The following is a 53,617-nucleotide window of genomic DNA, read 5'->3' on the forward strand; positions in this document are numbered from 1 at the left end:
GCTAATACAGCAGGCTACTGCGATCCTATCCCAAGGCGAATGATGGTGGGTGACTGACTACAACATATGGGTTTGTCGCATAGTTAACTGCATATTCAGCATATTTAATTGACAAACTTTTGAAGTCAAACAATAATGAATTTTCAACAATACCGAGATCATAATATGCCGATAAAACATATTTATTTATATTTCTTTTTATTATGGCCGACTGTTTCTTTGGCTGGTGGTCCGGTGCATGGCAGCAAGGCGGCAGGCATGGGCACGGCGTTTATCGCGGTTGCCGACGACCCTTCCGCCATCCTTCATAATCCCGCCGGAATTTCTTATATCGAAGGAAACAATCTTTATGGCGGTTTTACAACCATAGCGCCTTCGTCAAGTTATGAAAGCAATACGGGGGAGCAGGAGGATACCGATTTCCAGCTCTTTTTCCCGCCGCACCTGTATTATACAAGGGAATCGGAATTCAAGGATATAACTCTTGGAATCGGCCTGTATTCTCCTTTTGGCATCGGCGGCAGAAAATGGAGCGATACCGGGCTCACCAGATATCTGTCCACCGAAGGAAGCATCGCCACTGTTGCGGTTAATCCCACCGTTTCCTGGAAGTTTCACCCGACAGCTTCTCTGGCTATTGGTCTCGATTACATGTATGCCAGGAAGGAAGGAAGTCGGATGATTGATTTCGGTACCGGTGACGGTTTGAGCAATATTGAAGCGGATGGGGGAGGATGGGGATATAACTTCGGTCTTCTCTGGTCTGCACCTGATAATTTTCGCATTGGCCTGGCTTATCGCAGCAGCATTAACGTTAAGTTTGAAGGCGAACTCACCGTAACCGGCATTGCTCCGGCACTGCAGTCGGCATTCGGTGGCGCCGGCTATACAACCGATGTGTCGACGGAATCAGATTTCCCTGAAAGCTACGGCTTTGGCATAGCCTATATCCATAATAAAAAATTAACTCTTGCAATGGACGTGGAACTGGTTCGATGGTCAAGCTTTGATCAGAGCCATCTTGATATTGCCAATGAGGTCCCTGCGGCAGGTCTTGTCGATTCAACGACCATTCTGGACTGGGAGGATTCACTGCAGTTCAAGCTTGGCATTGAATATCGCTTGAATGACAAGTATTCCCTCCGTGGCGGTTACGCCTATATCCCGACAATGGTGCCGGAACACACCATGGATCCCGGCAACCCGGACGCAGATTCACATAATATCAGCATTGGTTTCGGTCGATTTTTCAATAACTGGACATTGGACGGTTTCTACAATCTCGGTCTGTATGAAGACAGAAAAGTCGATAACGAAATTCTTGACGGAACATACGGTAATCTGGTGCATGCATTCGGTTTCAGCGTCTTGAATCGTTTTTAGTTCCTTACTGCGCGGATCATGTAAAAGAACAAGAAATTTCAAAAAGCATAATGCTTTTGAGGTACTACAGGCCACTGTTAAGGCACTTATACCCCCATTCGGGGTATTGAAAAGACTCCCCGAATGGGGATAGAATACTTTGGCAGGGCTGGGTTCAACAAACTCCACATTAAGAATTTTTTACGGTGTATTTCCATTTTGGGCAGGCTTGACTGGTGGGCATTCTCACGCCTCATGCCAGTCAAACCTGATGTCTTTAAGCCTGTTTCGTGGCGCTAAAAATCCGTTATATAAGTGTAATCTGATTTTTTGGGGTCGTCATCGGTAAACCATACGCCATCAGTACCCGGATCTTCGAATCTTTCAAGGATGGTTATATTGCCGGCGGCGTCATAGGTGTAAGTATTATAGAACGAAAACTGATCATCATCGGTATGCCAGACACCGTCCGTTCCGGGGTCATTGCAGGAAGCAAGTTGTGTTAGTTGTCCGGCTGCATCGTAGGTTCTGTTTGTATAAGACGATATGTCGTCGTCTGCGGTTTGCCACACCCCATCCGTCCCTGGCCCATTGAATCCAGTTTGGGCGAGTATATTCCCATTGGAGTCAATTACATTTGTGCCGTGATTTATTTTCAGGTCATCGGACGTAAACCAGATGCCATCCCCGCCTGCCCCATCGTAACTTATGGTCATAAGAGTGTTTCCAAAGGAGTCGTGGGAATAATCCGAATAATTTGCTACAGAATCATCATCGTTGAACCAGATGCCGTCGATGCCCGCATCGTTGATATATGCACTGCGGGTTTTATTGCCGAGGGTGTCAAAGGTGAAAATGTTATAAGAGTTTACGATATCATCATCGTTAAGCCAGATGCCATCGGCACCGGGGCCATTATTCACAAGGTGCGTCATATTACCGGCAGCGTCATAAATGTTAGTACTATTATAGGTAATATCATCATTGGTAAACCAGATGCCGTCAGCGCCGGCAGTGTTATGTTGCAAACTGCGCGTCATGTTGCCGGCAGCGTCATAAGTGTAAATATAATAGTCTGAAATCTGATCATCATCAGTATGCCAGACGGCGTCCGGTCCGGGTCCATTGTAGCTGTTCCTCTGTGTATTGTTACCGTCCGCGTCGTAAGCAGATGCACTGTAACCGCTTATATCGTCGTCAACGGTGAGCCATTCCAGGTCTGCTCCGGGACCGTTGTAGTATGCATATTGTGTCAAAAGTCCCGAGGCGTTATAGGTGTATGCGGTATACTGCGAAATACTGCCGGCTGCATAATTTATTATCTTATCAACCGGATTGTGAAAGGTATGAAAAGTGATTTCGAGATCAGCCAGGGCGCTGCCGGACAGGTAGCGAACACCCGCAATGTTCAGGATGTAGCTGACATCGTATCGTAATGGTTTTGAGGGGGAAAATATAACCGTATCGGTGACATCATCATAAGAAACATCGCCCTGGATCGGAAGCGCCTTGCCGAGGATTTTCAGGGTTACCGTGGTTTCATCGATGGTCGCAGGATCAAGTTCTATGGTGGAGGTTACTTTGATATCCGAAAGTACGCTGACAGAAGACGCCCCATCTTCGGGAAGAGCGGTTATTTCCCCTGCTGCCGGGGTGGAGTCGCCGCCGTCTGAGCCCCCGCCACAGCCCGACAACACCATTGTCAGGAAAATCGATATCAGTCCATAAATCCAAAAAGTCTTAAACATCCATCTGAAAGTCATAGTTTTCTCCTTTTGTTGGTGTGATATATTTCAAATAAATCAGCTTATCCAACCCGTCTTGCCGGTGTGCGGCAGTCCATCGGCACTGATGGTTACCCCGGAAAAACGGTCGGATTCCTTATTGATTTCAGGTGATTTCAAGTCCAGGGACAAAACCTATTGAGATGTATAACTGCCGGAAGGTCACAAACAGGTCACAGGGTGATTTTTTTGATTGGCGTCAAATTTTACCCTGTATTTTCGAGTGGTTGTAACAGAATTATTTTGCGAGGAAAGCTTACGGTTGCCGGTTTTTGCTTTAAGGAAATCACAAAAAAGAGGAGCTGCCTCACTTCCGGGACAGCTCCTCTTTTTATAATGCTTTGCTTATCGATTATTCCGCTTCATTTCCAGTGGTGAAATGGCGCGTATCGCTTGGTGTTTGACCGCCATTACCGTCGTCTGCCGCCACGGACCAGTAATAGGTCGTATCAGGGGCAAGGTTGCTGGCAGTAAAGCTGCCCTGGTTTGGGTCGTGATTGCCGCCGGAACACGAGACAAGAAGAACCCCGGCGGTCAACAGCATGCCGACTGCAAGGCCTTTTCTTCTCTGCAGGAAATGGGCGGCGCCAAGCACGGTCAGAGTGAATGCAAACAGCATCATAGTGCCGTTTCCAGGACCAGCAGGTATCTTTGGAGCGACAACCGCTGCTGTCGGATTCACATATGGCTGGCAGTTATTAAAAGGATCGCTGTCAGTGCAAAGGTAGAGTTCATAGGTCAACGGATCAGCGTCGGGATCAGTGCCTTTAAGATATGTCAGGGTCACCAGGGTGGTGGCCACTCCTTGCTGGCCGTTTGCCGGAGAAAGCAGCTGCGGCGCCGAAGGTGGATTGTTTGTTGCCGCCGAAAGGCCGGTGCCGCTGACGTTTATTGTTACCGGATTTTCGTCCGGGTCATTGGAAGGAATATCAAGACTGTCGCTGAAAGCTTCCGCAGCTATGGGAGCAAAGCGGACTGTGAACGTACAACTTGCCGACGGCGCAATGGTTTGCGTTGAGCAGTTATCATTAATAATTGTAAATGGCGCTGCCAGGGGATTATTCTGGGCGATCTGGCCGATTACAAGATCAGCGCTGCCGAGGTTTTCGATGGTCACCGTCTGTTCGCCTGAGACTCCAACCGTAAGATCAGCAAAGGGTATTATGTGGTCATCAGCCGGGGTCACGGAATCACTGACCGCGATATCCGCAACCGGTGTGGCAGCGCCGGTGCCGCTTACGTTCACTGTTACCGGGTTTTCGTCCGGGTCGTTGGAGGGAACATCGAAGCTGTCATTGAAGCTGCCGATTCCCAGAGGGGCGAAGCGGACCGTGAGGGTGCAATTTGCCGTCGGCGTCAGGGTTTGAGCCGAACAATTGTCATTAATGATGCTGTAAGGCGCGGCAAGAGTGTCGCTGGCCCCGACTGTGCCGAGCACGAGATCGGCATTGCCGTTGTTGGTGACGGTGACAACCTGATCGACGGTTGTATTTTCGGTGACAGAGCCAAAGGGAATCTGTAGAACATCAAGGGTGATATCAGGAGCGGGTGTACCGATTCCGTTGCCGTGCAGCACCATGGTGACCGGGTTTTCGTCCACGTCATTGGAGGGGATGTCGAAACTTTCCACAAATGCATCGACCGCGTCCGGAGTAAAACGAACGGTGAATGTGCAGCTTGCATCCGGATTCAGGGTCTGTGATGAACAGGTATCGTTGAGAATGCTGAACGCACCTGCCACCGGGTTCGCCTGGGCAATGAGGCCTATGACAAGATCGGCGCTGCCGTCATTGGTGATGGTGACTGTCTGGTCTGATGAGGTGTTTAGGGTTACATCTCCGAAAACGACATCAAGGTCCGTTGCTGGTGCGGCTGAATCGGTGACGGTTATATCCGGCACAGGAGTTACAACGCCGCCGCCTTTTACCGGCCAGGCGTACCAACCATCCGGGAAAACCTTGAGTTTTGAAGTAGTTGCTAGTCCGCCATCGCCCATAGAAATATACCAGGCTGTGTCCGTACCATAATTAGTAGAAGTCCAATACACGCTATTTACAGATGGAAGATTTACAAAAGAATGTCCGGGCGTCAACGCCGGCAATGATTGCGAATAGTCGATCAGGCTGCGCATCTCCACCCGATTGGGGAGATGCCATTCACCAGCAGCTGAACCGTCGGTTAAGCCACAGAGGCCGTCTGCCAGACTGTTGGCATCTGCCAGAGCGTCATACCAGCCTTGTTTTCCGAAACATTCTGCATTTTTGAGCCAGATGAGAGTTGTGATATTGTCGGTGACTGTGCCATCGCCGTTGTCGCTAAACCGAGGGGACGGTAAGACCGCCCCTGCCTGGAAATCTCCATCATCACCGGTCAAGTAACTGGTCGACTGTCCGGTGCGCAACACTTGGGCTGGCCCGGTTGAAGTGCCACGTACTGCCAGGAAATTAAAGCCCCCGCTGACTTTATTATAGGTCAAGGTGTAATCGCTACTTAGTTCCACACGCCAAACCTTTGTAGTATCATAGGCATAAGTAGTGGAGGTAACATAATCTACATCCTGCACATTAATGAACCCCTGGGTATTCAACCAGGTAACTGTATTGTCCCCAGAGTTTATCAGGCTTCGCAGCTCATTTATATTGGGAAGCCGCCAGTCGCCTAAGGCTGAACCATCCGTCAGTCCGCATACGTTGTTTTGTAAAACAGAATTAGCATAGGTTAAAGCATCCGGAAAATTTAAATATCCGAAACAGTTTGCATTCTGAAGCCAGATGAGTCCGGTGAGATTGTCGGTTAAGGTGCCGTCACCATTGTCGGTAAACCTTGGATCGGGCCAGGCGAGTCCCGCCTGGGTGTCGCCATCCTGACCGGTGTTTGTACAGTTAATCGTACCGAAGTTATCCCGGCAGGTCGTCTGGCCTGTCTTCGGAAGATCTACGGCACTGGCAAAACCCGCCCACAGAAACATACACATAAGCTGAATAATAATTTTTTGAGCCATACATTCACCTCATTCTTAAGCTTGTTTTTCGTTTATAATCTGGCAGTATTTCGCCTTTCGTCTTATTCAACCTGGGCCGGGGGCCCACTTTTTTTGATTATTATCGAAGCTGCTGCTTTTGTTTCTCTCTTGGACGACTCATCTTCTGCCGCCTTGACGTGAGCCAATTTTTTCCTTGGTCAAAATATTCCAGAGTTCGTCCGGGTCCGTAAACGAAACCCGCTCGCCGCTTTCTGCATATTCAACAGTCCCGAGGATTTCCGTTTGAGCGTCAGGCAACTGCTTTCTGTTCCGCCTGTAGATGCGAACAAGATAACTTTCCAGGAGCTTGGTGCCTGATGAGCATGGAGAATCTTTCATACTGGTGAATTTACTCACCGGCGAGTCACAAACAGGTCACACTTTTAAAAAAAAATTGCAGGGGGATAATGACTGGCTGTAATGACAGGAAGTTTTCAGGGGATAAATCAGGAAGACGGGGAAACACAGTGAAAGGCGTTTGGGCTATAGATCAGCATGCCAGACCCAAAGCCCGGCATGCATGAGTGTTTTTGAAAATATCGCCAGTGTTGTTTTCAGGCTTTTACCTGGAAACGATGCGTTGGCGGAGTGATTGGGTCTTTGCCGAGGGTTCAATGCCAAAGGCATCGGATAACTGCTCGCAACACCTGGTATACACGGCAAGGGCACGGGAGGAGTCGCCAAGTGAAACGTAGCATTCCATTAACCCCTGGTAATATTCTTCGGTGAGCGGATCAAGCTCCAGGGCTTTTTCATAGAGCGGAGTCAATGCCAGACAATCACCGCTCTGCTTGAAAATGGCCATAAGGCGCTCTATCGTCCGCAGCACTTTAAGGTGCAACCTCTCCCGCGGCCCGATAGCCCACCCTGCCTGTGCATCGTTGACCAGAAAGGGCCCTTTGTAGAGAGAAAGTGATTGTTGTATCTGTTCAAATGCCGCATTTCTAGAATCCGTCGGGCCGGCAAGCAGCTTTTCCACCTCGCCGAGATTTCTTTCCAGCGCCCAGGTATCGACCCAGCAACGCCGGTCATCAATGGTCAGTTTGCCGTGGTTCATCACCAGGATGTCGCCGGGAATAATTTTTCGCAACCGCGACAGCGTCGTGGTGAATGAGCTGTGGGCTGCGTCGCCGTCGGCGTCGGGCCACAAACAATCGGCAAGTTTTTCCTCGGGCACCGCGCGTCCGCCAAAGGCGATCATGGCCATCAGCAGTTCAAGGGTTTTTTTACCCGTCTTAACGTTTAAGCGAAGCGATCTGTCTTCCACCACAATGCTGAAACGGCCCAGGGTGTAGATTCTGACCTCCCACGGCCAGTTCGTCAAATGCAGAGGCGGACTTTTCGGCACTACCTTTCGTTTGCGGATCATCTTCCGGACATGCGCTGTTTCCAGGTCGTTTTCCAGGGCCGTGATCAGGAGATTGTTCATGGTTTGGGGACGCCACCAGTCAAGATTGTAGATCTCTTTGGCTCTGCCGATGGCCAGTCCTTGGGCCAGAAATTTCAAACCCTTCTTTTTCAGCCCTTGTACAAAGGCCAGTTCCGCCAGGCCAAGATGCCGGGAATAATCGAGGTAAAGACTCTTGATATGTGCTGCTATTTCACCGGCCCGGTTGAAATATTGCTCAGCTTCATCATATCGTGCCAGTTCAATCAAAACCGCTCCCATGCCAATGGTGCTGAGCCCTTCAGGAAAGACCCCACCTCGTTCGATGGCAAAGTCCAGTGACTTTTTCATATGGATCAGAGCGCGTTCTTCTTCATTATCGGCAAGGGCATAAAGTGCCGCCACGAAGTTGAAGTGCCCTTGGTTGAGTTTACCGAATAGATCTTTCACCGCAGATAATTTGGCCAAGGCTCGGCACCGTTCTTCCGGGTCGGCTGATTCCAGGGTAAGATAGCAGTTCTGAGCCCGCAGAACAAAATCAAAGATGTGAATGCCGGATTTATCCGCCAATGCCAACCCTTTATTCGCCCTGGCGGAACTTTTCTCAAAATCTCCATTCAGCCAGTAAAACATGGCCTCGGTTTGCAGCCAGGGCAGGAGATAGAAAGGTTCGACCTTGTCGAGATCAGCACCGTGCACCATGTGATTGATAAAAATGGTTGCCTCGGAAAACGATCCCATCCATATGAGATAGATCAGATATTGGGTGGCCATGGCAAAGCGGTGGTTGATATTGGGCGCGGTTTTACAGATCATTGCTACCTGTTCCGACCACTTGGGCATATCAGCGTGTCCCGGCGAACGGTACAGCAGGAGGCCGAACATACCGAATGCCACCCGGGCCAGTATCTCCGGAGAGGAGATGGACGGTTTCCCGGCAAGAAAATCATCCATCCAGATCTTCCAGTCATCCAGCGGCGCAAAGTCATCCCATATGAAGAAATGGGAATCGATCATTCCGGCCCAACTCAGGCACATCCCATCCTCAAGCTTTTCTTTCTCAAATGTATGCAATGCTTCTTTAAATCGACGGCGGGCCGCCAGTGGATCCACCGAAAGCAGTGCCGTGCCGGCCCAGTAGTTAATCCACGGGGCTTTTTGATGAGCAGGTGGAAGGGCGTCAACAAGAGAAAGCAGTGCCCGGAAACGGCCCTGTTCAAGGTAGGGTCGGCTGTTGGCGAGGATGAATTCGCTCAGGCCGATCCAGTCTTCGGCGTCTTGCAGCAGAAGGGATGCCTCTTCAGCCATTCCATCCTCCAGGAGCAGGGCGGCCGCCTGTCGCTGCAGGTCCTGGATATGTTCGCGGGGATACGCAACTTTTCCTTTTTCCAGAAGAAATTCTCGAAACATCGGGTGGAACTGGTAGATCGCGGTGACCGGATCATGGCGGGTGGTAAAATATCCATTTTTATGAAATTTCTTTATCAGGTCGCCGGCCTGTCCGTCGCCGGTAAGGGCGTTCACTGAAACACTGGTCATCTCCGGCAGGAGTGCCGACTTGAGAAGGATGTCCCTCTGGGGATTCGGCATACGGTTGAAAACTTCCTCGGACAGAAATGAAAAGACCTCCTCAGGGGATGAATGAGGAACTTTGTTGTTCATGTCGCTTACAAAATCAAACCGAGAGTGCAGAACCATACCGGCGACCCAGCCGTGATATTTTGCTTGTATGGCATCGATGTCTTCCGGTGTAAGGGTTTGGGGATGTCGTGCAGATAAAAACGCTTCGGTTTCATCCCTGGTGAATTCCAGGTCATGATTTGTGATAAAAGACAAGGATTGCCCGGCTGTGAGGCGCACGAATGAAGGCGTCGAAGGCTCACGGCTGATAAAAATGATACGCCCCTCTTCCGGCAGGATCTCGGCTGCGACCCGCAACATGTCATGGACCTGTGCGTCGGGCGCCAGGATCTGGTAGTTGTCAAAGACCATGACAAAACCTTTGGGTAAAACCTGGTAAATCTCTTCAAAATAGTTGCGGCTGAATGTGGCCAGGTCAAAGTTGTATTCCGGTGTCAAGCAAGGGAGTTGCTTGCGATAACGGGGAGCACTCTGCCTGACGGCAAGGTTGAGGAAATTGATAAAGGTGGCCGGATCACTATCCCGTTCATCGATCTGATACCAGAGAGGCTTGATGCGACGCTCTTTCAGATAACTGCAAACAGCCCAGGTTTTGCCCTGGCCCGGCGGCGCATATACCCAGACAACAGGTTTGGTGCAGGCCTGGTCAAAAAGTGAAAAGACCCGCAAGCGCTTGAGATAATGCTCCAGCCGTGGGAATTTGATTTTTACGGGAACCGGCGGCTTGGCTGAGGGCGTTTTTTTTGTCATGGCAAAAAACTAACGTTTTCCAATGTTATTCCGTCGCTTTCCGGAGGTGAGGTGAAAGGAATTTGCTTTTCGACGCAATGCCAAAATTGAAAAATAGGCTATCAGACACCTGCGCCCATGTCAACTACTGTAAATGGTTAGCAAAACACATGCCAAGAACCTTTTCATGCGTAGATAATCATATTTTCAGTAACTTACTGATTTACGAAAGGCAATTACGTTGATCATCAATACCGTCAATCCAGTGCAGTAAGAATTTTCATATAAAATCAAAAAAACTTAAACGGATTATAGTTGGCAGGAGTAAATATGCAAAGTGAACCCGAAGGGACTATCTTAAGAACCTGTCAAACCTATTTTGTCTTGTGAGAATATACACCATCCCAGTCCTGCTCCGGAGGATTGGCGATAAAATCTTTGCACCTGGCAATGAATATCTCTGATGGCTTGTCTCCCATATTGTCTGCGAGGTCTTCAAAAATTGCCATGGCTTGCGAAAATTCCTGGGAAAAATATTTTTCAAGCCCTTGTTCAAATCGTTGTTTGATCTGTTTATTGTCTTCGGTGGTTTTCATGGCCTCAAAAATATGCACTGGAATGTTTTTGCCTTTTACCCGCACCCGGTCAAGCTGCCGGACAAGCACCCCGTCCGAAAGCTGCTCTCTGGTTGCATCGCTGATCACCACCCGGCATTTATAGGTTTTGCATAATCCCTCAAGGCGCGAGGCAAGATTCACCGCATCGCCGATGGCGGTATATTCAAAACGCACCTTGGAACCCATGTTGCCGACAATGCACTTGCCGGTATTGACGCCAATACCCACATCAACCTCGGGATATCCCTGAGCACGAAACCGGCCATTGACTTCATGCAGGGTCTCAATCATTGCAAGGGCCGAATGCACTGCCTTGTCCGCGTGATTTGCCACATCCAGGGGTGCATTGAAAAGAGCCATCATCGCATCGCCGATATATTTATCAAGCATGCCTTTGTTGTTTAAGACAACATTGGTCATGGGATCGTGAATCTGGGTCAGCATCTGCACCAGCTGGGTAGGAGTCACCTTTTCGGAAAGGGAGGTGAAGCCACGGATGTCGGAAAACAGCACGGTGATTTCCCGCTCCACGCCGCCCAGTTCCAGTTTATCAGGATCTTTGAGGATTTCGCCCACCACCTCGGGCGAAACATAGGAGGTAAAGGCTTTTTTCACCTCGCCGGCGCGTAATTCGGTACGCACAAAGGCAAAAATTTCAAGAACAATCATCAGCAGAATTACTCCGGCAAAGGCAAAAAATTCACGCAGCCAGATATTCACAGCAATAAGTGCGCCGTTTGCAACAACGGAAAGAAGCATGAGCACGGCGATATAAAGGGCGACGCGCTGCCAGAGAATCCGATGAAAACTGATGGCAAAAACCAGAAGCAATCCGAATAGTATCAGTGAAACATCAAGGGTCCTTGATCCAACAAGTATTTCATTGTTAAGGAGATTTGAAAGCGCCGTATAATGCAGCCACACCCCGGGAGTCACAGGATTAACCGGCGTGGGGCGCATGTCATACAACCCCATTTCAGTAACCCCCACGAGGACGACCTTATCCTTGAAAAAATCAGGGGGAACAGTGCCGTCATACACGTCCACTGCCGAAATAAAAATATCCTGGTCCAAAGTATAAAAGTTGAACTTGAAATAGTTCTCATCCGAAAGATCAACCTCACCCAGGCGAAAGCTCTTCACCCCGTCTTTATCGAGAACGATTGCGGCCTGTTTATTCTGGTAAAATCTCACAAGCTGCACGGCCAGGGGAGGAAACACAAATCCCTGATGGATATACCCCAGCGGGTACCTCCGATAAAGTCCGTCAGGATCCGGCTGGTTTGTAAAAAATGCGCTGGTCAGGCAGGAGGAGGATATTTCAGGGATGTTGATGTCTGCATATTTGTAGTTGCCGAGGCCGACAACTTCATCAAGAAATTCAATATTGAGATAGTCACTATCATTATGCCGTAATAAATCCAGAGCTTCGACTGATGTCTGCACAACAGCTTCATTCCGAAAAAGATAGCCGCAGACAATGTTTTCGTTTTGAGAAATAACATCGGCAAGATACTGGTCGTTTTCCTGTGTCGTCCGCTCGCCAAAGATTATATCGAGTCCGACAATACTCGCCTGATCAAGTCTGGCGAACAAATCCGCATGAACCCTGCGGTCCCATGGATAACGGCCCAGACTTTTTACGGATTTTTCGTCAATTGCGACAATGACGACGTTTTCATTGGCTGTAGGCACAAGACCCAGAGAATCACGGATACCGAATTTCGTGTCTTCAAGCTGGAGGGCAAGTTTGTTGACGAAATCAAGGTTAAGGAAATAAAGCCCGATTACGATGGCGGTAATTACCAACAGACCCGGTATTCGATAATTGTCAAAAAGCTTGATAAAGGCCTCCCCGCTGAAATTACAAAAAGATTGTTAAATTTTACTGTAAACGATCTGCAATTGCGAAAAAAACCTGCACCGATTCTTTTACCAAATGACCAGGCAGAACGGGTCAACTGCAGGATTTTACAAGTAAAACAACGGCCTGGGCGGCAATGCCTTCGCCGCGACCGGTGAACCCCATTTTCTCAGTGGTGGTGGCCTTGATATTGATTACATTTCTGGAAACCCCGCAGGTCCGTGCCAGGTTATCAAGCATGTCTTCAAAATACGGCACAAGTTTCGGTTCCTGGGCAATTACCGTGATATCGGCATTGATCATGGAAAAATTACCAGCCTGCGCTAAATCCATGACTTTTGATAAAAGCACCAGGCTGTCAGCCCCCTTATATTGCGGATCGGAATCAGGAAAATGCCTGCCGATATCGCCTTGGCCCATGGCGCCCAAAATAGCATCACAAAGGGCATGCACCAAAACATCGGCATCCGAGTGCCCGAGCAATCCTTTAGAATGAGGAATATTAACCCCTCCGAGGATAAGCGGTCTGCCCCCAACCAGTCTATGGGCATCAAAACCCTGCCCGATTCTCAATCCATGCATATCGATGTTCCCAGATTTCTCGTGGTGTAATAATGCCTCGGCAACCAATAAATCTTCCGGCCTGGTGATCTTGATATTCCTCTCCGATCCCTCCACCACGGTAACAGGCAGGCCTATATGCTCCAGGAGCGAAGCCTCATCGGTGCCGACAAAACCATCGTTATCCGCAGCGGCAAAGGCCTTGCGTAACAAGTCAGCCCGCACCACCTGCGGGGTCTGCGCCTGCCAGAGGGTTGACCGGTCAATGGTCTTGATAATTCCGCCCTGCTCATTGACCTTTTTCAGGGTATCCTTCACCGGTATGGCAAGCATCGCAGCGCCGGTAACACGTGCTTTTCCTATGGTTTGTTCAATCAATTCCGGGCTGATAAGGGGACGCACAGCATCATGGACCGCGACCAGAGGATTATTCTCTAATACTTTAAGGCCGGCTCGCACCGAATCCTGACGATGTGTACCACCGGCAACAACGGTGCATCTGTCTTGAAGTGCGTATTTATCGAGTAAATCAATGGTGGATTGAAGATATTGTTCCGGAACCGCAACAATAATTTGCCCGATGGACGGGCTTTGCGTAAAAACACGGATGGTATGGATGAGAATCGGAATGCCGCCAAGGGCAAAAAACTGTTTGGGGGTATCAAGCCCCATGCGGATACCCGATCCTCCTGCAGGTATTATGGCTGCGGTATCTGACATAGGAAGAGTAAATAAGCCCGATTCTTAAATAACAGTCAGCGATAATACGATCTTTAACAACTATCGTAATGAAAAAAAATTGGAGTGGGCTATAAGCCGAATTCTGTACCCGCCAAGGCGGGCCATGATCATTTCTCTGGGATGCCGGTCGCCCGGCACCTCTAGCAACCTACCCGGAAACTCGGACGGGCCGCCCTCAAACGTTTCCCTATTTGGTCTTGCTCCTGGTGGGGTTTACCATGCCTTTCATGTCGCCATGAAAGCGGTGAGCTCTTACCTCGCCTTTTCACCCTTACCCCGCAAGCGGGGCGGTATATTTTCTGTGGCACTTTCCCTAGGGTCACCCCCGGTTCGCGTTACGAACCACCCTGCCCTGCGGAGTTCGGACTTTCCTCCAACCCGCCTTGACGGATCAGCGATCATGCGCCCACTCCAAACACTTAACAGATACTTCAAGATAGTCTAATCTTGTATACTAAACTTGAGCAATTGCAGAATTACAGTTTTTCGTCAATACCGAGATTAGCCAGTTCGTCGGCCCTTTTGTTCTCATTTCTGGGAACATGCCTTACTTCCCAGGCAGTAAATTCATTAAGGAGAGTGCTTACCTCAATGAACAGGGGTTTTAGTTTCTGGTCTTTTACTTTATACCGACCCTGCAACTGCCTGACAATGAGCTCGGAATCGAGGAATATCGAGATATTTTCGGCACCGTGGTCTTTCAGCGCGGCAAGCCCCATGATAAGCGCCTGATATTCCGCCATATTATTGGTGCATTGCCCAAGGTATTTCCCCCTGGCATAGATCTCGCCGCCGCTTTCATCAAAAATCACCGCGCCGGCGCCTGCTTCTCCCGGATTTCCCCGGGAAGCGCCATCGGTGTAAACGGTGAGCCTGGAGCCTGCTTTTTTACAGGCAGTAAGGTTTTTATCCTCAATCGATTTCTGGACAAATCCACCTTCAGGTTTACTGAGGCGGGAAGCGCAGCTTGCCAAAATTGACCTGATATCACCGGGCAGTTCGCCTGGAAAACATTTGGATAAAAAATCATCCGTCAACCGCTTCTCAAGAACCAGCAGGACGTCACCCGGACTCGATTGGATTTCGTCTCCGGAACTTACAATCAGGCGTTCGCTCACCAACCTTATTCCTCCGGCTGATAATAAAGCATCCGGTTACAGGTAGGACACGAGAGAATTTTTTCTTCCTTGAGCACTTCATTATAAAATTGCGCAGGAACATTCATATAGCAACCGGTGCAGATACTGTTGGTGACCCCGACAATTGCGATGCCGTTTCGCTTCTCCCGGAGCATCTCATATTTTTTCAGACTTGCCGCTGGAACCTTTTTGGATTTGGTCTCACGTGTCTTAAGGAGATCTTCCTTCTTCTTGTTCAGAGTCGTTGCGTTTTTACCGACTTTCTCATTCTCTTCGGACAACAATGTTTCTTCCGTCGCACAGATAGTAGACTGTTCATGTTCTTTGTTTTTCAGGGTCTCTACCTGTTCCATGAGCAAAACAATCTCGTCTTCCCGTTGCTTGTTATTTTTCTTTGCATCCTCAATTTCCTTGAGTAAACTCTGATATTCCCTGTTGGTCTGGACATTCATCAACTTCGTCTGCCTGTCCTTGATTCGCGCAAGCTCGTCTTCGACCTCAGCTTCGAGTTCCCGGCGGCGTCTTTCACCCGCTCCCTTTTTCTCGTCATATTTGACAATTGATTCCTGGCGTTCAGCAATGGTAAGTTTGCGTTTTTCCAGTTCTTCCTCTCCAAGGGCCAGATCTTCATCAATCTTACTGATTTGAAGGTCTATAGCCTGGAGTTCACGAAGGCTTTTCATATCATTCTTTAATCCCATTTTTCAACCCGTCTCTCATGTATTGATGAAATCGTAAAAGACTGATTTCATCGAGTTATTACCTTGTAACCTGTTGATTTTGCTTGGTGGACCTTTTACTACTGCGACTTTTTACGAGTTAATCGTGTATTGATTATTTCTAATGACTGTTCTTCAAATATAATTGAAAAGGCCCTTTTTGATCTGACGCAACCTTTACACTTATCCGTATTGAGTTAGCTTCAAGCTGTTTTTTAAGGGTAGCAGCAATAACCGGAACTACTATATTTTCAGTTGCAAAATGTCCTGCATCGATAACGCAATGGCCGTTTGCCTCAGCCCATCTCGCCACACTATGCTTCACCTCGCCGGTGATAAAAACCTGCGCCCCACTGGAAAAAGCCGTCTCGGCGAGATCAGAGCCGCTGCCGCCGCAGACTGCGAACCTATTGATTTTCTCAGGAAATTTTCCGGCTATATTCGCTGCCGGAATCTTTAACACCTCAAGGAGCTGATCAAAAAACACAGCAGCGGGAATCGCTTCCTTAAGTTTGCCTATCCGCCCGAATCCGATGCTGTCTCCCGCGGTGGCCTCAAGGCCCCTGATCTCCTTTCCGGTGACCAGGGGCATTATGTCGATCATCCCCAAGTCTCTTGCCAGAACATCACTCACCCCGCCGGCAACAACATCAAGATTTGTATGACAGCCAATAACCGCCATACGATTATTCAATGCTTTACAAAGAAATCTGCCGATGGATTCATCGGTGCGAACAGCTTTCAATGGTTTGAAAATCAATGGATGATGAGTAATTATTGTATTGGCGCCTGACGCAATTGCCTCATCCAGAAGATCTTCGGTGGGGTCAAGGGCCACGAGTATGCCGCTTACTTCCTGCTCAGGATCACCAACCAGCAACCCGACATTATCCCACGATTCCGCAAGGGTAAAGGCCGCAATGCCGTCAAGGATTGTAAGAATTTCCCTGAGTAAAATACCGGCAGCCATAGGGTGTTTATCCCAAAAAAAATAATAAAAAAAAGGTCCAACCCTTTTGTGGTTGCACCTTTTTTGTTGAAACCCGAGAGAGTTCTCTCAAGTAAATAAATTTTTCACAGAGTTTGTTAATAGTTGGGACAATCAAATGATTTTTCTCTATCACGTTCAGCGAATCTGGTGGGCCTACCTGGACTCGAACCAGGGACCAACCGGTTATGAGCCGGTGGCTCTAGCCAACTGAGCTATAGGCCCAAATTTTATGCTCTTATAAAAAGTCGTAAAAATCAACGGCGATCCAGTATATACGGCTGGTTGCGGTCATGAAACTCGTCAACCAATTACCTTTCACAAGGTTGTCATTTTACTTAGTAAATCCCGGTGATTATATCCTCGATAAAATCTTTGTCAACTGCTTTTTCACTGACCATCTTTCATCCTGACATCTAGATAGGCTTCCTTGTCTCGTTGCAGAACCATTCCTTTGTCCCTATGTTTACAGCATTGTTATTTTCCGTAATGTAAATTTAAATTTCGACACTTTTCTTTTCGTTAATGCGGCATACTGCTAATTTATAGTTATTCGTCATACTTCAACCTTGACCTGAATCAATAAAACAGATTTAATCCAAATCGATGCTCAAGAACCCTTACCATTTGATACCAATCCCCGTAGCTCCCGGTCAATTTCCTATTTACCGGAGCCTAAGAAATCGAATATCAGCAAAAACTAATACTCCATTTAACTTATTTTTCAAGCCACTTTTTCGAAAAAACATACAACTCGCATGATCAACATTTCTCTCATAGTCTCACTGATTTCCGGACTGCTACTAGGCTGCGTCGCAACATGGATTTTCATTCGCTCCGGAATACTTTCCGAATTGCATGCCCACAAGGTTGAATCTGAAGCGGAGCTAATGATTTTAAGAGAACGACTTCAAACCAGAGAGGATCAACTCCGAGAGTTAAAAAACTATGAGCTGAAGATCGATGAAGAAATAGTAAAACTCCGGCTGGAAATCAGTCAGCTCGCCGAACTCAAGACCAAGGCCCAGGAAAAAATTGTCCATCTTGAAAAACTTGAGCCGAAATTAATTGAAAAAGACGAGACCATCTCCGGTTTACAAAATGAAATCCTCCACCTGCGGACCCGGATCGCCGAAATCGAAAGCCGGATGGAGGAAGAACGAAAAGGCGCTCAGGAAAAACTGTCGCTGTTAAACCAGGCAAGGGAAGAACTTTCAAATTCCTTCAAGGCCCTTTCAACGGATATTTTCAAAAACAACAGCCGTTCCTTTCTTGAACTTGCCAAAGAAACCATGGGCAGTTTTCAGGAAAAATCCACAAAAGAAATCGAAATGCGCAAACAGGCCATTGACGAAATGGTCAAGCCGCTCAGCGAATCACTCAAAAAAGTCGACACACAAATCCGTCAGATAGAACAGGCCCGCACCGAGGCATATGCGACACTCACAGAACAGGTGAAATCCATGGCCAAAACCCAGGCGCAGCTTCATAGCGAAACCGCCAATCTCGTCAAATCGCTCAGCGCGCCAACGGTCCGGGGCCGCTGGGGTGAAATACAACTCAGGCGTGTTGTGGAAATGGCCGGCATGGTTGAATACTGTGATTTCATTGAGCAGGAGTCGGTTACCACCGAGGAGCATGGCCGTCTGCGCCCGGACATGGTTATAAAATTACCAGGAGGAAAAAATATTGTGGTGGATTCCAAGGCGGCGCTCATGGCATATCTGGAGGCCCAGGAAGCGCAGGACGACCAGACCCGTCTTAAAAAACTGAAAGAGCACGCCCAACAGGTCAGGACTCATCTGACGCAACTTGCCAGCAAATCCTATTGGCAACAGTTCCATCCGTCGCCTGAATTCGTGGTTCTTTTCCTGCCCGGCGAAAATTTCTTCAGCGCCGCATTGGAACAGGAACCAGAGCTCATCGAATTCGGCGTCGCCCAGAAAGTCATCCTGGCAACGCCAACTACCTTGATCGCCCTCTTACGAGCAGTCTCATACGGCTGGCGGCAGGAAAGGATCACCGAACATGCTTATGCAATCGGTGAACTGGGCAAAACCCTCTATAACCGCATCCACACCCTTGCCAAACATTTCGCAGAAATCCGTACAGGGCTGGACCGGACAGTTTCTTCCTATAATAAGGCGGTGGGCTCCTTTGAAACCCGTGTTCTGGTGACCGCCCGGAAATTTCAAGAGATCGACCCCCATTTACCTGGCAAAATAGAACATCTTAAAATCGTCGAAAAAACAACCCGGCCGCCCCTGGACATTGACAGTCCGGCAGATAATGATGATATTCCGCTTACGGATTAATTTAGCCGGCGCCAATTGTATTCTGTTCAGATTCAAACCGATTAATCCCTGAAATTATTATTATACAAAGTTTTTGTTGCCTGAAATCGACTCCTTTCTTATAATCATCCCTCTTCAAATATATCTCAGGCATAATCATCTTCAACCAGTAACAAAACATCTTATAACTGTTTAATTTATTATATATGCACTAGACTGGCATATTCATTAATAAGCAAAAGGGGTTACAATGAAACTTGGAATTAACGGACTCGGTCGTATCGGTAAACTTTCACTCTGGCATCATGTCGGTCGCAAGCATTTCTCGGAGATTATCGTCAATACCGGAAGGGAAGTCGGGACCGGAATACAAGACATAGCCGCCTCAATTGAACGGGACAGTACGTATGGACGCTTAAGCGCTTATTTATATGGAAGCTGCAAGGATTCCCGGGCAATAGAAAACCTCAATGAAGCCGAAGGCTCAATGGTAATCAATGGTGTTCCGGTAAAAATCCTCAGGGAATCAAGAAACCCGGCTGATATAAAATGGAAGGACAACGATGTCCGCCTGGTTGTGGACACCACCGGAGTTTTCAACGATCCCACCGCCGACGCCAATGCACCGCGTGGTGCCTTGCGGGGTCATCTTCAGGCCGGTGCAGAAAAAGCCATTTTATCAGCGCCGTTCAAAATCAAGGATAAAGGCCTGAACATGCCAGAAGATGCAGTGACTACCGTCATGGGTATCAACGATGAGGATTATAATCCATCCAAGCACCTACTGGTCTCGGCAGCATCGTGCACAACCACTTGTCTTTCCTATATGATCAAGCCGTTGCTTGATCATATAGGCGCGGAAAATTTCTTAAGCGCCTCAATGGTCACCGTCCATGCTGCAACCGGCAGCCAGCAGGTTCTTGACCGACTACCCAACGCCGGCGCAACCGATCTCAGAAAGAGCAGGAGCATCCTGAACAATATCATCCTGACCACAACCGGCGCAGCCCGCGCCCTGCCGCTGGTCATCCCTGAAATGAAAACCATCGGCTTTATTGCTGAATCCGTGCGTATTCCCACAACCACCGGCTCACTTATCGTCCTTGTTCTTAACCTGCAGGACGACCTTGACAACCCGATAAAACGCAACAGGGTCAATGATATTTACAAAGAATACGCAGCTTCCTCAAAATATCTGGTTTACACTGAAGAACAGAATGTTTCCTCGGACATTATCGGCATGCCGTTTGCCGCGGCAGTGATTGAAGGCACTGAAACCCACACCCGTACCGCATCAATAAAGGTAAATCTCGAAAAGCTGAAAGCCATCGGCTGCAGCGACAGCTCAAGAACTCTGGAAGTTCCCATTACCCAGGCGGTGATTTACGGTTGGTATGATAATGAGCTGGGCAGTTACACCAACATGCTGGCTGATCGGACCGTTTCGGTTGCCGAACAGATGATTTGATGGTTGAAAAATGGGTCATCTCGCCAATGACTTCTGGTGATATTGAAGGGGTATACGAAATAGAACAACACACTCTATCCTCTTGGAGCAGAGGACAGCTGGAGATTGAACAGGCCCATCCCCTCGGCTGGCATTATATTGCTAAAGACCCTCTGGAAAGTCAGATACTGGGATTTATTTTTGGTCGCACCGTTATTGATGAAGCAGAGATTCTCAAACTTGCCGTGCATGAAAATTTCCGCCGACAGGGCATAGCCGGCGAATTGATTGGTTCTTCCATGGCGCAACTTAATGCATCCGGGATCAAGAAATGTTTTCTGGAATTACGCTCAAAAAATATACCCGCAAAAAATCTTTATGAAAAAAAAGGATTTATTACGACTGGTATACGAAAAAACTACTATAATCATCCCATTGATGATGCAATAATGATGGCAATACATTTATCTTAACGCTTTAATTTTTTTTACGCAGGGAGACAGCTTTGAAAAATATACGCGATCTGGATATAGCGGGAAAACGTCTGCTTATCCGGGTAGACTTTAACGTCCCGCTTGACACCCAGGGCAATATCACCGATGACACGAGAATCAGGGGGGTTTTACCCACCATCAATCACGCCCTTGACGAGCACGCAAAGGTAATTATCTGCTCCCATCTGGGACGCCCGAAAGGCGAAAGACAGGAAAAATTCAGCCTGGCACCGGTGGCAAAACGTTTGTCCCGGTTGCTTTCCAAGGATGTGATACTTGCTCCCGATTGTATCGGATCAGAAACCAAAAAACTTGTGGATCAGATGGAACAGGGCGATGTGATCATCCTGGAGAATCTGCGGTTTCACAAGGAAGAACAGGAAAATGACCCCAACTTTGCAAAGCAATTATCTGAAATGGCTGATATTTTTATAAATGATGCCTTTGCCGTTGCACACCGCGCTCATGCATCCGTAGTCGGAGTCACCGAATATTTCGATGACTGCGCAGCCGGTTTTCTCCTGCAAAAAGAAATGGATTATTTTCACAGATCCATGGGGGATCCCATGCGGCCGCTGGTTGCCATTATCGGCGGCGCAAAGGTTTCGAGCAAGCTCGGTGCCCTGCGCAACCTCATAGATAAAGTCGACAAAATGATTATCGGCGGCGCCATGGCCAATACTTTTCTTAAAAGCATCGGCTTTGATGTGGGTGCCTCAAAAATCGAGGAAGACCTGATCGACACCGCCAAAGAGCTTCATGAAAAAGCCATCAGGCAAGGGGTAAAGCTTTATCTGCCAGTGGATTGTATCGTTGCGGATAAATTCGACCCCAGGGCTGAAACCAAACGCACAACCGTGCAGGAAGTTCCGAATCACTGGATGATCCTTGATATCGGCCCGGCAACAACTCTGCTCTTTTCAGAGGCCCTTGAAAATGCCAAGACCATCATCTGGAACGGCCCCATGGGCGCTTTTGAGATGGATGCATTTTCGCGGGGCACCATGGCAATGGTTCAAAGCGTTGCAGCATCGCATGCATTGACCATAGTCGGCGGCGGCGACACCGATGTTGCCGTGCATAAAGCCGGTGAATCGAATAATATCTCCTATATGTCCACCGGCGGCGGCGCCTTTCTCATGCTCATGGAAGGCAAGGAGCTTCCGGGTGTTACGGCCCTTGACGCCAAAGGGTGATTCAATAATTTTTAAAGTAAGAAAAGGATATGCCAAATTTGATAGCAACAATAATAACTGTGAAAATTATATAAAAAATAAGGTCATACACTCCCGAAAGAATTCGTATGACCTTATCAAGGGAAACTGAGAACTCTCATTGATGTTACAGCATCAACAAAAGTTGTTTCAGTTACCCCTTCCCCATTGAGGCTTCTCTACCATTTTGAGATGGAAAATATTTTTATCATATCAAGATGAAAAAGCAAGGTTCATTCTGGTAATCGATTAAAATATTTCTTTCCTCCACTTGAGATGCCTCTTCCCCTCAACCTGAACCAGAAGGAGGAGGCTATGGAAGATTTTATTTGGCGGGCAATACAAGATCATGGACTTATGGGGGCGATAATCGGTGGAATTCTTTTCTTGGTCTATAAAGGAATAATTTACATCGAAATAATCATCGGTCCAAAACCAAAGAGATAAATCTTCAAAGGAGCTTATTATGCCCCGCAGACCTCTCATTGCCGGAAACTGGAAGATGCACACAAGTATCGCGGAGGCCAAGGAACTTGCTCAGACAATTGCCAGAGCGAGCGCTGATGTGAGTGACCGGGATGTAATGATTGCTCCTCCCTTCACTCATCTTGCTGCGGTGGCGGATGTCCTTGCGGGCTCGAAGGTTATTCTCGCTTCACAGAATATCTGCTGGGAGGAAAAAGGCGCTTTCACCGGCGAAATATCTCCGGTGATGCTCAAAGAATTCGGCTGCAGCATGGCGCTGGTCGGTCATTCCGAGCGCCGGCATGTTTTCGGTGAAACAGACAGCATCATTAATAAAAGAATAACAGGAGCCCTTAAATTCGGCATCACCCCCATTCTCTGTGTTGGGGAAACAATAGAAGAGAGAGAAGGCGGTAAAACCTTTGGAGTCCTTGAAACCCAAACCAAGAAAGGCTTATTGAATGCCGAAATCACCAATGCCGATCGGATAGTAGTTGCCTATGAACCGGTCTGGGCTATCGGCACAGGTAAAACAGCAACCGTTGAGCAGGCCCAGGAAGCTCATGCTTTCTTGAGAAAACTCCTGTCTGAACTGTTTGAGAAAAATATTGCTAGCCAAATAAGAATATTGTATGGTGGCAGCGTCAATCCGGACAATGTAGATCTTTTGATGAACCAGGAAGATATTGACGGGGCGCTCGTCGGTGGAGCGGCACTGAAGGCAGATTCTTTTTCAAGGATCATACATTTTAATTAACATATTGAAATAACTTAAAAAAATTACAAATGACCCTAATACTTACAATTATCCATATCATCGTCTGCTTTTTCCTGATTGTAATAGTGCTGTTGCAGCATGGCAAAGGCGCTGATATAGGAGCGACGTTCGGCGGTTCAGGACAGGGGGTATTCGGTACAGAAGGCCCTTTGCCTCTGCTGAACAAGATCACCACTAGCGCTGCGGTTATCTTTATGATGACTTCGATATCCCTTGCCTACCTTTCCTCGCACAGGGATTCCGGCTCAGTCATGACTGAAATACAACAGGCAGCTCCTCCCATTGAGGCTCCGCTGGCGACTCCTGCTGAAAAACAAGGGCCGGTTACGATTCCGATGCCTACTGCGGATGCGGAAAATACAGGCGCTGCACCTGCTCAGTTTCCCGTTGAATCCTCATCGCATTAAACGAACTCAGGAGTGGCTCAACGAATAATTGTCAGTCAGTATAATGACAATTCATAAATAGTGAAAAACAAAATTGTCGGACTCGCAGAAAGCACTCGTCGGACGCGTATTCCGCCTTTAACTTATAGAAATTATTGGAGACGATAATTCAGTAACCGACTTTTTTACGAGAGTATCAAAATTGTTGCCGAAGTGGTGGAACTGGTAGACACGCTATCTTGAGGGGGTAGTGACCTACGGTCGTGCGAGTTCGATTCTCGCCTTCGGCACCATTTTTTTAAAAGGGGCTTTAATCTTAAATGATTACAGCCCCTTTTCTTTTGTGGATATGGAAAAATCAGGCATACTACAAAAAAACACAACAATCAAATACAGGGAAAAAGAGGGTAAATCACCTGAGTCAATACTGTCTCCATGCCCTGCAGTGCATCTCAGTCTGATTAAATTTTAATTTTCACGATGTGCCCAACATATTTCCCTTAACTAGTCAGGTTTGTTGAGTGTATACATAGAGTGCAAGGCTTAATCCAGAGGACGAATCTGCCAAAGTAAAAAAACAGGAAATTAATGATGCGAACTCCGACGATTGACATCAAAGAATCCGACAAAATATTCTCAACCCCAAAACGTTTGATCGGCGACTTCAGCTTTGACGAAAAAACAGCCTCTGTTTTTGATGACATGCTGGTCCGTTCCGTGCCTTTCTATCTTGAAATGCAGCGAATGCTGGCTGAACTTACCAACGATTTTGCGGTTAAAGGAACCAATGTATACGACATGGGCTGTTCCACCGGAACGACCCTCATCCTCCTGGACCAGATTCTTGCCAAGGGAGTCCGACTGGTTGGCTATGATTATTCCGGGGACATGCTGGTTAAGGCCCGCGAAAAGATGGACAAACACGGCATGCAGCACGAGTTCAATCTCCTGCAGGCTGACTTCAACAAGGATGTCCATATCGAAAACGCTTCGGTAATAATCATGAATCTGACCCTGCAGTTTGTGCGCCCCCTGCAGCGGGAGAGCCTTATCAAACAGATCGCCAAAGGCGTCAACGCCAATGGTTGCATTATCCTCATCGAAAAGGTTCTGAGCCAGGATTCGCTGCTTAACCGCTACTTCATTAAATATTATTACGATTTCAAGGAAGCCAATGGCTACAGTAAGCTCGAGATCAGCCAGAAACGTGAAGCCCTGGAAAATGTTCTTATCCCCTACCGGATCCAGGAAAATACCGAACTCCTGCTCAATAATGGTTTTGACCACTGCGAGATCTTTTTCAAGTGGTACAATTTTTGCGGCTATATTGCCAGAAAGGGTGCAAAATGACTTTTTTTTAATCCCTTCATGCCAGCCTCCGCAATTTTGTATTCCGGTGGTGGGCCTACATGAGTCCCCTTATCTTAATTGTACTGCTTTTCACCTTCCGGCCCCAAATCATCATTAAATGAGAGGGGTACCTATATGATTACCTGGATTGGTTCTAATTACGCTTCTGAGGCAAAGACTGCGAATTTTCACCATAGAAAAGGATGAGCCAGTTTAGTTTAACCAACAGTATACGAAACCGAAGGGTTTTCAGTTTCTTTCTGATTGCAAACGCTCCAAATAAATTCATGCCAGACTCGGATAAATGGGGTATACTTTTTATTTGTTGGTATGTTAAACTTGATGGTACTTCATGGGATAATTGATTCCATGTGGAGAATGATTTCTTGAAATTTTGCCACCCTACCTATTTTTTTTCTCTCCTTCTGCCCCTGCTAGTCGTTTTATTCCTCTTTGACTTACAACAATCCTCTGCCAGAGATAATGCAATGGATCCTGAATCCATCAGTATACGCGCTAATGCTGAGGACCCGGCAGCGCAATACCTCCTCGGCGAGATGTATCTTTCAGGAAATGGTGTTGAAAAAAATATCCTCGAAACAACCAAGTGGTGGTCAAGGGCCGCCCACCATGGACACGTCCAGGCCCAGTATGATCTCGGTTCTCTGTACAGTAAAGGCAATGGAGTTAAGCAGGATTACGCCACAGCGGTCAAATGGTGGACTAAGGCAGCGGAACAAGGAAACATCAACGCCCAGTACGATCTTGGGATCTATTATTGTATAGGCAAAGGCGTTCAGCACAAGGATGAACAAGCTTCAAAACTGTTCGCCATGGGAGAAGGAAGGCCGTTGGATTACAGCTTGGCCGCCAAATGGTGGGGGAAAGCCGCAGACCAGGACCACACCCCTTCACAATTCAATTTAGGCACGCTCTATTTCAATGGCACCGGAGTCAGCCGTGATTTTGCCAAGGCTGCAGACCTCTGGACCCAGGCCGCTGAAAAAGGATATGCCGAGGCTCAATATAATCTCGGCGATATGTATGCGCGGGGATTCGGCAGAAAACAGAACTATGAAACAGCAACATCATGGTGGGAAAAAGCCGCAATGCAGGGTCATTGCAGGGCGCAGTTCCTGCTTTCGCAGATGTATTTTATCGGCAAAGGCGTGGATCACGATATTATCGCGGCATATGCCTGGGTAAACCATGCGGTCAAGGATGGAGAATCCGAGATAGTGGCCTGGAGAAACTCCATGAGTGAATCCCTGACCCGCGATCAAATCCTTGAAAGCAAAAAACTCTATCTGGAAATTCTCAAAAACATGAGCAGCAAAGGGAATGAACAGGAAAAGCAAGTGCATTCCCCGTAGTGCTGAGTCTTTGCTTTCCTGCCCGCAGGGAGTTTCATTAATTAACCAGACAAAGATTATTGGCCTTCTTATCCTCTCTCGCCCAAAAATCGTTTATATTTCGGTTGACTGACACAAGGTTTATACGCTATAAATAAAATGATTTAAATAAGTTGCATCAGTTACAATCGTATTTAAATCACCTTGTAACTATTGCTTTACATATCTCAAAATCCAATACCCCTTATGCACTCATTTGAATTGAAAAGTTGTGCTGAAATCCAGGAAGAGAATTAGTTGAATTCTCAAAAAGTTATACTGGTTATTCTTATGTGGACAATCGGGTTACAGCGATAGGTTCTATTATGATTATCATATCCGGAAAAACTATCCCTTTAAGAAAACGTATTTTCACGAAACTTCCCTTTTACTTTCTTCACTTGCTGCTTACCCTCTCCGCCGGTGCACTGCTGATCTCAGCAGGTTGCGGCGGTTCCAGCACGGAAATGAAACGAACGCTTGTTCTGGACAAAGACGATGCGCCACCTCAAGCCGTACATAAACCTGAAGCAAAACCCGCTCCCGTGTCGCCGGCTATGCAGGGAATTTCAAAGACTTTTGAAAAAGCTTCACTTGTTGCGCAACCAGGCTATCAGGCACTTGCTGAACAGCTGGATAATCAGGAAAAAAAGAAAGGCGTAAAACTCTTTCGAAACACTGACAACGCGTATCAACTTTTCTCCTCTAACTCCCCAACAAAATTTACTATTTCCGACAAATCCGGAACCTGTCTCTTTGAAGTAGAAATTCCCGTTGCAGATCCTCAAAACGGTATTGGCAAAAAAGAGGAAATGCTTATCACTTCAGGCCCATGCGGCTTAAAAATTCCCGACGTTGATAAAAGAGTTGAAGCCCTGGTCAAAACCATGGCAAATGATTTTTATGCTTCCCTGATGGAAGTCCTTAACAGCCAGGAAGTTTCCGAAAACTGCACTGGAGCGGATTTCCTTAAAAAGACCCTTCTTAAGAATTACCCTTTTGACCTCAAGGTCGAAGGAAACGATCTTGAAGGATATATCGCCGGCATCGGCTATGAAATCGTTAACTCCTTGGATATTGCCTTCGGCGACGTGGTTTTTTTCTCTCCCGGCAAAGACAATAAAGTGGTCGGCCTTTATGCAGGTTACGGCCTGGTTGTCTATAATAAAGGATGCCAGGCAGTAGTGCATCGTTTGGCTGGAAATTATCGTTACCGCTTTTATAGAATTCTCACCGGCTATGCCTGGACTAATTACCAACTGCCCGGGGCCAATGTTCTTCAGGAGATGATCGAGAATCCCCGATGAGTGACAAAAATCCCGATCAACTGGAAACACCTCAACAAATACCCCTTCCTCTCAATGAACTTACCGACGAGGAAAGTGCTGACATTTTTTTCTCCTTTGATATTACCGCACTTGCCTTTCTCTGGGAACACGAAGCGGTCGGCATCAGCAATCTTTCTCTGACCAGAATTCATAAGAAAGAAGAGCAGGGAGACCTTCAGGGAATATTTGGGATCCTTCTTCAATTTTTCCGGGAAATTTTTTCCAACCCCACAACCTACGGATATATAATCCTGGCAGCTCTGCTCGTCATGCTCGCCACCAATATCGGCGACATCCAGCATAAAATCCAGGAAACCATGACTCAGATGCTTGCGCCGGAGCTTGATGCTCCAAAGCCGCCGCCACCCGCGCCAAAAGCCCTGCAGGCCAAACCAAAACCCCCAAAAGAAGAAGCTCCAAAACCCAAAGAGCCGCTCAAACTGGAAAAGCCCAAACCAATCAAGAAAGCAATTCCCCCCCAGGAACCTCCAAAGGTTAAACAAAGGCGCCTCGATCCTCCGGAGGCCCCAAAGCTCGATTCTCTTCAAAAGAAAAAGTTAATGCGCGAGGAACAGACGCCGCTTACCAAAATACAAACCAATAAACGAAACGAACTTGCCAACAAAGAGATGAATAAGCTTGAAACTTCCACTGCAAGGCGATCTGACGATGCCCCGATGACTAATCTCGGCACCGTGCAGCGCCGGGCGGTTGATTCTGAGGCTGCTTCCGGGTTCAAAGTTCAGGCAAGAAGCGATTCAGATGGTCCTGGAGACCTGCCGGCCTCCTTTGCAACAACCACACCAAAAAGAGGAATCAGTGACGAAATCCCCACAACTTCAAGTCTCTCCACCCTGGGCACGAAACCACGGATTGCAAGACCAGAAGATGAGGAAATAGTGGAAGCTGCCGCCCTGACAATTAATGTTGCTCAGCGTGAGGCCGAAGATGAAATCAACCTGGATGATATAATTCCATTATTAGAAAAGAGTGGACCTGCTGACTTCATACTTGAAGAAAAATTCCAAGGAAGATTGCAAAAAATGGATAATATTGGCCCGTTAGCTCATTTAAATGCCAATTGTTATGGAATCCCTGATAAAAAAGTTATAAGATACCGGAACTATATTTTCAGATGCTCAAAGAATCAAATTATGGAAGCCTGGAAACAAATCAATAACTGACCTTGGATCCTGAAGGAAATGACAATGTATGTTTTCATAAAACCAAAGAGAAAAAAGTTACCGCCAATGAGTCGCTTCATCTGTATTCTGCTGCTGATTCTCTTTACAACTCCTGCACATGCTCTTGATGTCTCCAAATTCAGGGAGAAATATCTCGCAGAAGATTTTGAAGGACTTGCTGCCCTCTGCAGTCAAAAGGAAAAGGAAATTGAAAAGGATGAATATATTGACCGGCTCCTTTTCTACTGCGGCGAGGCAAAATTCAACCTCTACCAAAAAGGCGGCCCCCCCGCCCTCCTTGATGAGGCAATTGACTCCCTTCAATGGTCCGTACATACGTATTATCTCCCTTCAACTGCTTTTGCACTTGGCAAAGCCCATTTTGCATCGATTAATGATAAAATGAGCAACGAAGAACGTCTCGCCCGCCAGAAACTCGCGCTCGGTGAAATGTGGGACGCAATTATTAAAAAGCATGCTCAGGAAGATTTTCGCAAAGATATCTTGTCTGACCAGATCATGAGCTGGACCATTACTTATTACAAGGCCCTTATTGACGGACTCACCAAGGGCGATAAGACCTCTGTCGGCTGGCTTACCGCAAAGACCCGCATGATTGCCGACCGGTACGCCGATGTTGTCCCTGCAAATGCTGAAAATAAAACCCGGCAGGGTAATATTGAAACGGTTTCCGCTTGGATGAAAGACCTGTATCAGTCGACTTATTTTGACGGTAACTCGGTAACCGGTATTTACAAATTCATGGGAGACCGGGCAAAGGAAGAATACGACCAGACCGAAGCGACAGAAGACAAATTTGTTCAATCCCTTGAGCATTACAAAAAGGGACTTTCACTTGCCGGAAGCCTGAAGGCAAAGTCTGTACTCAAAGAAAAAATCAGTGATCTCACCCAATGGATCATCAGTGAGGACAAGGAAAAGAAAATTTCCTATTACAGCATGGGATACCAGCATGCAAGCGACGCGCTGAAACTTCTCGGATCCCGGGGCAGGAACATTGAAGGCCCGACATACAATTTTGAGCCAGACACCGATAAACTCATCGAGATGATCGAGGTCAATTATGGCCGTAATCTCTCGGGGTTGCTTTATTTCCTTTGGGAAAAAAAGGACCACCATGGTGTGGTTGACCTGCGGCAAGGGCTCCTTACCGCTGATTTTGACTGGAAGACAAAACTCCATGACCTGCTGAGAGTTGCTGATTCCTCATCAAAAATCGCCCGTTCAGAATTTGGCCTTCCGAAGACTCGAAGCAGCCTGACAAATTACAATAAATATAAAGGGCTTTGCCTTACAACGGCCTATCGGGCTTTCCACCATATTACCTATAAATATGAATCCCGCGACCCTGCCTACCGCGAGGACTTTTGTACCACCCTTGACACATACAGTGCTTTTCTTTTAGGTTTCGGTGAAATTACCTGGGCTGGACAGATCACACGATTATACGGACCACTTTGTGCGGAAAAATCCTCGGATACTAGTAAGCAACAATCCGCTAAGGAGGGTAAATAATGACTAGGAAAACTTTACTTAAGGGCATTCAACTTGTCATCGCCTATGTTCTATTTGCCGTGTTTGCCGGGTCCGCTCTTGCAGGAGACACTACGACACCGCCGATTGATTCACTGCTTCGCGACAAAATCCTCTGGACCATGTCTGATATCACTCGACTTGTCGAGGAAATCAGAAGACTTGAAGATCCATGGGCCAAACGTCTGCTGATTGAAGAAGTCGAAAACATCCTCTACAAAGAAATTGAATTCCCTTTCTACATTCATACCATCGGCCAGGAAACGGCCAATGCAGTTAATGTGGCATCTGGGCAAAACCACGAAACATCAAATTTATCAGAACTCTTTGCAAAAACATATGCACTTGCAGGCATTGCCAGAGCCTATGAAGGAAATGCCATTGCTGCGGAAGATTATATCGATAAGGCAAAAAAAGTCTTTCCCGACATACAGACACTCACCCTTAAAATTGACAGTTTTCAAAACCCCCGTACAGTTCAGGAATGGATTGAAGAAGCCAATCTCGCTTTAGGTGAATCTCCCTATGTCAAGGTTACCTTCCATAGCAAAATGGGCACCCCATCAGTAACTGTCCTTGAGAAACTTCAACCGGAAACGGTTAAATTCAGTACAGATCGAATGGAGATGGAATATCCATTATATGTTGCTGAGAGTGATTTTCTGAAAGGTATTCAAGGCAAAATCAGCTCTATCGTACCAACAGACATCTTCAGCATCTATCTGCCTGCAGGAAAATATCAGCTCCTTGTAAACCTCCAGGAGGTTTACACAAGTACCATCCAGGTGTATCCCGATCCAACAAGGAACCACCTGCTCATCGAGGGAATAAAAGAGGGTATAACCGTTTATCCTTCGCCGGCATTCCAAGGATTAACACAATAATCATTTAACACAGCGTCAGGAATTAAAGGGGGCCAGATTCTACAATGGCTATCAAAATCAGCTTATTCAAAACCAACCAGTTGAACATTTGGGTAATCCTCTTCTGTACCGTAGGATTAACAATTTTTAGCCTTTACAAAGGGGATATACTGGATTCTCAATACCTGGCTTCATTTATTGTGCCTTTGGTGCACAGGATGAGTCTTTTGACCATGTTTGTCCTCTATACCACGGCAATAATTCTTGTGGTGAACTGGATTTATTACAGTGTATTCAAGCTGACCAGGTCGCGTTATTACGATCCTGTTCAACGATCAAAATTGATTCACGTGTTAAAAGATCCTTCAATACAAGGCAACTTTGAAGAATTTCAAAAAAAGTCTGCAAAACTCGTGACCGGGTATTCCAACTACCTGAGTGAAATTATCGGCGCCATCATACCCAATGCGATTAAACAGCCATTTATGCTCGAACAATATTTCCGGGCAAAAGTAGAAAACATCAACGATAAATACATCGACGGCATCAACACCATCAACCTGTTTTCAAACATTGCGCCGATCGTCGGTTTTTTCGGGACCCTGCTCGGTCTGATCCAGGCTTTCCGAGAATCCTCCAATACCATGCTTGCTCAAGGCCAGATGACCCCTGAAAGCTTTGCCGCACTGCAGGCATCCATTATGATCGCGATTATCACCAGTCTTGCCGGCGTCAGCCTTAAAATCATCGGCTCGATCATGCGCCACCACCTTGTTTCCAAAATGGGCATGATCGGTGAGGAAATCGCATCGATTCCCATTGAAGTTTTATACAAAGATTTCGGCAGAAGACAACATGACTTCGAAAAATGATCCAGCTCTTTCACTAATTATGGTTGATGGGCTTATAAAAAGTACATCGTACCGCTTTAGGAGGCTAAGTAAAAAGTTGATATACAAGAAGTAACGGTGCCGCGAAAGCGGAGGCATACACATGGTATGTCGAGCATTTCGCGAACCCGGCTACGACGCAGTAGAGCAAATTTTTACGACGCCATCAAGGTTAGCCATCCATGAGACGATTGATTGAAGAAGAAGAACTGAATCTCCAGGATCTCATTTTTATTCTGCTTTTTTTCTTTGTTATTTCACAAACCCTTATTGTATTCAAGGTACAGAAAGATATTATTGTACCTCCCAAGGTCGATAAAAACCCTGACCTTGTTGTGAACAAAGAAAACAATGAAATAATCACCGTAATTATCGATGAGCTGTCCGGAGTATCAATTCTTGCCGGTGAAAAGAAAAAACACGTCCTTACCGGCTTTAATATCAATGCCCCTGACGCAACTTACGCCGACTATTATGATCCGGTTAAAGGCAAAGAACTTTTTCTGCCCACTGAAGAATCCCAGGCCTACCGGAAACTTATCCTCGATATCAAGGAATACAAAAGTGCGAACAGGTTCAAAATGCCCAGGGTGGGTCTTATTGCCGACCACCGAGCCCGTTACGGAACAATTTTCCAGGTAAATGTTGCGATCCAGGAACTGATCAAAGAAAACGTTATTGACCCTACGGTTAAGTGGAAGGTTTTCGTCGATAAGAAAGAAACCCCTCCTCCTGAATTTTAATCAAACATTCACCGCAACTCGGAGTCTTGCTTTCCTCCTTTGTGAAGCTTCAATCCGTAAGAGTCTTTACCAAACAAAAAAAGGCGGGTGCAATAATAATTGCATCCGCCTTTTTTTGTAAAAACAATATGTAATTCTTTTAGACCGTCAGATCATCACGAACAACCTTTCTTGGACCACCGTGACCGGCAGTGCTCCAATCTCGAATCGGAGCAACACGGAGCATATCCTCTTTCTTGCCGGTACGTTCCAGGCGGTCATGGATAGACTGCCAGATACAGTTCACATCGGGATTAATTTCGCAACGGCCGCCCTGGGACCCGCCGCAGGGGCCGTTCATCAGGCTCTTGGCACAACGAGCAACAGGACAAAGCCCACCAGTTAAATGCAGAATGCAGTTGCCGCAACCGGCGCATTGTTCGGACCAGACCCCCTGTTCGGCTGAACCGCCCAAAAAACTTGTATTTACACCGGGATAAACAATTGTCTCCGGTCTCAGATTTGCTATAAAATTCACACCAACGCCGCATGCCATTGAAACAATGGCATCATACTTGCCTTTCCAGTTATCAAGGCCATCGATGTATTCCTTGTCACACTGTCTTACCAGAGCACCGTCAGTAACTTCTACCGTTCTGCCTTGTTTGTTGGCGCCAAGACGAATCAGCGAAGCCAGTATCTCTACTTCACGTTCCCCGCCGGCAGAGCAAACCGTCACACAGCCCTTGCAGCCAAGGACAAGGACGCGCTTGACATCCTTAACCATTTCCATAATCTCATTTATCGGCTTACGTTCAGCAATGATCATTTCTTTCCTCCCTTCAGGGGACTGGGGCCCATTTCTTTAATCCTCCGGTCCATTTCCTGGGCGGCTGCAACAAATTCCGGATGAAAACCTCTTTCAAGGTGATACATTTCTACACGATCGGCTTCCACATCCAATTCCGTAAGGGCTTTCCTAACCGCGCCAACACGTTTTGCAGCTCGCTGACTTCCCATGAGATTATGGCATTTATCTTCCGGACAGCCAACGACATAGACACCGTCAGCTCCATCTTCAAAAGCCTTTAAAATGGCACTTACCTGTAGTTTACCGGAACAAACCAGTCTTTCGATTGCTACGCTTTTGGGAAAACCTTCACGGTTTAAACCTTCATCTCCTTCAGCACAGATCTGCTGGGAGGTATAATGACAACAAAAAGCACGAATATTTGGAGTAAAGTCACTCATTGGCATCTCCGTTTTCAACGTCCGCTGCCGCAGGCGGCAATCAGACGCTCATCTTCAGACTCATTTAAGTTAATTGCTTGTGCAGGACATTCCGCGACACAGATCCCGCATCCCCTGCAGTCTATTGGATCAATAGCCGCCAACCCCTTAACATCTATCTCAGGAACTCTCCAGGGGCAGACTCTGACGCAGGTAAGACAGGACACACATTTGTCCCTGTCCACCGATGCCGCTTTTCCTTTGTCAACGAGATCCTGTACGGTGATATACGCTTCTTTCAATGCCATTTGACGAAGGGCTGCCATGATCTCGGCAAACCTGACATCCTGGGGACAGACAAAAACACAGCTGCGGCATTTAGAGCAGAACCAAAGCAGATCTGAGGCAAGTATTTTATCCTTGAGTCCCATGCGGACCATGTGGATAATTTTTCTCGGATCAAAATCATGTATCGCCTGACTCACGGGGCAAATACCACTACAGGCGCCACAGGAAAAACATCGATTCAAGTACTCGCCGCCCGGTAAAGCGGTTACTTCAGCACTGAATGCTGAATTTATTTCTTTGCTGGTGATTCCCATATACTTCCTCTTTTAAAAAATATTTTCTCCGCCTAAATCCATTGCAACCTGGCTGGCAGTAACTGGGTCAACGTTGAAACGATAGTTATACCACAAGGGATGAACCTGCAGAGGAAAGCCTATACATGCCTTTGAAAAATCTAGAGCGGGCTTGGCTGATCCTGATTGATTCGACCCTGAATGCTACCCAAAACAAGTCCATTTGTCAATATTCTGAGCAATTACTTGTACGAAAAACTCTTACAGATTGCTTGTACGATTTCAACCCGCTTAAACCAGAAAACGGAACTCCCCTTTGCCGAGTAAATCCTGAAGATGAAGAATGCCGACCAGCGAACCCTTATCATCTTTCACCGGCAATACCGTCACCTCATGTTGCTGCATGATGCTTAAGGCATCCGCAGCCAGCTTATCCTGATTAATACACTTGGGATTGCGGGTCATGACCTCGCTTACTTCAACTTTTATCAAGGCATTATGCTTGATAAACTGACGCCGGACATCTCCATCAGTAAGTATTCCCACCAGCTTGCCCGGAGCTGAGACAACCAGAACCGCCCCGAGGTTCTTGTCATTCATAACCTGAATCGCCTCGGAAAACATTGATTTTTCATGAACAACCGGAATGAAATCATCAATGATCATCACCTCGCTCACACTGACTTTGAGACGTTCACCAAGACTGCCGCCGGGATGATTCCTCCTGAAGTCACTGGCCTTGAACTTTTTCTTCTGCAGCAGAACAACCGCAAGGGCATCGCCCATGGCAAGGGACGCAGTAGTGCTTGCAGTGGGCGCCAACCCCAGAGGACATGCTTCTCGTGGAACAGCGATATCCAGTACCGCATCGGCAAGTTGCGCAAGATTTGATTCTGTATTGCCGGTCATGGCGATAATTTTTGTGCCACGGCTCCTGAGACTTGAGAGTAATAAATTCAGTTCAGCGGTTTCACCACTGTATGAAATCGCCAGCACCACATCGCGAGGATCCACTACCCCAAGATCGCCGTGCATTGCTTCAACCGGATGCAGAAAAAAAGATGAGGTGCCGGTGCTGTTCAAAGTCGCGGCAATCTTCTGGCCGATTATGCCGGATTTGCCGATCCCGGAGATGATTACCCGGGAGGGGCATTCCATAATGAGGCTTATGGCTTTTTCAAAATCACTGCCGATCTTATCGACAAGTGAAAAAAGCCCTTCGGCCTCAATTCTTAAGACTTCTTTTGCTTGAGTTATATCCATGTCACACAAATATCTGATAGAGTCTTTTACCGGATGAAAATGCAAAGTTGCGGCTCAGGTATCGCCGCATCCCAAAGCAAGCTTATGGAATTCCAGGTCCGGCTGCACTGGATAATCCCCGTTAAAACATGCCAGACAGAATGTGTCTTTATTCATGCCGGTTGCCTTCACCATACCTTCAAGACTGAGGTAATAAAGCGTATCAAGGTCAAGAAAACGCCTGATATCCTCAATTGTCTTCGATGCCGCAATCAGTTCACCGCCGGTGGGAAAATCTATGCCATAAAAACACGGATGCCTGGTGGGCGGACAGCTGATCAGCATATGAATTTCCTTGACGCCCACTTCACGAAGAGAGCGAACCCTGCTGCGACCGGTGGTGCCCCTGATAATGGAATCCTCAATAATAACCACTCGTTTATCCTTGAGAAACGAACGTACCGGGTTCAGTTTTACTTTTACAGAAAAATCACGCATGGACTGGGTCGGCTGAATAAATGTCCGTCCCACATAATGATTACGGATCATTCCCATTTCCAGAGGAATACCCGAGGCCTGAGAATAACCGATAGCTGCGTAATTGCCTGAATCGGGAAAGGGCATGACAAAATCCGCATCCAGCTTGCATTCTTCAGCAAGAATTTCGCCCATTCTTTTTCGGCTTTCATAAACGTTGATACCAAAAATATCACTGTCAGGACGCGCAAAATATACATGTTCAAAAATACAGAAGCTATGCCGCCCTTCCTTGGGAAGATACAAAGATCTCGGCCCATCTGCATCAATTATCAAGATTTCCCCGGGCTCTACGTCTCGAATGTACTGGGCCTCAACAAGATCCAAAGCGCAGGTTTCCGAAGCAACGATGTAGGCGCCGCCATTGATTCTACCAAGGCAGAGGGGCCGGAATCCCTGAGGATCTCTGATGGCGATAAGCTTATCCTTGGTCATCAGCAGAATAGAGTAAGCCCCCTTAATCTGCTTGAAGGTTTCAACAACAGCCTTTTCCAGACCCATGGCTGAAAAACGGGCCATGAGGTGCATGACAACCTCGCTGTCCATTGTTGAATGAAAAATGGAACCCTTCTTTTCGAGATCATCACGCAATTGTCGGATATTGACCAGATTGCCGTTATGGGCAACGGCCATGCAGCTTCCCATATGGGTTGCGGTAAACGGCTGTGCATTCCCAACCACTGAAGCGCCGGTGGTAGAGTATCGGACATGACCAACTGCCAAATGCCCGATTAGTTTCTGCAGATCATCTTCGCTGAAAACTTCCGGCACAAGTCCCATTTCCTTGTGCTGAGTCATTTTATTACCGTCTGAAGTAACAATCCCGGCGCTCTCCTGCCCCCGGTGTTGTAAGGCGTAAAGGCCAAAATAAGTTAATTTTGCCGCATCGTTATGACCGAAAATACCGCAGATGCCGCATTCTTCCCGGGGCCGGTCTGATATTTCACCCTGAGTCATAAAAAAATCCTCATTGTAATTTTCCAATCTTAACAACTCATCCCGACAGTAAGTATTAAAAGCAGAAAGACGGAAAATGATATTTGCGCTAGAAAAAAAGAAGGAAATATACCCTTTTTTGATACGGATTAAAATGTTTTTTTCACTTCTCCCAAACCCGCTTTCCTGCCCATACCTTTGCACCTGAATACAGGAAGTGCTTCACAGTCCTGCCAGCAGGGTATTTGTTCACTGCCAACTGGTATAAATCTTGAATGATATCAACAGTAAACAAAACAAACCTCGGTTATCCCTTCAAAGACACAAAAAAAGAACCCATGGGAGACGCCGGGAGGCCAACAAAAAATTCATGATAACAAGTAGTTAAGAAAAAAATCAACCATGAACAGACAAAAAAATAGCTGAACTAACTCCCTGACAGACTGACAACTCTTGACATAAAATGGCCAAAAAATGTCACTGGATTTAAAAAAACCACCACATTGCAGGCAGTTAAAAGAAAACAAAGCCAGGAAGACTCAGACGGTTTGAGAAAAGTGGATGCCATAAAACAAGGAGACGACCATGGGACAGAGAGTCTATCAACAACAGGAATATCATTCAGACAAAGCAGCTGCACTTAATACACTGGGTATTGACTTTGCGGAGCTCTTCGCAAGACGCGGCTGGAATCTTTACAAGGTTGACGAACCGGTCACAGGCCTTGAGGCCTTGCAAGATATTATCCGGCAAGGAAAGGCCTTTCCCGCAATTAAATACCAGCGTTACATCCTCCTTCCCGACACCGATACCCCGGATAATCCTGCGCATATCTTTTATCTGATGCAAAGCGGTTTGATCCGATATCCTTTTTTTGTCGATATCCAGGAAGATGATGAAAACGGTACACCGGTTGCCCGGGCTGAAGGTGCTTATCTTATTGATTCGGTGATGATGACAGAAGACGAAGTGATTATCCAGGTTGATGTTCGCGCCATGATCTCTATGGGCCTCTGGGTTCCTGAAAAAGTGCTTGGATTGAACAATCCGTGCATCTCCTTTGATATTCTGGATATGTATTACAAGATAATCCAGATAACAAAGGCCTATCGTCAACCTTGTTCTGAAGCAGCGTGATCCCTTCCCTGGTAATAATTCAACCAGGAAGAGGTAGCATTTAACGACCAGTTTCGTGGGGGGACAAAACCATCCTTCATCGTCTGTTCCCTGCCGCACCCTAATAGCCTTTCATATAAACGTACGTAGAAACATCTTTTCACGCCGGGAAAGACCTCGCACCAACCATCCCGGCTGCCGCCGCAGGGTCCGTTCAACAGGTATTTAGCGCATCCTGACTGGGGGCATAAATATCCAAGATCATGCAAGGCGCAATCACCGCAATTCCTGCATTCAAACGCGAGAAATTTCAATAGATGCTCAAACCGTACCCAGGCCGGAGCCATCCTGCCCATGCCCAATGTTTCACAGGTGCTCTTCATCGGCATGTATAATAGCCCCTTTTTCTCGAACATCAGATCATGAAACAGTTTTGCCAATGTATATGCAATGCTGCAGGGGGCCTTTTCTTTGTGCTCAACCGCCAGTTGATCGCTATTGAGCCCGGTCTGATGATCTTTTTGAAAATAATAACAACCGGCCTCATACCAGTAGGACATTTCTGAAACAAGACTCTTCCAATCCGGATAGTACGCCTCAGCTTCATTCAGGACGAAATCAATATCCGCAAAAGTCAAACCCGGGCCACCGATATGAGCGCCGTTATATCCCAAGCCCCGCAGGACACACAATAATTTTGCCGCACGGACCAATCTTGCCTTCCGCCCCTTATCCGGCGACTTACTCTCGCCAATTATCTGTTCATAAAGTTTTTCGGTAATTATGCATCCGGGAATCCCTCCTTTATACATAATTTCCGTAACCGCCAGATTTGGAATAAAGACATTACCGATCAGGGGCAGGTTAAGATTGTTCTGCTTCATGTACAGAAGAATTTCTTGAAACTTCCGGGCATCGAAACCTACCTGGGTGATGACATAATCTGCGCCTGCCGCAGCTTTGCGGTGCAGTTTGTAATATTGCGGTATAAGCTCAGACCTCAGGCGTTTGAATGGTGAGACGGCAACACCATTGAAAAAAGACGTCGGCTTTATATGGCAGTTTTTCGGCTTCTGATTGCGTTCGCTGAAAAGGCCTTTATTCAGTCGGGATATAAGATCAAGGGCATGAACCGAACCGAGGTCGAATACCGGCTTAGGAAACCCTTTATACCCGGCTTGTGGATAATCCCCGGTAATAACCAGCAGATTACGCATCTCCTCCCGGTCCCAGCCAAAAAGCAGACTTTCCATCTGATTGCGGTTCTTATCCTTGCATGAGAAATGGATAATCACCTCAAGCCCCATGGCCTTTATTTCAATGCCTAAAACCTCAGGCGAAAGCGCCGAATGACCGCCGGCATTTTCAGTAATACTCACAGCCCGGATCCGTCCATCCAGAGCAATTTCTTTAGCAAGGGCAATGGTTCGCGCATGTTCCTTGCTCCGACCGCCTCTGCTTGGGACCAGCTCAAAGGTCAGGGTAAAATCATCAGGATCACGAAGATAATCGGCAAAAGTCGATTTGTTTTTTGTAGTCATAATCTGGATAACACACAGCCTTCCGGAGAATTACAGATTTTTTTTGTCAAACAAAACTACATACTATCAATTTATCATGATAATCTCTGGGTATCACAATCAATTTTCATGATAAATGCTTGATCATCATGACACATCTCGAGTATGCATAAAAGGCAATTATGCTGAATATGGATCAAATTCCTGGAGAATCATAAAGTCCTTCAGGCTGAAAAACCATGGGCAAAGGTTTTCACTTTCTCGCAGTTTTCGCCTTCAAACGATGCCTGCGACAATCCTACACGAATAAATAAATACACCTGATCACATACCATGGAACTACTTCTAATCATTATTTTTTGTGCATACCTTGCCGTACAGCTCTTCGAAAATATATTTTCCTACATAAATCTACATTACCAGGCGCGGCATGGCGGAAATGTCCCGCAGGGTTTTGAAGACAGGGTCGATGTCGAAACGCTGAAAAAAATGCGGGACTACACTGCCGCACATACCAGAGTTGATTTTGTCGCATCCTTTTTTGACACAGCGATTACGGTATTTTTTATCTTCGGAGGTCTGCTGAACTGGTACAATAACTGGATTACCGGGAACCACTGGTCTTTCATGGTCTCCGGCGCTCTTTTCTTCCTGTTGATCAGCTACGGAGAAATATTTCTCAAACTCCCTTTCAGCCTCTATAACACCTTTCACGTCGAACAAAAATTCGGATTCAACACCCAGACCATCGTTCTCTGGCTGGTTGATCTGCTTAAATCACTGCTCCTTTCATCTGTTCTTTACGGAATCCTGCTCTTCAGCGGTTTCTGGATCATTGAGAATTCCCCCCAATACTGGTGGCTGATCCTCTGGGCTTTCCTCTGCCTTTTCAGCGTCTTTATGATGTATATTTCCCCATACGTCATCGAACCGCTGTTCAACAAATTCTCACCGATCAAAAATGAAACTCTGGAAATTAAAATCAAGGAATTGATGAAAAAGGCGGGAATTTCCATCACCAAAGTGCTGACCATGGATGCCTCCAAACGAAGCACCCACAGCAACGCCTATTTTACCGGCATCGGCCATGTCAAAAGGATCATACTTTTTGATACATTGCTTGAAAACAATAGCGATGAGGAGTTATTGGCAATTCTTGCCCATGAAGCAGGACATTGGAAAAAGAAACATATCCTTAAAAGACTCTTACTCATGGAAGGGCTTGCGCTTCTGGGCTTTTTTGTTGCTTATCAGCTCATAAAAAGCGATGCAATCACCACCCTTTTCAACATCGACCATCCGACCATTCATGTCAAATTACTGCTGGTGGGTTTTGTTGGTTCGCTGGTTCTTTTCCCCATAAAGCCTCTGGGAAGCCTTTATTCGCGGATTCATGAAAAAGAGGCCGATGACTTCGCCGTATCCTTGACAGGATCGCCTGCGGCCCTGGCGACCGCCCTGGTGAAACTCGGCGAAGAAAACCTTTCAAACCTGCATCCCCATCCCTGGTATGCGGCATTTTATTACAGCCACCCGCCCCTTCCGGAACGCGTCAAAAATCTATATGCCATGGCAACTGATCAGATTGTTTAGACTGTAGCCGACAGCCAATCGAACTGGATAATTATGGACTGAGGGGCTTGATCCGGAGTCAGGGGCGAACAAGACTATTTCTTGAGCCAGTTGCGTCGCTCTTTGAGATACTCGGCAGTTATCAATGCGACGCCGCCGGCTATTAAAGCTGTTGCGAGAATCGCGGATATTACACCGATGGATTTCTTGTGAGATACTTTGATTGCGGGAATATCCTTTCGGCAATACCTGCAAACCGTAGCAAACCTTTTGATTTTTTCCCTGCAGTATGGACAGATTCGTACTTTCATAATTCTTTTTTATATCAGAGGAAGTATTCTGTCAAGATTGCGGGTCGATGACAACAATGCCCTCAACCCGAAGAATCATCTACCAAGAGTAAGGCAACTTCTTCTTAATTTCGATAAGTTTATTATTCACCTCAATATATTCGCCAGTGGTCAATTCCTTCATGACTCTGCTGACCATCTCACGAGAAGAACCAACCATATTGGCGATATCCTGATGGGTTAATTTTTCTTCAATTATCTGAGTCTCGCCGCTAGACTGGGCAAATTGCATAAAGAGCCTTGCTATCCGTCCATAAACATCCATCAAGGCAAGACTTTCAATTTTTTTATTGGCTTCGCGAAGCCGCTCAAGTGAACCCTTAAGAAGGCTGAAAACAATATCCGGATGTGTTGAGAGAATCTCCCTGAAATCATTGCGGGATATAACAAGCAGTTCACTGGTTTCCCGGGTCATGACGGAAGCGGAACGGGTCTCATCGTCAATCAGGGCCGCCATCTCTCCAAAGTATTCTCCAGGGCCGAGAAGCGAAAGAATAATTTCTTTTCCGTGAGAATCAATGATTGTCACCTTGACCTTGCCGCTGTAAACAATGTAGATCGAATCCGTTTTATCGCCTTCGTTAAAAAGAATCGTGTTTTTAGGGTAGGTCTTTTTCACAGCCACACTCGCCAGTGCGGTAAGCTCGGTTTCGTTCAGGCACGAAAAAAGCGGATTTTTTCTCAAGATTTCTTTTGGCATGTCTTTTCACCCTCGTTTATCTTCTTGCAACAAGACGTTTGACAATTGAGTGATTGAAGTTCACCGCAACAGAAAAAAGCAAGCATTCAAGCTAGGGGAAGCCTTCAGGAGTCCGGTTCAATTCATTTCCCAACCAATACGGATTGGGCGGAAAATCAGATAATTACCCAAATTACCGGGTTTGGCCAGTGAAGGAAAAAGTACTGAAAAAACAACAAGTTATTGATCCGGAAAATTTCCCCCTGAAACTGATCTGAAAAAAATTAACAGCAACGGCCAAAGGCATCAAGAAAATTAATAAATCCCATCCAGGAAATAAAGCAACAGGTGTAAATTTATCTTTCAATACCTTGTCTTTCGTGTACTAAACGGGAAAGAAAAACTATAAAAAAAGGTCTCTACGTCAAAGACGGAAACCTTGTTATTGAATCTCTCACTTTTATACTAATCAATAATCTTGGGGCATCACCTCATAGCAGGTCTTCTATGCCTTCAATAACCACCTGGTCATTTACCGACTCCTCGCGCTTTTCTTCACACTTTTCGGTTTTTTGTCCTCCCCGGATAACTTCAAAAAAGGTCATATATTTATTAATGTGATCACACATAGAATCCAGAAACTTGAGCTCATCATATGACATACTATTGATGCGCTCTACAAGGTGAGACCTGAACTGCTCTATCTCAAGTGATTTCACCAGGGAATCATGATCGTCCGGCTCATGCATAAATTTTTCCATCAAACTCCAAGCCCCCCCCGCTGCAATAAGTCCTACGGTGTACTCAATAAATTCCCTGCACTGATGATTCTAAATTTTTCGTAAAAAAGTTTCAAGTATATAAAATCAAAAGAGAATTGAACAACCCTATCATTCTTCCACCGGATTGCCTAATTTCTGTTCCAACCAATTGTAAAATTCACTGCAGGATTTGAAGATAATCCCTCCCATCAACGTGGTTTTTTCTTGAATATCAGCAACAACCTTCTGGGTTACACTGTCATCACATTTACCCTGTTTTTCAAGCCAGTGGATGGTGTTGCCACCTGCAACAATACTACCTGAAACAATAAAAGAACCGATGGGAACTGAGATAATTCCTGCAGGAATAATCAATAGGCACTCAGGTTCTCCACAGCGAAGTGATAAATCAATCGCGGCGTTGCCAAATGCAGATATGTCGTCGTTCATGTCCAAGGTCAATTCCCTGGTAACCAGTTTACATTCAGCCGTTTCATTTGATTGATCCACCACCCTTGGTGCAAAACAACCCGAAATAAATAAGGCTGAGATCATACTTAAGGTGGCGATAGTCTGCAGGTTGTGCGATTTACTGCTCCATTGATTCATAACTTCATATTTGCGGCATGGACGATAACCAATAAAAATACGCGATGAGGTTTTCTTGAAACAAGCAAACCCTGACAGATTTTCAATTAATCGTCAAGGTTATTGAAAGGACTGGATTTCCACACAGACGTTTCCGGGCGTAACTTAATTATCAGATGCAAAAGGGGATAAACTGGAATTCTTCAGGTATAAGTCTTGAGCTCAGGAATCGGCAATGATTTGCTTGACTTCGCCCGCAAGGGCGAATGAAGGAGTTATGACAACCTCTTTGCCGCCGATATTCGAGGTAAACCGCTGATGGTCTTCGCTTCGCTGGTATGCCTCTTTAAGTTTATCAACCATACCGGCAAACTGATCCTGCCCCATGCCTTTGGAATCCGCAAGGTTCTGCAGATTGTGGATATTGCCCTTCTCTATCCAGGCCATGTTGAGTTCCTGCCGGGGATTTCCAATAAATACAAAAGCGCAGTCATCGTCAGGAACAACTTCCAGTGGTTCTGAAAGCTGTTCACTGAGTTCCCCGATAAGGGCATTGGTTGATTTAACTTCAGGAATCCCAGGATTGACTGATGAATGAAATGTCTGTTTCTTGGCACCAAAAATTTTGTCTAAAAAACCCATGGCTTCCTCCTAAAAAAGTTATCCCTGCAGCTGAATACAGATTTTTTCACGGAGTAACAATTAGATATATCATCTAATCATCTTACAATCCCAATTGTCAAGAAAGAAAACACCGTTTATCCAATCCTGCGCCTGCGACAATTTGCCACATTCCCTGCATTGCCACTCCGTGGTATTGCACATTACATTTTTAATCAATGTTTGCAGATGGTTAAAGTTATTATGGTGATTGATTATCAAGAATAACTAACAGCCATTATGCCTAATGTTTTTTTGCGATAATTTTTTATCTAAGCAAGGGAGACATCATGAAGCAATATTTGTTGGGGGGATTTTTTCTACTTATGGCCACAACCGTCTCTGCAGAAGGGCTGTTGCTGGATGAAATAGAAATTAAAGCCGGCAAGGAAACCGAAGTCGATACCATGGAGGTTCGGGAAGTAAGGGAAAGCAATGCCAAAGATCCGGGAGAAGCGCTGCAGAGCGTGCCGGGCATAACCAAGTTGAGAAAAGGAGGCATTGCCAATGACATCGTGCTTCGCGGTTTTTCAAAGGACAACATCAACGTTCTGGTGGACGGCGCAAAAATCTATGGTGCCTGCCCCAGCAAGATGGATCCGCCTGCCTTCCATGTAGACTTTGCCGAAGTCGACAGGATCGAAATAACCAAAGGTCCATACGATGTCACCACTCAGGGCAGCATGGGAGGGGTGGTCAATATTGCTTCCAAATCCGCAAAACCGGGGTTGCACAGTGATGTTATTTTCACTTACGGTTCCTTCAACGAAACCAACACCTCAACGGTGGTTTCCTATGCTGAAGACAATTACAGCCTGCTTGGCGGGTTCGCCTTCAAATATTCAAATCCCTATGAAGACGGCAACGGCGTAAAATTTACCGAGATATACCCGGAAACATCCGCAGCACGATATCGATTATCCGAACAGGACAGCCCGGCTTACAATATCAAGACATCCTGGTTCAAAACCGGCATCAAACCGAAGGATAATCAGGATTTCACCTTCGCCTATACCAGGCAGGAGGCGGATGATGTCCTGTATCCTTATCTGACAATGGATGCTGATTATGATGACGCCACCAGGGTTGATGCAAACTATACAATAAACAACAGTGGGGAAGCGCTTAATTCAATCCGGATTCACGCCTTTGTCAATAATGTCGAACATGATATGACCAACAGCAAGCGATGTGCCTCTAGCGCCAATCCTGCAGCCTGCAGCGGCGCCCTGCCCAGAGCCTACAGCATGCGTAACCTGGCAAGTTCAACAACTTCGGGCGTAAAGCTTGAAGGGGAACTCAAAACCTTCGGCAGGACAACCATGGGCATTGATCATTATCAACGCAACTGGGATGCCACCATGACAACGTACATGACAATGTCCGGCATGTACATGAGCATGGCCTCCATGCCGGATGTGGATGTGATGAATACCGGAATTTATCTGGACCAGCAGGCTGAAATCAACAGGAAAACAACCTTGAGCGGCGGACTGCGTTTCGATTATACCCGCTCCAAGGCAAATATAGACCGTACCAGCGTGTACAGCCTGTTTTATGATGACACTTCCAGATGCGCCACGGATGAATCACTGGCCGGCAATCTGAAGCTTGATTATAAAATTACTGATTCGTTCAGCAGTTTTGTCGGTTTCGGCCGTGGCGTTCGTGTGCCGGATGCAGAGGAACGCTACTATTCGGTTTCCACAAAGGTCGGCAATCCAGGGCTCAAAACCGTTAAGAATAACGAAGTGGATCTTGGCCTTAAATATGCCATGGATATCACCCTGATCAAAGCCCAGGTTTTTTACAGTGATCTTGATGACTTCATCGTTGTAACCGATGTTACAAGTGGCGCAACCACAGCCCGGAGTTATAAAAATGTTGATGCGTCCATGTATGGCGGCGAAGCGTCGCTGATGATCTCGCTGCCCCTTGATCTCTTTGCTTCAACCGGCATAGCATACAGCCGCGGCAAAAATGACACCGACAAGACAAATCTCCAGGAAATTCCGCCCTTAAGAGGCAATCTAAAACTACGGTATGACAACGGAATTTTTTATACGGAACTCGAAGGGATCTGCGCTGACCGACAGGACAAGATTGACACGTCTGTAGGGGAAGATGAAACCGCCGGATGGGGAATCGCCAATTTCAAAACCGGCTACCAGCTCAAACGCCTCAAACTCGCGGCCGGAGTCAACAATCTTTTTGATCGTCAATACAGCGAACATTCTTCTTATCTGCGTAATCCATTCAGCGCCAACGGCATTATTGTCCCGGAGCCGGGACGCAGCATCTACGGAACAATCCAGTATTCATTCTGATCCGGCTTTCTTCAGCTGATCCCGCACAAAGAGCCGTTCTTCCTTATCTGGATGACACGGCTCTTTGTATTTTGTCGCCTCTATTTTCAAAAATCATCAGTCTTCCCGGACATGTTGAAACCGGCATACACATCCACCAGTATTACTCGAAAAAAACCTTGTTATTGTTCATCTGTTTTAGGGATAGTAATTAAAGTCACAACCAACATCTAAAGTTTACTATTAAAATTGTCACGTTTTCGGAAGCAGGTTTCATCCGAATTCCTGTTTTCAAAAAATACCCTGTGAACGTTTCAATCAGAAAATAAGCAAATTAATCGAAAGGAACCTGTAATGAAGACAGTTAATGACACTATCAGAGTTTTTTTACTAGTCGCTCTGATGCTATTTTACGGGCAGGCCGTTCTTGCGGAAGAATCCCCCGGCAAAGCCGCCGATGATCTGCAAAAGGTTAGTGAAACGCCGGACAGGGCTGAACAATCATACACCCAGGCCGATATGCAGAACGCGGCAAATTCTCCGGTGCTGTTTGCAACCATCCAGGCAACCGAAACAAAATTGCACGCGGCTGCAGAAGACGCCCGCCGATTTTTGGGAATTTTTTCAAGGCTGCGCGACGCTTTCGGCAGCGGCGCGATTACCGACTTTGAAACATTGCAAAACAACCTGGTCGAACCGCAGATACGGCTGGATCAGGTTTATCAGATAATGCCTGACGCGCATGAAGCCGTGAACGCCTTCCTGAAACAATATCCTGATCTGGATGAGATAGTTAAATCCGTTGATAACGGTGAAAGTATTCGCGATGCAGTTTTACGGCTTCAAGGGTTCTCCGCTGCCTGGCTCAATGAAATGAAACTGAATACCCGGGAAACCCTGGACATGGCAGCGCAGACCATTGACCAGCAGGGATTGAAAAGACTTAAAGAGGTTGAAAACATGCCTGCCGAGGTTAAGCGCCAGGCTGCGGATATCGCCGAGAAATATGTCCTGGACTTTGCCGATCTCCTGCTGCAGATAGTTCCGGTCACCTTCCCGGAATTATCCCTGGAGCAGAAGGCAGAATTCCCGGAGTTTGAAGAAGCCCGGCGCACCCATTGGCAAAGAAAGCAATCCCTGTCCCTTGAAACGGACAAGGTTGCGGCGGCAATCGCTCAGATCCGTGGCCAGATTGTCGAGGCAGCGCATCACCGTCTGGAAAACGCCCGTTTCCCGAGACCTGCTTATGCCGGCGCAGAGTGGGATGCAGTGGAAAATGACATCCGCGCCGCCTGGAGACAGGCAATGGGTGACACCATGCTCCTCAAAATTTCCATCCATTCGCCTTGGGAAGAACGCACAGAAATCCGCTGGCGCGACAATCACTGGATTATCGGCACTTACCGCTATATCGGCGCCCATTGCCTGGGAAAACCATTCTCCGGCGAGTACAAGGTCTATAACCTGACCTTTCGGAATACCATGCAGGCCGACGGCTCATGGGGCAGACTCGAATACTTCTCCGTGGGCCACGTCTTTGATATTCTTCTCGAGAATGTCGACAAGTAAAAATTCTTATTCTAAATGATTGGGACGGTTCCACCACCAGCCGACCTTTTTACAATTCAGGAAGTATCAACACTTCCAGATAACGGACCGGAGGCAAAATGGGTCACCGAACAAAACGATTTATCAGCCGCACAATTCTCTCTCATGCCACGCTCGGAGCGCTGCTGGTACTTACGGTGTTATTCTTCACAGCAGGTGCCGCGGCTCAAGCAGATGACTCATCAACCTTGAAAACAATCAAGGTCATCATGGACGATAATTATCCACCCTATGTTTTCAGGAATGAAAAGGGGCAGCTCCAGGGAATTCTTATTGATCAATGGAAACTCTGGGAGGAGAAGGTCGGTGTCCGCGCCGAGCTCACCGGCATGAATTGGGCCGAGGCCCAGCAAGGGATGCGAAGCGGTGAGTTCGATGTTATTGATACTCTGTTCCGCAACGATCACCGTGAGAAAATATATGATTTCAGCAAGCCATCCGCGCCCATAGACGTACCCCTCTATTTTCACTACGATATTTCCGGTATCCGTGGAGTGCAGGATCTGAAGGGCTTCGTGGTGGCTGCAAAAAAGGGCGATAATGTCATAGAAATTCTTCACCAGGGCGGCATCACCAATATCGTCGAGTATCCCAGTTACGAGATGATCATCGAGGCGGCCCAAAGCGGCAAAATCAAGGTCTTCACTGTCGACAAACCTGCGGCCCTTTATTTCCTTAACAAGGCAGGCATCCAAGACCTTTTTCGAGAGAGTCCGCCGTTGTATACCGGTTATTTTCACCGGGCTGTGCTCAAGGGCAATTCTCAAATACTGGCCACCGTGGAAAAGGGTTTTTCACTGATCTCCGAAAAGGAATATCGAGCAATCGACAGTCTGTGGATGGGAATGCCAATCAGTTTCACGCCGTACTTCCGCTATTTTATCTATATTCTTGCTGTTGGAATGGCTGTCTTGCTGATGATGGGAACCTGGCTCTGGATGCTGAAGTTGGCAGTAACTCGTAAAACCGGTGAACTGACCCGGAAAATCAAATTACGCAAATTGTCCGAGGAAGCGGTTCTGTCCAGTGAAGCGCACCTGAAAACCCTGATCAAGACCATCCCGGATCTGGTCTGGCTGAAGGACCCGGATGGAATGTACCTGGCATGTAATGAGAAATTCGAACGGTTCTTCGGCGCCCGAGAAACGGAAATTGTCGGAAGGACCGATTACGATTTTGTAGACAAGAAATTGGCTGACTTTTTCCGCCAACATGATAAAGCGGCCATGGCTGCGGGAAAGCCCTGCGTAAATGAAGAGGAGCTTGTTTTTGCCGATGATGGCCACCTGGAACTTGTGGAAACCATAAAGACACCGATGTTCGGGAGTAAGGGACAGCTTATGGGAGTCTTGGGTATCGCTCGCGACATCACCGAACGCACCCGGTCGGAGGAGGACAGAAAAAAAATGATCGCGCAGCTTCGGCAAGCCCAGAAAATGGAGGCCATTGGGACATTGGCAGGTGGTATTGCCCATGATTTCAACAATATTCTGGCGATAATTATAGGCTACACAGATTTGGCGAAGGATGATGCACCACCAGACTCCAAAATTGTTGGTGATCTGGAGAAGGTTCTTGAAGCCGGCAATCGTGCGAAAGACTTAGTCAAACAGATTCTTACCTTTAGCAGACAGGCAGAGATCGAACGTATTCCAACACACCTTCACCCACTCATCAACGAAACAGTAAAAATGCTGCGGTCATCCATACCGACAAGCATTGCAATACAGGCTGATATTGACGCAACTTGCGGAGTCGTCCTCGCAGACCCGACCCATGTCCACCAGATCTTAATGAATCTCTGTACGAATGCCAACCATGCCATGGAGGAATCCGGCGGTATCCTGAAAATTGAGTTGAAAAAGGTTTTGTTTGACGAAGGTAATCGGCAAATGGGGTTACATATTACACCTGGTCAATATGTAGAACTGATGGTCTCAGACACCGGCACAGGAATCGGCCCTGATCTGATTGATAAAATTTTCGACCCCTATTTTACCACCAAACAATTAGGCAAAGGAACGGGCATGGGCCTGGCAATCATTCACGGAATTATTGCCGATTACGGCGGGTCAATCACCGTCGAAAGCGAACTGGGTAAAGGAACGACGTTTCATGTCTATTTCCCGGTGGTTGAGCAGGAAGAACTCCCGTTTGTCGAAGACGGCGAGGAAATACCCTCAGGCAAGGAGCGGATTCTCTTCATAGACGATGAGGAATTACTGACCGAGCTGGGTCAGGACATGCTGGAACGACTTGGCTATAATGTAACCATTCGGCGGAGCAGCCTTGAGGCCTTGTCCACATTTCAAAACAATCCTGATGCATTTGACGCCGTAATCACCGATCAGACCATGCCGGGTATGACCGGCGCCGACCTTGCCAGGCGGATGCTGCAGATACGACCGAATATCCCCATCATTCTCTGCACCGGTTACAGCACCCAGATTGACGCGGAGACAGCAAAATCACTGGGAATCAAGGAGTTTGCCCTTAAACCGTTAGTAAAAGGCACACTTGCCAAATTACTTCGCAAGGTGCTGGATGCATCATGATGTGCTGTTTAACAATAGCTGTCTATCACTGCGATCAATTATGGAGTATTATTCCAGCCAGGAATCAGCCATTCCATTCTCATAAGAATCGACCCCCGAACCACTTTGACTCCACTCAAGCAGATGTCATGTTGAAGTTTCTCTGGGCATAAGAGCAAAAACTCCGAGGCGGAGAGCTTAAAGACCGCTTTTAATTGAAAACCGGAAGATATCAGAATATCCACTGTCAATTCATAAATTAATGGTTTTTATCAACAGGTTCGGAATTTTTACTTGATAATTATTGGTAATCTTTCTAGCATTTTAGAATGAATGATGTTTGGTAGTGAAAAAGATTTTACAAGGATATTTCTCTGGGTTTATGTATCATGTTTTCTGCCACTCAGCAGATTATCAGATTTTAGAGGAGACACTTCCCGCCACATGCAACCTCTTAAAATTCTTTCACTTTTCATCCTCCTGCTCTCAATCCTTTTCAGCGGCTGCAGTAATACCCTGAAGATCTCCCGGGCCATCCTGCCGATCAAGGCATATGAACAGATGATCGTCGGACGGCTGGATGCGGATTATGTCGGCACCAGCAACTGCCTGGCAAGCTGTCATGAACATGACCGCATGAAGCAGGACTTTGACGCCAGCACCATGGGCGCCCAGCTGAAAAGGGATTCCGGAATGCCGCTGGTTGACTGTGAATCCTGTCACGGACCAGGTAGCCTGGCCATTGAAAAATTGACCAAGGAACTGATTGCCGAAAACACCCGCAACGCAAAAAAAACAGCCTGCGACAATAAAACACTTATTGATCTGGAAAATCTTCCGGCCCAGGCCCAGTCCCTGATCTGCCTGAAATGCCATACCGCCAATGCCACTTTTAACCTGCACAACTGGAATGCCAGCGTTCATTCGATGAATGACGTCTCCTGTTTCAACTGCCATCATGTACACGGCAGCCCTGACCTGAAGGTCAGCCCGCGCGACACGGGCCCCATGTGTTTCCAGTGCCATGCCCTGCAGCAGACCGAATTTTCCCTGCCGAGTCATCACCCCATGAGGGAAGGTCGAATTTTTTGTTCGGACTGCCACAACGCCCACGGCGGCATGGGCGGCAAACATCTGCGCAAGGACACCGTCAAGGAGACTTGCGTCCAGTGTCATCCTGAAAAACGGGGCCCTTTTCTGTACGAACATGCTGACCTCATGGAGGACTGCATGACCTGTCACGGTCCGCACGGCTCGGTGAACAACAATCTTCTCAAGGCCCGAGAGCCTTTGCTCTGTCTGCAGTGTCATGTGGGCCACAGGATCGATACCAACACCGGGGCCCCCACATCAGCAGAATCACGAAGGGCCTATTATACCCGTTGCTCTGATTGCCATTCCCGTATTCACGGCACTGATACCCCATCCTCATCCGGAAATGGCAGGTTCACACAATGAGATGGCTCATGGGCAAAACCTTGCTGGAAAAAATCCTGCGATTGGGACTGCTCATGTGTCTGACAGCGGTCACGGCGGTTGGAGGGGAACTCCAGCCCTTTAATACAGCGGAAAGTCTGGCCCTTCATAGAGAATTCGACACCCAGGCCCATCATGAAACCGAAGTGGATCTGTCCGTGGGATACCGGTGGCTGAACCTGGACGATTTCACCAGGGCCGGCGAGTACCAGTATCCCCATTCATCTTTTGCCGGCAGCATCAACCTGGACTCCTATCCCCTTCCGCACCGTTTCCATCTTTACAGCGAATTTCTCGGTGCCAATAATTATTATGGGGACATGGGCTACGCCTATCACGACCTGCTGCTGTTCAGAGATATTTTCACCGGCAGCTATCACAACCTGGATCATTATGATTATCAGCAAACCGGGGCGGCAGGTATTAATTACAATGATAAGAATCCCGATGACCTATACGGAACTGAAGTATACGACAACATACTGTCGCTCAGGCTCAAAGCCCCGGATTTCCCTTTTCACACCTTTCTCACGCATCGTTATATACAAAAGGACGGTGCCATACAGCAGCGTTACCTGATCGGAACTTTCGGGAATATCAACAAGACCTCAAGTTCCCGTGAAATAGATTGGAGAACCACGGACTTGACACTGGGATTCAACAGCCATCTGGGCCCTTTGGAAGTTGAAGTCGCCCATGAACGCACAGAGTTTGATCCGGGCCGGAACAATGTACTCTATGATGCCTACCCCATCCAATCCACCAGGCCTGCCGACACCTATCCCCATGATGTTATTCCGGAAACGGAATCATCACTCAACTCAGTGAAACTGCACACTTCCTATACCGGCGGCTTTGTCGCCTCAGCGAGTTTAAGCCACGGCAACCAGAAGAATAATTACAGCGGCGCCCAGTCGGACACCCTGCACGGGGCCATGGACCTGATCTGGATTCCTGCCCCTGATCTTAATTTATTTCTCAAATACCGGCATCAGGAGCTGGAAACC

42 protein-coding genes, 2 tRNA genes and 1 other RNA gene are annotated in these 53,617 nt (G+C 47.0%); 23 read left to right on the forward strand and 22 right to left on the reverse strand.

The window, feature by feature from the left end:
• The first annotated feature begins 165 nt into the window (after positions 1–165).
• Complete coding sequence (locus KKE17_15385) at positions 166–1,383, forward strand: outer membrane protein transport protein (GenBank protein ID MBU1711383.1); 1,218 nt, start codon at positions 166–168, stop codon at positions 1,381–1,383.
• Positions 1,384–1,658: 275 nt separating this feature from the next.
• Here KKE17_15385 and KKE17_15390 read toward each other — a convergent pair whose 3' ends face one another.
• From KKE17_15390 to KKE17_15440, 11 genes are all read right to left on the reverse strand, one after another.
• On the reverse strand, positions 1,659–3,125 hold the full coding sequence (locus KKE17_15390; protein ID MBU1711384.1) for an Ig-like domain-containing protein: 1,467 nt from the start codon (positions 3,123–3,125) through the stop codon (positions 1,659–1,661).
• A 373-nt stretch (positions 3,126–3,498) separates the two neighbouring features.
• On the reverse strand, positions 3,499–6,147 hold the full coding sequence (locus KKE17_15395) for a choice-of-anchor D domain-containing protein (protein MBU1711385.1): 2,649 nt from the start codon (positions 6,145–6,147) through the stop codon (positions 3,499–3,501).
• Positions 6,148–6,285: 138 nt separating this feature from the next.
• Positions 6,286–6,507 (reverse strand): hypothetical protein, encoded by a 222-nt coding sequence (locus tag KKE17_15400; GenBank protein MBU1711386.1) that lies wholly within the window; start codon positions 6,505–6,507, stop codon positions 6,286–6,288.
• 223 nt (positions 6,508–6,730) lie between these two features.
• Positions 6,731–9,946, reverse strand: a complete 3,216-nt coding sequence (locus KKE17_15405; protein MBU1711387.1) for a hypothetical protein — start codon at positions 9,944–9,946, stop codon at positions 6,731–6,733.
• Positions 9,947–10,299: 353 nt separating this feature from the next.
• The gene (locus tag KKE17_15410) at positions 10,300–12,351 is read right to left on the reverse strand and encodes an adenylate/guanylate cyclase domain-containing protein (protein MBU1711388.1); all 2,052 of its coding nucleotides are present in this window, start codon (positions 12,349–12,351) and stop codon (positions 10,300–10,302) included.
• A gap of 148 nt (positions 12,352–12,499) precedes the next feature.
• On the reverse strand, positions 12,500–13,687 hold the full coding sequence (gene ispD / locus KKE17_15415; protein ID MBU1711389.1) for a 2-C-methyl-D-erythritol 4-phosphate cytidylyltransferase: 1,188 nt from the start codon (positions 13,685–13,687) through the stop codon (positions 12,500–12,502).
• A 76-nt stretch (positions 13,688–13,763) separates the two neighbouring features.
• Positions 13,764–14,122: RNase P RNA component class A (gene rnpB, locus KKE17_15420), an RNA gene on the reverse strand.
• A 62-nt stretch (positions 14,123–14,184) separates the two neighbouring features.
• The gene (locus tag KKE17_15425) at positions 14,185–14,625 is read right to left on the reverse strand and encodes a ribonuclease HI family protein (GenBank protein ID MBU1711390.1); all 441 of its coding nucleotides are present in this window, start codon (positions 14,623–14,625) and stop codon (positions 14,185–14,187) included.
• Between the two features lie 206 nt (positions 14,626–14,831).
• Positions 14,832–15,548: a hypothetical protein gene (locus tag KKE17_15430; GenBank protein MBU1711391.1), complete on the reverse strand. Its 717-nt coding sequence runs from the start codon at positions 15,546–15,548 to the stop codon at positions 14,832–14,834.
• 139 nt (positions 15,549–15,687) lie between these two features.
• Entirely contained in the window at positions 15,688–16,536 is an 849-nt protein-coding gene (locus KKE17_15435; GenBank protein MBU1711392.1) for a Nif3-like dinuclear metal center hexameric protein, read from the reverse strand.
• Between the two features lie 166 nt (positions 16,537–16,702).
• Positions 16,703–16,779: transfer RNA gene (locus KKE17_15440), tRNA-Ile, on the reverse strand.
• A 665-nt stretch (positions 16,780–17,444) separates the two neighbouring features.
• On the opposite strand from KKE17_15440, the gene rmuC reads away from it, so the two are divergent.
• The 15 genes from rmuC to KKE17_15515 all read left to right on the forward strand — a co-directional run bounded on the left by rmuC (position 17,445) and on the right by KKE17_15515 (position 32,935).
• Positions 17,445–18,869: a DNA recombination protein RmuC gene (gene rmuC, locus KKE17_15445; GenBank protein ID MBU1711393.1), complete on the forward strand. Its 1,425-nt coding sequence runs from the start codon at positions 17,445–17,447 to the stop codon at positions 18,867–18,869.
• Between the two features lie 229 nt (positions 18,870–19,098).
• Complete coding sequence (locus tag KKE17_15450) at positions 19,099–20,316, forward strand: glyceraldehyde-3-phosphate dehydrogenase (GenBank protein MBU1711394.1); 1,218 nt, start codon at positions 19,099–19,101, stop codon at positions 20,314–20,316.
• Positions 20,313–20,768 (forward strand): ribosomal protein S18-alanine N-acetyltransferase, encoded by a 456-nt coding sequence (gene rimI / locus KKE17_15455; GenBank protein ID MBU1711395.1) that lies wholly within the window; start codon positions 20,313–20,315, stop codon positions 20,766–20,768. Before KKE17_15450 ends, rimI begins: the two co-directional genes overlap by 4 nt.
• A gap of 32 nt (positions 20,769–20,800) precedes the next feature.
• Positions 20,801–21,985 carry a phosphoglycerate kinase gene (locus tag KKE17_15460; GenBank protein MBU1711396.1) on the forward strand — a complete coding sequence of 395 codons (1,185 nt, stop codon included), beginning with the start codon at positions 20,801–20,803 and terminating at the stop codon, positions 21,983–21,985.
• A gap of 484 nt (positions 21,986–22,469) precedes the next feature.
• A complete protein-coding gene (tpiA, locus tag KKE17_15465) occupies positions 22,470–23,225 on the forward strand; it encodes a triose-phosphate isomerase (GenBank protein ID MBU1711397.1) in 756 nt (251 codons plus the stop codon).
• A 29-nt stretch (positions 23,226–23,254) separates the two neighbouring features.
• Complete coding sequence (gene secG / locus KKE17_15470; protein MBU1711398.1) at positions 23,255–23,653, forward strand: preprotein translocase subunit SecG; 399 nt, start codon at positions 23,255–23,257, stop codon at positions 23,651–23,653.
• Between the two features lie 186 nt (positions 23,654–23,839).
• Positions 23,840–23,925 (forward strand) — tRNA-Leu (locus tag KKE17_15475).
• A 295-nt stretch (positions 23,926–24,220) separates the two neighbouring features.
• Entirely contained in the window at positions 24,221–24,982 is a 762-nt protein-coding gene (gene cmoA, locus KKE17_15480) for a carboxy-S-adenosyl-L-methionine synthase CmoA (GenBank protein ID MBU1711399.1), read from the forward strand.
• A gap of 488 nt (positions 24,983–25,470) precedes the next feature.
• Entirely contained in the window at positions 25,471–26,355 is an 885-nt protein-coding gene (locus KKE17_15485) for a sel1 repeat family protein (protein ID MBU1711400.1), read from the forward strand.
• Positions 26,356–26,699: 344 nt separating this feature from the next.
• The gene (locus tag KKE17_15490) at positions 26,700–27,680 is read left to right on the forward strand and encodes a hypothetical protein (protein ID MBU1711401.1); all 981 of its coding nucleotides are present in this window, start codon (positions 26,700–26,702) and stop codon (positions 27,678–27,680) included.
• Positions 27,677–28,885, forward strand: a complete 1,209-nt coding sequence (locus KKE17_15495) for a hypothetical protein (protein ID MBU1711402.1) — start codon at positions 27,677–27,679, stop codon at positions 28,883–28,885. Before KKE17_15490 ends, KKE17_15495 begins: the two co-directional genes overlap by 4 nt.
• Positions 28,886–28,951: 66 nt before the next feature.
• A complete protein-coding gene (locus KKE17_15500; protein ID MBU1711403.1) occupies positions 28,952–30,421 on the forward strand; it encodes a hypothetical protein in 1,470 nt (489 codons plus the stop codon).
• Positions 30,421–31,323 (forward strand): hypothetical protein, encoded by a 903-nt coding sequence (locus tag KKE17_15505; protein MBU1711404.1) that lies wholly within the window; start codon positions 30,421–30,423, stop codon positions 31,321–31,323. The genes KKE17_15500 and KKE17_15505 overlap by 1 nt, the downstream gene beginning before the upstream one ends.
• 206 nt (positions 31,324–31,529) lie before the next feature.
• Positions 31,530–32,174, forward strand: coding sequence for a MotA/TolQ/ExbB proton channel family protein (locus tag KKE17_15510; protein MBU1711405.1), 645 nt, complete (start codon positions 31,530–31,532; stop codon positions 32,172–32,174).
• Positions 32,175–32,374: 200 nt separating this feature from the next.
• Complete coding sequence (locus KKE17_15515; GenBank protein ID MBU1711406.1) at positions 32,375–32,935, forward strand: biopolymer transporter ExbD; 561 nt, start codon at positions 32,375–32,377, stop codon at positions 32,933–32,935.
• A 139-nt stretch (positions 32,936–33,074) separates the two neighbouring features.
• On the opposite strand, the gene KKE17_15520 is transcribed toward KKE17_15515, so the two are convergent.
• The 5 genes from KKE17_15520 to KKE17_15540 all read right to left on the reverse strand — a co-directional run bounded on the left by KKE17_15520 (position 33,075) and on the right by KKE17_15540 (position 37,461).
• Positions 33,075–33,743: a methylenetetrahydrofolate reductase C-terminal domain-containing protein gene (locus KKE17_15520; protein ID MBU1711407.1), complete on the reverse strand. Its 669-nt coding sequence runs from the start codon at positions 33,741–33,743 to the stop codon at positions 33,075–33,077.
• Positions 33,740–34,165, reverse strand: coding sequence for a hydrogenase iron-sulfur subunit (locus KKE17_15525; protein MBU1711408.1), 426 nt, complete (start codon positions 34,163–34,165; stop codon positions 33,740–33,742). The genes KKE17_15520 and KKE17_15525 overlap by 4 nt, the downstream gene beginning before the upstream one ends.
• Before the next feature lie 14 nt (positions 34,166–34,179).
• Positions 34,180–34,746 (reverse strand): 4Fe-4S dicluster domain-containing protein, encoded by a 567-nt coding sequence (locus tag KKE17_15530; GenBank protein MBU1711409.1) that lies wholly within the window; start codon positions 34,744–34,746, stop codon positions 34,180–34,182.
• 270 nt (positions 34,747–35,016) lie between these two features.
• Entirely contained in the window at positions 35,017–35,988 is a 972-nt protein-coding gene (locus KKE17_15535; protein MBU1711410.1) for a KpsF/GutQ family sugar-phosphate isomerase, read from the reverse strand.
• Between the two features lie 54 nt (positions 35,989–36,042).
• Complete coding sequence (locus KKE17_15540; protein MBU1711411.1) at positions 36,043–37,461, reverse strand: amidophosphoribosyltransferase; 1,419 nt, start codon at positions 37,459–37,461, stop codon at positions 36,043–36,045.
• Positions 37,462–38,025: 564 nt separating this feature from the next.
• Here KKE17_15540 and KKE17_15545 point away from each other — a divergent pair.
• On the forward strand, positions 38,026–38,577 hold the full coding sequence (locus KKE17_15545; GenBank protein ID MBU1711412.1) for a hypothetical protein: 552 nt from the start codon (positions 38,026–38,028) through the stop codon (positions 38,575–38,577).
• On the opposite strand, the gene KKE17_15550 is transcribed toward KKE17_15545, so the two are convergent.
• On the reverse strand, positions 38,553–40,097 hold the full coding sequence (locus KKE17_15550; protein MBU1711413.1) for a methylenetetrahydrofolate reductase C-terminal domain-containing protein: 1,545 nt from the start codon (positions 40,095–40,097) through the stop codon (positions 38,553–38,555). The genes KKE17_15545 and KKE17_15550 overlap by 25 nt on opposite strands.
• 312 nt (positions 40,098–40,409) lie before the next feature.
• On the opposite strand from KKE17_15550, the gene KKE17_15555 reads away from it, so the two are divergent.
• Entirely contained in the window at positions 40,410–41,669 is a 1,260-nt protein-coding gene (locus KKE17_15555; GenBank protein ID MBU1711414.1) for a M48 family metallopeptidase, read from the forward strand.
• Between the two features lie 74 nt (positions 41,670–41,743).
• Here KKE17_15555 and KKE17_15560 read toward each other — a convergent pair whose 3' ends face one another.
• The 5 genes from KKE17_15560 to KKE17_15580 all read right to left on the reverse strand — a co-directional run bounded on the left by KKE17_15560 (position 41,744) and on the right by KKE17_15580 (position 44,668).
• Positions 41,744–41,959, reverse strand: a complete 216-nt coding sequence (locus tag KKE17_15560) for a hypothetical protein (GenBank protein MBU1711415.1) — start codon at positions 41,957–41,959, stop codon at positions 41,744–41,746.
• Between the two features lie 79 nt (positions 41,960–42,038).
• The gene (locus KKE17_15565) at positions 42,039–42,698 is read right to left on the reverse strand and encodes a Crp/Fnr family transcriptional regulator (GenBank protein MBU1711416.1); all 660 of its coding nucleotides are present in this window, start codon (positions 42,696–42,698) and stop codon (positions 42,039–42,041) included.
• 470 nt (positions 42,699–43,168) lie between these two features.
• Complete coding sequence (locus tag KKE17_15570; protein ID MBU1711417.1) at positions 43,169–43,438, reverse strand: hypothetical protein; 270 nt, start codon at positions 43,436–43,438, stop codon at positions 43,169–43,171.
• A gap of 129 nt (positions 43,439–43,567) precedes the next feature.
• Positions 43,568–44,047, reverse strand: coding sequence for a hypothetical protein (locus KKE17_15575; protein MBU1711418.1), 480 nt, complete (start codon positions 44,045–44,047; stop codon positions 43,568–43,570).
• Between the two features lie 201 nt (positions 44,048–44,248).
• Positions 44,249–44,668 carry a hypothetical protein gene (locus tag KKE17_15580; protein ID MBU1711419.1) on the reverse strand — a complete coding sequence of 140 codons (420 nt, stop codon included), beginning with the start codon at positions 44,666–44,668 and terminating at the stop codon, positions 44,249–44,251.
• A gap of 308 nt (positions 44,669–44,976) precedes the next feature.
• Between KKE17_15580 and KKE17_15585 the strand changes: the two genes are divergently transcribed.
• The 5 genes from KKE17_15585 to KKE17_15605 form a co-directional block, all read left to right on the forward strand.
• On the forward strand, positions 44,977–47,013 hold the full coding sequence (locus KKE17_15585; GenBank protein ID MBU1711420.1) for a TonB-dependent receptor: 2,037 nt from the start codon (positions 44,977–44,979) through the stop codon (positions 47,011–47,013).
• Between the two features lie 333 nt (positions 47,014–47,346).
• Positions 47,347–48,561 (forward strand): hypothetical protein, encoded by a 1,215-nt coding sequence (locus KKE17_15590; protein MBU1711421.1) that lies wholly within the window; start codon positions 47,347–47,349, stop codon positions 48,559–48,561.
• A gap of 98 nt (positions 48,562–48,659) precedes the next feature.
• Positions 48,660–51,155: a transporter substrate-binding domain-containing protein gene (locus tag KKE17_15595; GenBank protein MBU1711422.1), complete on the forward strand. Its 2,496-nt coding sequence runs from the start codon at positions 48,660–48,662 to the stop codon at positions 51,153–51,155.
• Positions 51,156–51,578: 423 nt separating this feature from the next.
• The gene (locus tag KKE17_15600; GenBank protein ID MBU1711423.1) at positions 51,579–52,592 is read left to right on the forward strand and encodes a DmsE family decaheme c-type cytochrome; all 1,014 of its coding nucleotides are present in this window, start codon (positions 51,579–51,581) and stop codon (positions 52,590–52,592) included.
• An 8-nt stretch (positions 52,593–52,600) separates the two neighbouring features.
• Positions 52,601–53,617: hypothetical protein (locus tag KKE17_15605; protein ID MBU1711424.1), on the forward strand; the 1,017-nt coding region annotated here is incomplete at its 3' end.

The sequence above is a fragment of the Pseudomonadota bacterium genome, from assembly GCA_018823135.1.
Classification (GTDB): Bacteria; Desulfobacterota; Desulfobulbia; order Desulfobulbales; family CALZHT01; genus JAHJJF01.

Bases quoted from the DNA above. Each gene is read 5' to 3' on its own strand.
- KKE17_15385 (MBU1711383.1), top strand. From the start codon at position 166: ATGCCGATAAAACATATTTATTTATATTTCTTTTTATTATGGCCGACT.
- KKE17_15390 (MBU1711384.1), bottom strand. From the start codon at position 3,125: ATGACTTTCAGATGGATGTTTAAGACTTTTTGGATTTATGGACTGATA.
- KKE17_15395 (MBU1711385.1), bottom strand. From the start codon at position 6,147: ATGGCTCAAAAAATTATTATTCAGCTTATGTGTATGTTTCTGTGGGCG.
- KKE17_15400 (MBU1711386.1), bottom strand. From the start codon at position 6,507: ATGAAAGATTCTCCATGCTCATCAGGCACCAAGCTCCTGGAAAGTTAT.
- KKE17_15405 (MBU1711387.1), bottom strand. From the start codon at position 9,946: ATGACAAAAAAAACGCCCTCAGCCAAGCCGCCGGTTCCCGTAAAAATC.
- ispD (MBU1711389.1), bottom strand. From the start codon at position 13,687: ATGTCAGATACCGCAGCCATAATACCTGCAGGAGGATCGGGTATCCGC.
- KKE17_15430 (MBU1711391.1), bottom strand. From the start codon at position 15,548: ATGGGATTAAAGAATGATATGAAAAGCCTTCGTGAACTCCAGGCTATA.
- KKE17_15435 (MBU1711392.1), bottom strand. From the start codon at position 16,536: ATGGCTGCCGGTATTTTACTCAGGGAAATTCTTACAATCCTTGACGGC.
- rmuC (MBU1711393.1), top strand. From the start codon at position 17,445: ATGATTTTAAGAGAACGACTTCAAACCAGAGAGGATCAACTCCGAGAG.
- KKE17_15450 (MBU1711394.1), top strand. From the start codon at position 19,099: ATGAAACTTGGAATTAACGGACTCGGTCGTATCGGTAAACTTTCACTC.
- tpiA (MBU1711397.1), top strand. From the start codon at position 22,470: ATGCCCCGCAGACCTCTCATTGCCGGAAACTGGAAGATGCACACAAGT.
- secG (MBU1711398.1), top strand. From the start codon at position 23,255: ATGACCCTAATACTTACAATTATCCATATCATCGTCTGCTTTTTCCTG.
- cmoA (MBU1711399.1), top strand. From the start codon at position 24,221: ATGATGCGAACTCCGACGATTGACATCAAAGAATCCGACAAAATATTC.
- KKE17_15485 (MBU1711400.1), top strand. From the start codon at position 25,471: ATGGATCCTGAATCCATCAGTATACGCGCTAATGCTGAGGACCCGGCA.
- KKE17_15490 (MBU1711401.1), top strand. From the start codon at position 26,700: ATGATTATCATATCCGGAAAAACTATCCCTTTAAGAAAACGTATTTTC.
- KKE17_15495 (MBU1711402.1), top strand. From the start codon at position 27,677: ATGAGTGACAAAAATCCCGATCAACTGGAAACACCTCAACAAATACCC.
- KKE17_15500 (MBU1711403.1), top strand. From the start codon at position 28,952: ATGAGTCGCTTCATCTGTATTCTGCTGCTGATTCTCTTTACAACTCCT.
- KKE17_15505 (MBU1711404.1), top strand. From the start codon at position 30,421: ATGACTAGGAAAACTTTACTTAAGGGCATTCAACTTGTCATCGCCTAT.
- KKE17_15515 (MBU1711406.1), top strand. From the start codon at position 32,375: ATGAGACGATTGATTGAAGAAGAAGAACTGAATCTCCAGGATCTCATT.
- KKE17_15520 (MBU1711407.1), bottom strand. From the start codon at position 33,743: ATGATCATTGCTGAACGTAAGCCGATAAATGAGATTATGGAAATGGTT.
- KKE17_15525 (MBU1711408.1), bottom strand. From the start codon at position 34,165: ATGAGTGACTTTACTCCAAATATTCGTGCTTTTTGTTGTCATTATACC.
- KKE17_15530 (MBU1711409.1), bottom strand. From the start codon at position 34,746: ATGGGAATCACCAGCAAAGAAATAAATTCAGCATTCAGTGCTGAAGTA.
- KKE17_15535 (MBU1711410.1), bottom strand. From the start codon at position 35,988: ATGGATATAACTCAAGCAAAAGAAGTCTTAAGAATTGAGGCCGAAGGG.
- KKE17_15540 (MBU1711411.1), bottom strand. From the start codon at position 37,461: ATGACTCAGGGTGAAATATCAGACCGGCCCCGGGAAGAATGCGGCATC.
- KKE17_15545 (MBU1711412.1), top strand. From the start codon at position 38,026: ATGGGACAGAGAGTCTATCAACAACAGGAATATCATTCAGACAAAGCA.
- KKE17_15550 (MBU1711413.1), bottom strand. From the start codon at position 40,097: ATGACTACAAAAAACAAATCGACTTTTGCCGATTATCTTCGTGATCCT.
- KKE17_15555 (MBU1711414.1), top strand. From the start codon at position 40,410: ATGGAACTACTTCTAATCATTATTTTTTGTGCATACCTTGCCGTACAG.
- KKE17_15560 (MBU1711415.1), bottom strand. From the start codon at position 41,959: ATGAAAGTACGAATCTGTCCATACTGCAGGGAAAAAATCAAAAGGTTT.
- KKE17_15565 (MBU1711416.1), bottom strand. From the start codon at position 42,698: ATGCCAAAAGAAATCTTGAGAAAAAATCCGCTTTTTTCGTGCCTGAAC.
- KKE17_15570 (MBU1711417.1), bottom strand. From the start codon at position 43,438: ATGGAAAAATTTATGCATGAGCCGGACGATCATGATTCCCTGGTGAAA.
- KKE17_15575 (MBU1711418.1), bottom strand. From the start codon at position 44,047: ATGAATCAATGGAGCAGTAAATCGCACAACCTGCAGACTATCGCCACC.
- KKE17_15580 (MBU1711419.1), bottom strand. From the start codon at position 44,668: ATGGGTTTTTTAGACAAAATTTTTGGTGCCAAGAAACAGACATTTCAT.
- KKE17_15585 (MBU1711420.1), top strand. From the start codon at position 44,977: ATGAAGCAATATTTGTTGGGGGGATTTTTTCTACTTATGGCCACAACC.
- KKE17_15590 (MBU1711421.1), top strand. From the start codon at position 47,347: ATGAAGACAGTTAATGACACTATCAGAGTTTTTTTACTAGTCGCTCTG.
- KKE17_15595 (MBU1711422.1), top strand. From the start codon at position 48,660: ATGGGTCACCGAACAAAACGATTTATCAGCCGCACAATTCTCTCTCAT.
- KKE17_15600 (MBU1711423.1), top strand. From the start codon at position 51,579: ATGCAACCTCTTAAAATTCTTTCACTTTTCATCCTCCTGCTCTCAATC.